Annotated in this window: 47 protein-coding genes, 1 tRNA gene, 5 pseudogenes, 1 CRISPR repeat array and 2 riboswitches (1 of these 56 running past the window's edge); of the genes and pseudogenes, 12 read left to right on the top strand and 41 right to left on the bottom strand. The window is 47.4% G+C overall.

Annotation, left to right across the window (positions count from 1 at the left end):
- The 3 genes from pflA to JCM14374_RS10210 all read left to right on the top strand — a co-directional run.
- On the top strand, nucleotides 1-327 hold the end of the coding sequence (gene pflA, locus JCM14374_RS10220) for a pyruvate formate-lyase-activating protein (RefSeq protein WP_054696865.1). 417 nt of this gene lie to the left of the window's left edge; only the last 327 of its 744 coding nucleotides appear in the window; the start codon falls outside the window, past its left edge; its stop codon occupies nucleotides 325-327.
- A gap of 469 nt (nucleotides 328-796) precedes the next feature.
- Complete coding sequence (locus JCM14374_RS10215) at nucleotides 797-2,770, top strand: S-layer homology domain-containing protein (protein WP_054696862.1); 1,974 nt, start codon at nucleotides 797-799, stop codon at nucleotides 2,768-2,770.
- Between the two features lie 58 nt (nucleotides 2,771-2,828).
- Nucleotides 2,829-2,904, top strand: a tRNA-Ala gene (locus tag JCM14374_RS10210).
- 216 nt (nucleotides 2,905-3,120) lie between these two features.
- Here the strand turns inward: JCM14374_RS10210 and JCM14374_RS15810 are convergent.
- Nucleotides 3,121-3,285, bottom strand: coding sequence for a tyrosine-type recombinase/integrase (locus tag JCM14374_RS15810; RefSeq protein ID WP_083454031.1), 165 nt, complete (start codon nucleotides 3,283-3,285; stop codon nucleotides 3,121-3,123).
- Between the two features lie 129 nt (nucleotides 3,286-3,414).
- On the opposite strand from JCM14374_RS15810, the gene cas12f1 reads away from it, so the two are divergent.
- Entirely contained in the window at nucleotides 3,415-4,908 is a 1,494-nt protein-coding gene (cas12f1, locus tag JCM14374_RS10205; protein WP_054696859.1) for a CRISPR-associated endodeoxyribonuclease Cas12f1, read from the top strand.
- A gap of 256 nt (nucleotides 4,909-5,164) precedes the next feature.
- Nucleotides 5,165-7,571: direct repeats of the CRISPR family, unit length 32 nt; unit sequence GTCGCATCTTGCGTAAGCGCGTGGATTGAAAC.
- Between the two features lie 64 nt (nucleotides 7,572-7,635).
- On the opposite strand, the gene JCM14374_RS10200 is transcribed toward cas12f1, so the two are convergent.
- The 18 genes and pseudogenes from JCM14374_RS10200 to JCM14374_RS10125 all read right to left on the bottom strand — a co-directional run bounded on the left by JCM14374_RS10200 (nucleotide 7,636) and on the right by JCM14374_RS10125 (nucleotide 21,602).
- Nucleotides 7,636-8,406, bottom strand: coding sequence for a hypothetical protein (locus JCM14374_RS10200; RefSeq protein ID WP_054696857.1), 771 nt, complete (start codon nucleotides 8,404-8,406; stop codon nucleotides 7,636-7,638).
- Nucleotides 8,407-8,424: 18 nt separating this feature from the next.
- Entirely contained in the window at nucleotides 8,425-8,946 is a 522-nt protein-coding gene (locus tag JCM14374_RS10195; RefSeq protein WP_054696855.1) for a Gx transporter family protein, read from the bottom strand.
- Between the two features lie 12 nt (nucleotides 8,947-8,958).
- Entirely contained in the window at nucleotides 8,959-9,300 is a 342-nt protein-coding gene (locus tag JCM14374_RS10190; RefSeq protein ID WP_207641622.1) for a NusG domain II-containing protein, read from the bottom strand.
- 19 nt (nucleotides 9,301-9,319) lie between these two features.
- Nucleotides 9,320-10,396 carry an FAD:protein FMN transferase gene (locus tag JCM14374_RS10185; RefSeq protein WP_242848959.1) on the bottom strand — a complete coding sequence of 359 codons (1,077 nt, stop codon included), beginning with the start codon at nucleotides 10,394-10,396 and terminating at the stop codon, nucleotides 9,320-9,322.
- 73 nt (nucleotides 10,397-10,469) lie between these two features.
- Nucleotides 10,470-11,306 carry an RnfABCDGE type electron transport complex subunit B gene (gene rnfB / locus JCM14374_RS10180; protein ID WP_054696849.1) on the bottom strand — a complete coding sequence of 279 codons (837 nt, stop codon included), beginning with the start codon at nucleotides 11,304-11,306 and terminating at the stop codon, nucleotides 10,470-10,472.
- A gap of 19 nt (nucleotides 11,307-11,325) precedes the next feature.
- Nucleotides 11,326-11,904: an electron transport complex protein RnfA gene (locus tag JCM14374_RS10175; protein WP_054696846.1), complete on the bottom strand. Its 579-nt coding sequence runs from the start codon at nucleotides 11,902-11,904 to the stop codon at nucleotides 11,326-11,328.
- Nucleotides 11,901-12,526, bottom strand: a pseudogene (rsxE, locus tag JCM14374_RS10170) (electron transport complex subunit RsxE). The gene JCM14374_RS10175 and the pseudogene rsxE overlap by 4 nt, the downstream one beginning before the upstream one ends.
- Nucleotide 12,527: 1 nt before the next feature.
- Nucleotides 12,528-13,085, bottom strand: a complete 558-nt coding sequence (locus JCM14374_RS10165; RefSeq protein WP_054696845.1) for an RnfABCDGE type electron transport complex subunit G — start codon at nucleotides 13,083-13,085, stop codon at nucleotides 12,528-12,530.
- Nucleotides 13,085-14,053: an RnfABCDGE type electron transport complex subunit D gene (locus JCM14374_RS10160; protein ID WP_054696901.1), complete on the bottom strand. Its 969-nt coding sequence runs from the start codon at nucleotides 14,051-14,053 to the stop codon at nucleotides 13,085-13,087. The genes JCM14374_RS10165 and JCM14374_RS10160 overlap by 1 nt, the downstream gene beginning before the upstream one ends.
- Nucleotides 14,054-14,108: 55 nt before the next feature.
- Nucleotides 14,109-15,158 carry an electron transport complex subunit RsxC gene (rsxC, locus tag JCM14374_RS10155; RefSeq protein WP_369397350.1) on the bottom strand — a complete coding sequence of 350 codons (1,050 nt, stop codon included), beginning with the start codon at nucleotides 15,156-15,158 and terminating at the stop codon, nucleotides 14,109-14,111.
- 59 nt (nucleotides 15,159-15,217) lie between these two features.
- Nucleotides 15,218-15,292 (bottom strand): annotated as a pseudogene (locus tag JCM14374_RS15805) (hypothetical protein); the annotation flags it as partial.
- Nucleotides 15,293-15,440: 148 nt separating this feature from the next.
- Nucleotides 15,441-15,845, bottom strand: coding sequence for a SoxR reducing system RseC family protein (locus JCM14374_RS10150; protein WP_054696844.1), 405 nt, complete (start codon nucleotides 15,843-15,845; stop codon nucleotides 15,441-15,443).
- Nucleotides 15,846-16,232: 387 nt separating this feature from the next.
- On the bottom strand, nucleotides 16,233-16,358 hold the full coding sequence (locus JCM14374_RS15355) for a hypothetical protein (protein WP_278279269.1): 126 nt from the start codon (nucleotides 16,356-16,358) through the stop codon (nucleotides 16,233-16,235).
- Nucleotides 16,359-16,416: 58 nt separating this feature from the next.
- On the bottom strand, nucleotides 16,417-17,730 hold the full coding sequence (locus JCM14374_RS10145) for a CCA tRNA nucleotidyltransferase (protein WP_054696843.1): 1,314 nt from the start codon (nucleotides 17,728-17,730) through the stop codon (nucleotides 16,417-16,419).
- 115 nt (nucleotides 17,731-17,845) lie between these two features.
- Nucleotides 17,846-18,181, bottom strand: coding sequence for a hypothetical protein (locus JCM14374_RS10140; RefSeq protein WP_054696842.1), 336 nt, complete (start codon nucleotides 18,179-18,181; stop codon nucleotides 17,846-17,848).
- Nucleotides 18,181-19,476, bottom strand: coding sequence for an S-layer homology domain-containing protein (locus tag JCM14374_RS10135; RefSeq protein WP_054696841.1), 1,296 nt, complete (start codon nucleotides 19,474-19,476; stop codon nucleotides 18,181-18,183). Before JCM14374_RS10135 ends, JCM14374_RS10140 begins: the two co-directional genes overlap by 1 nt.
- Nucleotides 19,477-19,480: 4 nt before the next feature.
- The gene (locus tag JCM14374_RS10130; RefSeq protein ID WP_157049078.1) at nucleotides 19,481-20,641 is read right to left on the bottom strand and encodes an outer membrane protein assembly factor BamB family protein; all 1,161 of its coding nucleotides are present in this window, start codon (nucleotides 20,639-20,641) and stop codon (nucleotides 19,481-19,483) included.
- 172 nt (nucleotides 20,642-20,813) lie between these two features.
- On the bottom strand, nucleotides 20,814-21,602 hold the full coding sequence (locus JCM14374_RS10125) for a hypothetical protein (protein ID WP_054696836.1): 789 nt from the start codon (nucleotides 21,600-21,602) through the stop codon (nucleotides 20,814-20,816).
- A 320-nt stretch (nucleotides 21,603-21,922) separates the two neighbouring features.
- Here JCM14374_RS10125 and JCM14374_RS10120 point away from each other — a divergent pair, with 320 nt between their 5' ends.
- The 6 genes from JCM14374_RS10120 (at nucleotide 21,923) to JCM14374_RS14840 (ending at nucleotide 27,311) form a co-directional block, all read left to right on the top strand.
- On the top strand, nucleotides 21,923-23,122 hold the full coding sequence (locus JCM14374_RS10120) for a PAS domain-containing protein (RefSeq protein ID WP_054696835.1): 1,200 nt from the start codon (nucleotides 21,923-21,925) through the stop codon (nucleotides 23,120-23,122).
- The gene (locus tag JCM14374_RS10115) at nucleotides 23,080-24,219 is read left to right on the top strand and encodes an HD-GYP domain-containing protein (RefSeq protein ID WP_054696834.1); all 1,140 of its coding nucleotides are present in this window, start codon (nucleotides 23,080-23,082) and stop codon (nucleotides 24,217-24,219) included. The genes JCM14374_RS10120 and JCM14374_RS10115 overlap by 43 nt, the downstream gene beginning before the upstream one ends.
- Nucleotides 24,220-24,296: 77 nt before the next feature.
- Nucleotides 24,297-24,417, top strand: a riboswitch (molybdenum cofactor riboswitch).
- 63 nt (nucleotides 24,418-24,480) lie between these two features.
- Nucleotides 24,481-24,601, top strand: a riboswitch (molybdenum cofactor riboswitch).
- 447 nt (nucleotides 24,602-25,048) lie between these two features.
- The gene (locus JCM14374_RS10105; protein ID WP_054696827.1) at nucleotides 25,049-26,215 is read left to right on the top strand and encodes a [FeFe] hydrogenase, group A; all 1,167 of its coding nucleotides are present in this window, start codon (nucleotides 25,049-25,051) and stop codon (nucleotides 26,213-26,215) included.
- 18 nt (nucleotides 26,216-26,233) lie between these two features.
- Nucleotides 26,234-26,629: an iron hydrogenase small subunit gene (locus tag JCM14374_RS10100; RefSeq protein ID WP_054696825.1), complete on the top strand. Its 396-nt coding sequence runs from the start codon at nucleotides 26,234-26,236 to the stop codon at nucleotides 26,627-26,629.
- Between the two features lie 17 nt (nucleotides 26,630-26,646).
- Nucleotides 26,647-27,153: a cytochrome b/b6 domain-containing protein gene (locus tag JCM14374_RS10095; protein WP_242848958.1), complete on the top strand. Its 507-nt coding sequence runs from the start codon at nucleotides 26,647-26,649 to the stop codon at nucleotides 27,151-27,153.
- A complete protein-coding gene (locus JCM14374_RS14840; protein WP_242848957.1) occupies nucleotides 27,150-27,311 on the top strand; it encodes a hypothetical protein in 162 nt (53 codons plus the stop codon). The genes JCM14374_RS10095 and JCM14374_RS14840 overlap by 4 nt, the downstream gene beginning before the upstream one ends.
- Before the next feature lie 94 nt (nucleotides 27,312-27,405).
- On the opposite strand, the gene JCM14374_RS10090 is transcribed toward JCM14374_RS14840, so the two are convergent.
- The 3 genes from JCM14374_RS10090 to JCM14374_RS10080 are packed head-to-tail and all read right to left on the bottom strand — an operon-like array spanning nucleotide 27,406 to nucleotide 29,359.
- Complete coding sequence (locus JCM14374_RS10090; protein ID WP_083454028.1) at nucleotides 27,406-27,858, bottom strand: HD-GYP domain-containing protein; 453 nt, start codon at nucleotides 27,856-27,858, stop codon at nucleotides 27,406-27,408.
- Nucleotides 27,859-27,872: 14 nt separating this feature from the next.
- Nucleotides 27,873-28,415, bottom strand: coding sequence for a PAS domain-containing protein (locus tag JCM14374_RS10085; protein ID WP_278279270.1), 543 nt, complete (start codon nucleotides 28,413-28,415; stop codon nucleotides 27,873-27,875).
- 14 nt (nucleotides 28,416-28,429) lie between these two features.
- Nucleotides 28,430-29,359 (bottom strand): GAF domain-containing protein, encoded by a 930-nt coding sequence (locus tag JCM14374_RS10080; RefSeq protein WP_054696818.1) that lies wholly within the window; start codon nucleotides 29,357-29,359, stop codon nucleotides 28,430-28,432.
- A 257-nt stretch (nucleotides 29,360-29,616) separates the two neighbouring features.
- Between JCM14374_RS10080 and JCM14374_RS10075 the strand changes: the two genes are divergently transcribed.
- Complete coding sequence (locus JCM14374_RS10075; protein ID WP_054696815.1) at nucleotides 29,617-30,066, top strand: PaaI family thioesterase; 450 nt, start codon at nucleotides 29,617-29,619, stop codon at nucleotides 30,064-30,066.
- A gap of 62 nt (nucleotides 30,067-30,128) precedes the next feature.
- On the opposite strand, the pseudogene JCM14374_RS10070 reads toward JCM14374_RS10075, so the two are convergent.
- The 9 genes and pseudogenes from JCM14374_RS10070 to JCM14374_RS10030 form a co-directional block, all read right to left on the bottom strand.
- Nucleotides 30,129-31,201 (bottom strand): annotated as a pseudogene (locus JCM14374_RS10070) (branched-chain amino acid aminotransferase).
- Nucleotides 31,202-31,629: 428 nt separating this feature from the next.
- Nucleotides 31,630-31,968: a hypothetical protein gene (locus tag JCM14374_RS10065; RefSeq protein WP_054696812.1), complete on the bottom strand. Its 339-nt coding sequence runs from the start codon at nucleotides 31,966-31,968 to the stop codon at nucleotides 31,630-31,632.
- Between the two features lie 53 nt (nucleotides 31,969-32,021).
- The gene (locus JCM14374_RS10060; RefSeq protein WP_157049076.1) at nucleotides 32,022-32,339 is read right to left on the bottom strand and encodes a hypothetical protein; all 318 of its coding nucleotides are present in this window, start codon (nucleotides 32,337-32,339) and stop codon (nucleotides 32,022-32,024) included.
- Between the two features lie 14 nt (nucleotides 32,340-32,353).
- A complete protein-coding gene (locus tag JCM14374_RS10055) occupies nucleotides 32,354-33,955 on the bottom strand; it encodes an O-antigen ligase family protein (RefSeq protein WP_054696806.1) in 1,602 nt (533 codons plus the stop codon).
- Nucleotides 33,956-33,972: 17 nt separating this feature from the next.
- Nucleotides 33,973-34,839 carry a glycosyltransferase family 2 protein gene (locus JCM14374_RS10050; protein WP_054696803.1) on the bottom strand — a complete coding sequence of 289 codons (867 nt, stop codon included), beginning with the start codon at nucleotides 34,837-34,839 and terminating at the stop codon, nucleotides 33,973-33,975.
- An 8-nt stretch (nucleotides 34,840-34,847) separates the two neighbouring features.
- A complete protein-coding gene (locus JCM14374_RS10045; RefSeq protein ID WP_054696800.1) occupies nucleotides 34,848-35,993 on the bottom strand; it encodes a glycosyltransferase in 1,146 nt (381 codons plus the stop codon).
- A gap of 49 nt (nucleotides 35,994-36,042) precedes the next feature.
- Nucleotides 36,043-36,630: a sugar transferase gene (locus JCM14374_RS10040; protein ID WP_054696797.1), complete on the bottom strand. Its 588-nt coding sequence runs from the start codon at nucleotides 36,628-36,630 to the stop codon at nucleotides 36,043-36,045.
- Nucleotides 36,631-36,774: 144 nt separating this feature from the next.
- A complete protein-coding gene (locus JCM14374_RS10035) occupies nucleotides 36,775-39,243 on the bottom strand; it encodes a carboxypeptidase-like regulatory domain-containing protein (protein WP_054696794.1) in 2,469 nt (822 codons plus the stop codon).
- 44 nt (nucleotides 39,244-39,287) lie between these two features.
- Nucleotides 39,288-41,573, bottom strand: a complete 2,286-nt coding sequence (locus JCM14374_RS10030; protein WP_054696791.1) for an S-layer homology domain-containing protein — start codon at nucleotides 41,571-41,573, stop codon at nucleotides 39,288-39,290.
- 303 nt (nucleotides 41,574-41,876) lie between these two features.
- Between JCM14374_RS10030 and splB the strand changes: the two are divergent.
- Nucleotides 41,877-42,898 (top strand): annotated as a pseudogene (gene splB / locus JCM14374_RS10025) (spore photoproduct lyase).
- 12 nt (nucleotides 42,899-42,910) lie between these two features.
- Here splB and JCM14374_RS10020 read toward each other — a convergent pair.
- From JCM14374_RS10020 to JCM14374_RS13800, 10 genes and pseudogenes are all read right to left on the bottom strand, one after another.
- A complete protein-coding gene (locus JCM14374_RS10020) occupies nucleotides 42,911-45,406 on the bottom strand; it encodes a PAS domain S-box protein (protein WP_054696788.1) in 2,496 nt (831 codons plus the stop codon).
- Between the two features lie 644 nt (nucleotides 45,407-46,050).
- Nucleotides 46,051-47,487 (bottom strand): sensor histidine kinase, encoded by a 1,437-nt coding sequence (locus JCM14374_RS10015; RefSeq protein WP_054696786.1) that lies wholly within the window; start codon nucleotides 47,485-47,487, stop codon nucleotides 46,051-46,053.
- The gene (locus JCM14374_RS10010; protein WP_054696783.1) at nucleotides 47,462-48,154 is read right to left on the bottom strand and encodes a response regulator transcription factor; all 693 of its coding nucleotides are present in this window, start codon (nucleotides 48,152-48,154) and stop codon (nucleotides 47,462-47,464) included. Before JCM14374_RS10010 ends, JCM14374_RS10015 begins: the two co-directional genes overlap by 26 nt.
- Before the next feature lie 207 nt (nucleotides 48,155-48,361).
- A complete protein-coding gene (locus JCM14374_RS10005) occupies nucleotides 48,362-49,030 on the bottom strand; it encodes an SHOCT domain-containing protein (protein ID WP_242848961.1) in 669 nt (222 codons plus the stop codon).
- Between the two features lie 293 nt (nucleotides 49,031-49,323).
- Nucleotides 49,324-54,495 carry an InlB B-repeat-containing protein gene (locus JCM14374_RS10000; RefSeq protein WP_054696777.1) on the bottom strand — a complete coding sequence of 1,724 codons (5,172 nt, stop codon included), beginning with the start codon at nucleotides 54,493-54,495 and terminating at the stop codon, nucleotides 49,324-49,326.
- Complete coding sequence (locus tag JCM14374_RS14095) at nucleotides 54,435-55,214, bottom strand: S-layer homology domain-containing protein (RefSeq protein ID WP_054696774.1); 780 nt, start codon at nucleotides 55,212-55,214, stop codon at nucleotides 54,435-54,437. Before JCM14374_RS14095 ends, JCM14374_RS10000 begins: the two co-directional genes overlap by 61 nt.
- A complete protein-coding gene (locus tag JCM14374_RS14090; RefSeq protein ID WP_172674207.1) occupies nucleotides 55,211-55,381 on the bottom strand; it encodes a hypothetical protein in 171 nt (56 codons plus the stop codon). The genes JCM14374_RS14095 and JCM14374_RS14090 overlap by 4 nt, the downstream gene beginning before the upstream one ends.
- Before the next feature lie 127 nt (nucleotides 55,382-55,508).
- Nucleotides 55,509-55,637, bottom strand: coding sequence for a hypothetical protein (locus tag JCM14374_RS15350; protein ID WP_278279268.1), 129 nt, complete (start codon nucleotides 55,635-55,637; stop codon nucleotides 55,509-55,511).
- Nucleotides 55,638-55,942: 305 nt separating this feature from the next.
- Complete coding sequence (locus tag JCM14374_RS14835) at nucleotides 55,943-57,124, bottom strand: hypothetical protein (RefSeq protein WP_242848956.1); 1,182 nt, start codon at nucleotides 57,122-57,124, stop codon at nucleotides 55,943-55,945.
- Nucleotides 57,125-57,407: 283 nt separating this feature from the next.
- Nucleotides 57,408-57,671, bottom strand: a pseudogene (locus JCM14374_RS13800) (formate dehydrogenase subunit gamma); the annotation flags it as partial.

Genomic DNA, 57,671 nt, shown 5'->3' with positions numbered 1-57,671 from the left:
TTAACCGGCATGGGCAATGAACAAAACATTTCCAACCTGAAGCTTTTAGACGATCGTTCCGTTCCCATATGGATTAGATATGTCGTGGTACCCGGGTGGACAGACAGCAGCAGCGATGTGAAAGAAATGGCGCTTATGCTGCAACGACTCGAACATATTCAAAAAATCGAACTCCTGCCCTATCACACCCTGGGTATCCACAAATGGAATTTACTAAAATTGGACTACAGCCTGCAGGATATATCCGTGCCTACTCTGGCCTCACTGCGTGATCTCGCAGACGCTTTATCCTCATTAAGCGGAAAGCCAGTATCTATCCCCGGCTAATGTATAGAGGTATATCTGATTTTACAGTTTTTCTATTTATAATAAGTTTTTCTATTTATAATAACCGAACCATTCTTTAAACAATGTCACTGCATGTTATCGCGGCAATAAAGAATAAATTTAATGATAAGCATAATCTGAATGACTTCATGCCTGACACCATAATTATAAAAAAAACAGAGGAGGGCTTCAAAGTTAGATAAATCCATTTAAGGCAACTATTTTTCCCGCGAACATGATTGTTGCTGCGCTCGCAATAACGTTTTAAACTGCAATTTGGTAACCAAAGTAACCGCCAATGAAAATGATATGCAAAAGATTGATGGCAAATGGCAATGCGACTGGATGGAGAGGTTTTGAAATTTGCTAACTGCAAAATGAAGGGTTTTTAAAATAATTATCGTAATAGTATATAAGCTTTGACGTTTCAATTGTTTATATAATGTCTATTTCTACAGGGAGGTTGAGTATGAAAAAAAATATCGCCATAGTTCTTATCATTATGCTGGGATTGATGTCTGCGGGACAGCCGTGTTTGGCCGCTGGTTCAAGTTTTCCCGATATCAGCAGCCACTGGGCCAGGGAATATATAACCAGCATGAGTAACTCAGGCAACATATCAGGTTATCCCGATGGCACATTTAAACCGGACAAAACAGTCAGCAAGGCCGAATTTATACGGGTTTTGTTATCTTGTTTAGGAATATCTCCCACAGAATATACAAAAAACAGTTTTTCGGACATTTCCAAACACTGGGCCAGGAACTACATAAATGAAGCCGTAACTCAAGGGTTATTGATTCCATCTGAATATCCCAGCGGGTTAAAACCCGATAACGCTCTCAAACGCAGCGAGGCTGCCGCTTTCCTGGTTCGTGCCATGGGCAAGCAGCCTGAAGATGGCGCTATGACTTTTACAGACCAGGCTAACTTGAACAAAAGCATGTACAAGGGATACATAAAAGTCGCCAGCGAACTTGGCCTGCTCAGCGGCTATCCTGATGGCAGTTTTCAGCCTTTTACCGAAGTCACCCGCGCGCAGATGTGCAAGTTAATGCTGAATTACCTAGAAAAGTCAGGGGCTGCAACGGCACCTGCGACAACAGCCTCACCAACAAACATTAACGGTAATTTCACATCCCTGGCCATTGGCGATGAAATCTATAACCTGGCGTCAACACCACTGGTTTTCAAAGCCTCTTTAGGCAGCAGCATTACGGTTTCGTCTCTGGCCGTAGTGAATGGCTACCTTTATGTGAATAACCAGTACCGTTATGCCCTGGATAGTTCTTTAAGCAACCTGGATATTATTGTTGGCAACTGCCGCTATGTGGTAAACCAGATAGGTGTCAACAACAACCGGCTGGTAGTTTTCCCTGGTGCGCGGAAAATGGGCAGCATCACAACGGACGGCAGAAAATATGATCCAGATTTTATTAAGGTCTATATAAACTCAGCCAATACAAATGCCTACCTGGGCGATTTGAAGGTTATTGACGGCAGCACAGTTGAACTAAACGGAACAAAATATTCCCTGCTCACAAACAAGATTACCATCGATCTTGGCGGCAACTATTACGATATAATTAAGCTTACTCTGTCTTCGACCGATACCATCCCGCAACTAAGTTCTACCAACCGGGTTATAGTGAATGGACTTAAATTCAGTGATATATCCACTATATTTGAAGGCACCAATATACTTAATCTGGCCGGAATCAGGAATATCGACTTTATTATTGACACCAAACTTTATCACCTGTCAGAAGTCAATATTGACGCCTCTGGCAAATTCACAATTAGCGATAAGACCTATCCGTCGAGTCAAGTAATCATGTTAATAGATGATATGCAATATAAAATCGATCACATCTCCATGCTGCAAAGCAAATTGGTTTTCTATCTGCTAAAAGGAACCGATGCCAATCTGGTAAAAATAAATGATACCTACCGGGATATGGCGAGCGTGAGAATATTAAAGGACAATGTAGTTTATGATTTAAACACCATAATGGTAGTAAGCCGCAACCTGCTGCGCCTTGGTGGTAAGCAGTATCCCCTGGACTCGACTTTTAAATGCAGTTACGATGGGAAAATATGTGCAATAGATGAAATAGACTTTGACAGCAAGCAGGGCTATACGATTATAAGGGTATCCGATAATACGGCCTCCAGTTCTTCGCAGCCCCTGCGGTATGTATTCTATAAAAACAGTCAAGTATATCAGGACGGCGCTAATAATGATGTAACCATTTATACCAATCGCAAGTGGATTACCTTTGATCAAATTGTGGTTACCGACCCCAACCGTTTCACTTATGACGGAAGCAGCCAAAACCTTATAGGATCTATTGTAAAAATCAAAAACGTTGATTTTGAAGTTACTGATACGGGCTGGCACAGCAAAGATCGGATAATGGATATATACCTGCGCCAGCTTTAAATTGTGAAATACCTTTAATATCCCTCATTATATGATATAATAGTTTTTGTTCTGGAGTGGGGGCGTGGCTCAGCTGGGAGAGCACCTCGTTCGCAACGAGGGGGTCGTGGGTTCGAATCCCATCGTCTCCACCAGATATTTGAAGCAATTGCTATACCAAAAAATACTGCAACCGGAAAATAAAATTTATCCAGGATGCAGCCCTGGATAAAAAGGAATATAGTTTTATTTCTCTGTTTTTATCCTTCTTTTGTAGAAGGATTTTTCTGTCTTTAATATTATCGTTTAGTTCATCTGTTGTTATCAGCATAAGTTCCCAAAGAACGTGCGCATAATCATCAGTAGTGGTACTAACTGACCTGCCCCACAAATTCTTGAATAATTTTTTGATTTACGTCCAATTCCAGTAGCCGCATAACAAAAGTGTGCCTCAAGCCATGTAAATTAAATTCTTTGATACCTGCCTTATCCTTAACCCGATAAAAAACTCGGTTAAAATTACGTGGCTCGTACAGCTAAGATGCAACTAATAAATCCCTATACCTAACCGGAGTCTGGTGGCAGATCAGTTATAAGTCAAACCCCTTTTTTGACACAATATGTTTGTTAGTATATAATTTGACATTGAGAGGGGTATTCTGTTGATGGGCGAATCGGTAAAAGCAATAAAATTAAAGATACTGGATATGTTTTTAGACCCCGAATGCACAAAGCAGGATGATAACTGGCGCAAAGATTTGTCTACTATGTCCAGATTCTGCGCTGAAGCGGGGAATATGTGTCTGCGCGACCTGTATAATTACTTTTCAATGCCCAAGGAAGACCGTATTTCCTCAAAAGACTTATATAACGCTATGTATCATAAAACTAAACTTCTCCATCCTGAATTACCAGGTAAGGTAGCGAACCAAATAGTAAACCACGCTAAAGATGTTTGGAAACGCAACGCTAAACTCATTTATCGGAACCAAATCTCAATGCCTACATATAAGATAACAACAGCACCAATCCGGCTGCAAAATAACATTTATAAATTAATAAAAAATAAGAACAAATACATAATAGACGTACAGTTATACTCCAAGGAATACTCCAAGGATAGTGGTAAAGGCACTCATAGGTATTTTCTGGTAGCAGTTAGAGACTCATCAACCCGTATGATATTCGACCGTATTATGAGTAAGGACCATATTGACAGTAGTAAATCATACACGCAAGGACAACTCCAAATCAAGAAAGACCACCAGGGGAAATGGTATTGCATCATACCCTATACATTCCCTACACATGAGACAGTCCTCGACCCTGATAAAGTCATGGGAGTAGACCTTGGCGTTGCAAAAGCTGTTTACTGGGCGTTTAATAGTTCTTATAAAAGAGGCTGTATCGACGGTGGGGAAATAGAACATTTCCGCAAAATGATACGAGCTCGCAGGGTGTCCATCCAAAATCAAATCAAACATTCAGGGGACGCCCGTAAAGGACATGGGCGCAAAAGGGCGTTAAAACCCATAGAAACATTGAGCGAGAAGGAAAAGAATTTTAGGGATACAATAAACCACCGCTATGCAAATCGAATTGTAGAAGCTGCTATTAAGCAAGGCTGTGGGACAATCCAAATCGAAAACCTTGAAGGTATAGCTGACACAACAGGCAGTAAATTTCTCAAGAACTGGCCTTATTACGACCTGCAGACAAAAATTGTTAATAAAGCCAAGGAACATGGCATTACCGTTGTTGCAATAAACCCCCAATATACATCCCAAAGGTGTTCGATGTGCGGGTATATTGAAAAAACCAACCGTTCATCACAGGCAGTATTTGAATGTAAACAATGCGGTTACGGCAGTAGGACTATATGTATTAACTGCAGGCACGTCCAAGTATCCGGGGATGTTTGTGAGGAATGTGGCGGCATAGTAAAAAAAGAAAACGTAAACGCAGACTACAATGCGGCAAAAAACATATCCACACCGTACATCGACCAGATAATAATGGAGAAGTGTTTAGAACTAGGTATTCCTTACCGCAGTATAACCTGTAAAGAATGTGGTCACATACAGGCTTCAGGAAATACCTGCGAGGTTTGCGGAAGTACTAATATTTTGAAACCAAAGAAAATTAGAAAAGCAAAATAATCGCGAACCCCAAGTTATAAAAAAGGTCTTTGACAACAAAACAAGTCATATCGCTTTAAAGCCTGACATAATTTACTCTGTTTCGCGCGCCAGGGCAGTTAGGTGCCCTAAAAGAGCGAAGTGGCCGAAAGGAAAGGCTAACGCTTCTCTAACGCTACGGCGACCTTGGCGAAATGCCATCAATACCACGCGGCCCGAAAGGGTTCGCGCGAAACTGAGTAATAAAACATTGCGGATGCGGCAATACAGAACCGCTGTCGCATCTTGCGTAAGCGCGTGGATTGAAACTGTAGTATTTGCGGGTTGAGATTGGCGGGAATTAGTCGCATCTTGCGTAAGCGCGTGGATTGAAACCGGTTCGCACAGGCAGTTTTAGCATTGGTGTGGTGTCGCATCTTGCGTAAGCGCGTGGATTGAAACAACAACCCGTTCCCACGGTGCACCACAATGAGGGTCGCATCTTGCGTAAGCGCGTGGATTGAAACTTAAATCTATGTCAACTGTTGCCAGTATTGTCACCGTCGCATCTTGCGTAAGCGCGTGGATTGAAACCAAACTGAAGATCGAATGTTGCATCAGCTCCAGCGTGTCGCATCTTGCGTAAGCGCGTGGATTGAAACACAAATTTCATTTACTTCCATCCCAATTTTTACAGTCGCATCTTGCGTAAGCGCGTGGATTGAAACTTTGTCGTTTTAACCTGTATGTCGTATGCATTTTGTCGCATCTTGCGTAAGCGCGTGGATTGAAACTAGTCTGTTTTCTAGGTCATTGATTTTGTCAAGCGTCGCATCTTGCGTAAGCGCGTGGATTGAAACCGAAGGAGGGTTAATCGTTTGATTCTTAAAGAACGTCGCATCTTGCGTAAGCGCGTGGATTGAAACATGTTTGAAGGTATTGTTCAACACCCTACACAAAAGTCGCATCTTGCGTAAGCGCGTGGATTGAAACTGTCCAGCAAGGCAAGTGCAGTAAAGACCGTTAGTCGCATCTTGCGTAAGCGCGTGGATTGAAACAAAACGATATTCAGACCCAACAGCAAACCCTAGCGTCGCATCTTGCGTAAGCGCGTGGATTGAAACTTGATCGGTAATTGCGCCATGCCTTATTTTATCGGTCGCATCTTGCGTAAGCGCGTGGATTGAAACCTCAAACTTAAAACCCCTACATGTCATATCTTTGTCGCATCTTGCGTAAGCGCGTGGATTGAAACAACAAAGTGGAAGGATTTCCCGGAGCAGATATTAGTCGCATCTTGCGTAAGCGCGTGGATTGAAACATGCTTGTTGAACGGTGCAAACACACCTTCAATGGTCGCATCTTGCGTAAGCGCGTGGATTGAAACCGCTTATTTGCTTGCTGATGAACAAGTTGCAGACGTCGCATCTTGCGTAAGCGCGTGGATTGAAACTTGACCACATCCAACAATGGTCATTGCATCAGGGTCGCATCTTGCGTAAGCGCGTGGATTGAAACATTTATGCCGGCAATTATGGAATTTATGATGTAGTCGCATCTTGCGTAAGCGCGTGGATTGAAACTGGTAGTTTATTGATGTCAAGTTCTGTCCATCTCGTCGCATCTTGCGTAAGCGCGTGGATTGAAACATACACCCTACCCTAAAAAACAACACACAATAAGCGTCGCATCTTGCGTAAGCGCGTGGATTGAAACTTCTCTGTCGAAATTTTTGTTTATTTACTGGTTTGTCGCATCTTGCGTAAGCGCGTGGATTGAAACATATTGCCTTGCTGACATATAAGCGTCATAAGCCGTCGCATCTTGCGTAAGCGCGTGGATTGAAACTGAAGCCTGGGGTTATGGGTTTTCGTCCGTCATGTCGCATCTTGCGTAAGCGCGTGGATTGAAACCAAGAGCAACCTCAACCAAACACCGCCGATATTTCGTCGCATCTTGCGTAAGCGCGTGGATTGAAACTTTTTTATTGCCCTTTTTAGGTTGGCATTGTCTACGTCGCATCTTGCGTAAGCGCGTGGATTGAAACATTTTAAATGGTTTACTTGTTAAGGCAATTCGTTGTCGCATCTTGCGTAAGCGCGTGGATTGAAACTGATGCCCCCAATCCATATTGGGGTGGAATATTCAGTCGCATCTTGCGTAAGCGCGTGGATTGAAACGGTTTGCAAGTATATGCCGTACTGTTGTTCTAATGTCGCATCTTGCGTAAGCGCGTGGATTGAAACTCAAAATTTGAAGCGTGGCTTGATTTACTTTTGCGTCGCATCTTGCGTAAGCGCGTGGATTGAAACTGTAATAATGGGAATAAAAAGCCGCCCACATTGTCGCATCTTGCGTAAGCGCGTGGATTGAAACAACCGGGCAGACGAAGAAATCACCGAAGAAGAAAGTCGCATCTTGCGTAAGCGCGTGGATTGAAACTTCCATCAGTCCATGACGAACGGCTAGGGAGCCTGTCGCATCTTGCGTAAGCGCGTGGATTGAAACATGGCATCGTTTTCGTTATCAACCAATATCTTCGTCGCATCTCGCGTAGGCGCGTGGATTGAAACTAATGATGTGCGATTGACGTATTGTCTGGCAACGTGTCGCATCTTGCGTAAGCGCGTGGATTGAAACCCATTTAACCTTATACAGAGCATTATTACACAAGTCGCATCTTGCGTAAGCGCGTGGATTGAAACAGTAATCGAAAAAGTGAGCTTTGAGTCGGATAACACATATTGGACCATATAGTCTCGAAGGATCTCATGAAATTAATAACGGCTTGTATGCAAGGAACAATAATAAAAAAACAATAAAACTTAGCACCGCCAGGATTTCGTTTTTAGCAATTTTAAATTTATAATGGTAATCGTTTTCGCTGGACACTTCGAGTCGCGTTTGTATTTCATCGGTATGCTGCAAAGAATTGGCGATAAATGCAGCCAGAATGTTGGACAATTCTTTTAGTTTGGATTTAAAACCAAGATCGTTATTCTTAAAAACCTGCCGTACCTGCTCCAAAATATCCTGTTTGAATTGACTTACAGACCGGGTCAATTCGTTCACTATAACCCTTGCCATATGCAAATGTTTTGCCACCGGAATACCCAGTGAATTTAAGGGAGAAAGGACCTTGCTCAGCATTTCTGTGATGGGCTGAATAGGAGTAGTGAAAAAATACAAGCTGCCGATATACCAGATGAAAAATATTTTTACCATTCGTATAAAGGTGGCCTCGTAGTTAAAAAAATAGGGTGGTCCGGGAAAAAGCTTTTGTATAAGAAATGAAAACAGCAATCCGCAGAGGTAAGGAAATACGATGAATATTCCATAAGCGGCCAGGTTTTTCAAAATAAAACGAAAATTACTTCCCAATAAAAACGTGACTAACAGCAGGTATAATGAGAAATACACCAGTTCCAGCCCGCTGGTGCATAAAGACGTAAGTAGGGCCAGCAATATGGCCAGGATAGTTTTTATCCCGGCGTCAATCTCAACATATCTATCTTCTAAAATGGCTGAATCTCCCGGCAAATAACTCACATCCCGGAATCACTGCAAAATATCCTTAAAAATACCCTTTTTCTCGATCTCGCCAACCGTCAACTCACTGATGCTTCCCGTGATCAAACCAGTTACAACCGCGGAGATAAGGAGTACGGGAATATAATAAAAAACAACCGTCTCTCCCAGTATTACAGAAGCCACCAGCAGTTGGGCGGTATTATGAACAATAGCCCCAACTACGCTGATGCCCTTGATACTAAACAACCGCCAGGCCTTTTTGTACAGCAGCCACATGGCTATGGCGCTTAGAAGTCCTCCGGTCAAGCTGAAGGGCAGCACAGTAATACCTTTGCTCAAAACCGCAACTACTACACATCTCAGAAATACAATCAGCAGAACATCCTTGAAATCTAAGAAGGCAATCGCTATTATGGTGATAATATTGGCTAATCCAAGCTTAACTCCGGGTATTGGAACCGGTATGGGGATGATCAATTCTAATAACGAAATTAGTATGGCATTACAAATTAGAATAATGATGATGGCATCTTTTTTTTTCTTATTCATAGGTTCATCCGATCAGTATGCTAAAGTGTCTACCTTTTTATTGTTTCCGGTAATGGTAATAACTACTCGGGAGGGAATACAAACCGCTCTGTCTCCCGGTTTGTTCAGCCAGCCGGTTTTTACGCAGAATTTATGCGGGCAGTTAGATTCTAAAAACCTTATTCTTCCTTTTTCGGCCTTGATAACCTGATGAATACCTTCTTCATCCACATTAATATATTCGGGCTGGTTCAGATTACTGAGATTGATTTTTTTAACCAGCTTGCTTTCATGGGTAATGACCGCAGTCAATTGCTGCTTGGAATCAACTTCAAAAGTATTCCAGGCCATATAGAGAACAGCTATTACTACCATACAGATAATTAATATCTTGTCACCTGATTTGAATACAGGTATATTCATTAGATACGTCCTCTAAGTGAAATTTCCCTTTTAATCCAGGTGTAACGTATATTTTTTTATCGTTGGTAATAAATATAGCTTCGGCCTTGCCATATCGCTTAACCAGGTCCAGTCCCTTTTGAAGGCCCAGTACATAAGCTTTGGATAATCCATCGGCATCGGTTGATGACGAGGCTATTATGGTCACGCTCATCAGGCCGCTGTCTGCGGGATAGCCGGTTTTAGGGTTGAAAATATGGCAATAGCGCTTGCCGTCCTTGACAAAATAGCGTTGATAGTCCCCGGACGTAACCACCGCTTTGTCAATAACATCAACCACACCAACTATATCGCCCGTCTGACTCCGGGGATTTTGGACGCCAACCTTCCACGGGGTTCCATCCGGTTTGCCGCCCAGTACAACCACATTGCCGCCCAAATTGGCGAAAGCTGAGGTGATCCCGTTTTTCTTATATATTTGTATAGCCAGATCGCCTAAATACCCCTTGGCGATGCCGCCCAGGTCGACCATCTGTCCCGTTTTAGCCAAACTGGCTGAACCGGTCGCTTCGTTAATCTGAACATCCCGGTAATTGACCAGGGTAAGAAGCCGGCTTACCTCTTCATCTGATATTACCCTGGGATGATCAGTACCAATCCCCCAGGCTTTTACCAGCGGGGCCACCGTAATATCGAAAGCGGCTCCGCCGCTTAAATCAGCAATCTGGCGGGCCTTCATCAATATATTAATGGTTTCTGGTTTCAATTTGACATACCCTTGACCCGCATGACGGTTGAGTTTATTGATATCTCCGCCGGGCTGATTGATAGTCCACAAGGCGTCAAATTCTTTTATCCGGGCCGATACTTCTTCGGCGGCCTTCTTTGCATTGGAACCATACACCTGTTGATTGATGATGGTTCCCAGCGCAAACTCCTCGGTTTGAACCGGTTTGGGCTGGCCAAAACCGCAGCCTGCCGCAGAAAAGACTAATATGCTCAAGATCAATAATGCGCATAAGCTTTTTTTCATATCCAGAACCCCGCACTTAATCTTCGTATCAGCCACTCCTCCCCGTAAAAACCCAATCCTAATCTGTGGCTATTTTCTTATTAGTCTCTGCTTATTATATCTGTTAAAATCAGACCGCCTGCGATATCTCCATTGGAGGAATTTTATAGGTCCTGATCGCGTTGGTCGGGCATTTATCCAGGCAGACGATTTCACTGCATTTTTCCAGGCAGATGCTTGAGTCGACCACAGCCAGGTTATTCACTATCTTGATGGCTCCGTAGGGACACTGTTTGCCGCACAAACCGCAGCCTATACAGGCAATTTTGCAGTTCTTGCGTACGCCAGCGCCTTTTTCATGCGAGTTGCAGTATACCGCTACCGGAGCGTCAGGAGAAATCATCTCGATGACGCCTTTCGGGCAGGCCTCCGCGCATTTTCCGCAGCCGGTGCACTTATCCTTATTGACCACCGGCAGTCCCTGATCATTCAAAGCAATGGCGTCAAACATACATGCCTGCACGCAGTTCCCCAGGCCAATACAGCCATCTTCACATACCTTGGGACCATTAAGCAGCAGGGAAGCCGCCAGACAGTCATTAACTCCAGAATAAATATATTTCTTATTAGCCGTGACAATCGGTTCCGCGCATTTAACAAAAGCAAACCGGGGCTCGATTTCCGCGGCTGCTTTTCCGGTTAGTTTGGCCACCTGATCAGCTATAGCCTTTTTTCCAGGTATACACAGGTTGGGGGCAACGTCCTTGTCCAGAACCACAGCCTCGGCGTAGGCGGCGCATCCCGCAAACCCGCAGGCCCCGCATTGACCCTTGGGCAGAATATCTTCGACCACATGAATCAAAGGATTCATTTCAACGGCAAATTTTTTATTGGCAAAAGCTAAAACCAGGCCGAAAAATATTCCTACACCGGCCATGACCGCAATAACCGTTAATATTACATTCATGCTATGTGCGCCCTCCTTTCTATTTGATCATTCCGGAAAAACCTAAAAACGACAAAGCCAGGCATCCGGCAATAATAAAAGCCACTCCCAATCCGTCCAGTGATTTCGGTACATCCGCCAGTCTCAATTTCTCGCGGCAGCTGGCCATCAAGACAATGGCCAGGGCAAAACCAACGCCGGAACCGAACGCATTGACTATACTTTTGGCCAGAGTAAAATCGGATTCAACATTGATCAGCGGCACACCCAGTACCACGCAGTTGGTAGCAATCAAGAGCAGGTAAATACCCCACATACGGTGCAGATTCGGGGTATACTTCTTCACCACCATTTCCAGCAGCTGTACAAAGCTGGCGATCAGGAGAACGAATACGATCGTTGTTAAGAAGGTAAAATTCAACGGCACCAGGATATAATGGTGAACCAGCCAGGCAAATATGGAACTGAGGGTTATAACCGCGGTTACCGCCATGCCCATTCCGGCCGAGGCATCAAAGTTTTTCGAAACGCCAAAGAAAATACATAAACCCAAGAACCGTGTCAAGACGAAGTTGTTAATTACAACTGCCCCCATAAAGAGTAGTAAATATTCACTCATATTGTCTCACCTCTTTCAGCTTTAGCCTTTTCAATGCGTTGACTCCAAATATTCCAGGCGCCTACCAGGTAGCCGATGAGGATGAAGCGCCCGGGGCCATAATGAAAATCAGGGCTGGCGGATACCAGCTTCCCAAGACAGTGTAGCCCAAGATGGTACCGTTCCCAAATAACTCGCGTATCACCCCGATAATAAGCATGGCAATCGTAAAACCGCAGCCCATGCCGAAACCATCAATAAATGAGGGCCAGGGGCCGTTTTTGGAAGCAAAAACCTCAGCTCTGGCCAGTATGATAGCAAATACCACCACCAGAGAAAGGTATATGCCCAACTCTTTATAAAGCAAGGGCGCAAAGGCCTTCAGTAATAATTCGGCCACTGTTACTATGGTCGCAATGGAAGTAATATAAATCGGCACCCGCACCTTGGGGTTAACCCAGTTGCGGAACAGTGATACCACTAGATTATTCATGGATATGACAAAAGTAACGGTAAGTCCCATGGTCAATGCATTAACCACGGAAGTGGTCACTGCCAAGGCGGGACAGAGACTTAATGCCAGTACGAAGATCGGATTCTCCAGGACCAGTCCTTTCGAAAAGATGTTCCAATATCCTTTCATCCTATTTTCCTCCCTTCGTTATACTCGCTGCTTCATCAACCGCGTTTTTTACCGCCCTGGTCACAGCCCTCGAGGTTATGGTCGCGCCGCTGATGGCCTGAATGGTTCCGCCGTCTTTATTAACCTTCAGTTCATCTGCTGTTTTCCCGGCGAATTGATCGGCAAACTCCGGCTTGGCCGCTTTATCGCCCAAACCGGGGGTTTCCTTAGATTCAATTATAGTGTACCTGATAACCTTGTTGTCTGGTCCTACCGCTACCAAGAGTTTAACCGGTCCGGCATAACCCTTGCTTTCCGCCGGAATTATATAGGCGATTACCTGGCCGCCCTTGGTGGCAGTATAACAGCCCGGCCTACCCTGGATGGGGGTATACTTATCAGCCTCCTGCACTATGCTTTGGAGAGCCAGGTTCTGCAGCTCGGCCTGTTTTTGTTTGGCGATATCAGCCGTGAAATAATAAACCAGGGCTATTATAACTCCGGAAATGATGCAGGCACAGGCCAGGTTCAAGGCAATTTTTAATATACTGTTATTTTTTTCGGTATGATCGGCTGTCATTACCTAACCTCCCCCCTTCCATACAGAGTGGGTTGAATATAACGGTCAATCAAAGGGGTTACACAGTTCATCAACAAAATCGAATAGCAAACGCCTTCAGGATACCCTCCGATAAGCCTGATTAAAACCGTGATGGCGCCGGCCCCGGCCGCAAAGATTAATTTGCCCTTTCTGGTAATAGGAGTAGTGACCATATCGGTAGCCATAAAGAAGGCGCCTATAATAAGCCCTCCTGCCATCATATGGAAAATAGGGTCGCCGGACATAAAACCATGAGCGCCGCCGAACATCCAGGTGAGGATGCCCACGGTTCCGATCATCGTTACCGGCACTACCCAGTCGATTATACGTTTATAGATAAGGACCAACCCGCCCAGTACCAGGAGTACCACGCAGGTCTCACCGATGCATCCGTTGCGCAGCCCTAAAAACAAGGCTTTGTATAATTCGGTTTGGCTGCCGAAGGTGTTTACCACCGCGTCATAGCCCTGCAGTTTCAGTATATTAAGAGGGGTGGCGCTGGTGGTGACATCTGCTCTGGTGGTAATTGAGGTCCAGGTTGTCATTACTACCGGCCAGGAAACCATCAAGGCCGCCCTGCCTATATGAGCGGGGTTAAAAATGTTAAAACCCAGGCCCCCCATAGAGTGTTTGGCTACCACGATGGCAATAAATGATCCCACGATCGGAACAAATAACGGGACCGCGGGAGGAAGACACATAGCCAGAAGCAGTCCGCACAAAAACGCGCTGCCGTCATCTATGGTAACCTTCTTTTTTAGTATCTTCTGGGTGAGGGCTTCAAAAACGACCGCCGACAAACTTCCCGCCAGGAGCGTTACTAAAGCCTGCATTCCGAAGTGATAAATGGAAAAGAGCACAGCCGGAAGCAGAGTCAGATTAACGGTCCACATTATCTTTTGAATCGAAGTATCCGCAAACATATGGGGCGATGACGAGACGATCATCTGGTTCACTCGATCATCCTGGATAACTTCTGTCTGAACAGGTTCTGTGCTCAATCTACTTACCTCCCTTTTGGGCTGCCTTTTTCTTGGCATACCTGATATAATGAATGATCTTACGTTTGGCTGGACACACAAAAGTGCAGCAGCCGCATTCCATGCAGTCCAACAAGTGGTATTCATTTAACGCTTCTTCTACAAATGACCTCTCACCGAGAATACTGAGCATACTCGGATTCAGCCCCATCGGACAAGCGTCAATACATGAACCGCACCGTATACAGGGAGATTCTGGTCCGTCATTAACCTCTTCCGGAGTAAACGCCAGTATGCCGCTGACCCCCTTAATTACCGGAACATCGGTCGTATACTGAGCCATTCCCATCAAAGGACCGCCCATAATGATCTTTTGGGGAGGAACCTTAAACCCTCCGCACTGTTCTATGGCATCGGCAAAGGTGGTTCCAATTCTCAGCTTCAGGTTCTTGGGTTCCTTAATAGCGCCGCCGCTGACGGTAACAATCCGCTCAATGAGAGGGACGCCGTTTCTTACCGCATCACATACCGCTGCCGCGGTGCCAACATTCTGCACCACCACGCCGATACTCATCGGAAGTTTCCCTGACGGGACTTCACGTTTAAGCAGGGTTTTGATCAATGTTTTTTCCGCGCCTTGCGGATATCTGGTAGGAACCGCGGCCACTTTAATCCCGGTTCCCGCCACCGCCTGGGTCATCGCTTTGACCGCATTCATTTTATTGTCTTCGATACCTACGATTACATTGTTTACACCGAGAATCTTTTTAATAATCAAGATACCGGTGACCACCCGTTCAGTATATTCAAGCATTATGCGGTGATCCGCTGTCAAATACGGTTCACATTCCGCCGCGTTGATGATCAGCGTGTCAACCGGATTATCCCTGGGAGGGGTCAGTTTAATATGGGTAGGAAAGGTCGCGCCTCCCAAACCAACAATACCGGCGTTTTTAATGATTTCCACGATTTCGGCCTGGTCAAGCTTCTGCCAGTCCCGTTCAGTCGGAATACCTTCTGCCCATTCATCCAACCCGTCACTTTCAATTGCAATGGCCAGGCACTTTCCCACAACGGATGAGGCTTTTCAGATACTTCGACAACCTTACCCGAAATAGTGGCATGAACATTACTTGATACCGGAGCACTGCCCTCAGCAATCAACTGCCCTTTCTTGACCAGGTCCCCCTTTTTTACAATCGGCACACAGCGCGCCAATATGCTGTTGGACTGGAATAATCACCTTGCCCGGCAGTTCATTGCTTTCGATGATTTTGCCTCAGTTGGTGATTTGTGGGTTTCGGGATGAATGCCCCACTTGATTTTACCAAGCATATCAACCTCTCCTCCGCAGCTATTTAATAGATCGAATAACTGGTTTGTCAGATTCTAACGATCTATCCATTACTTTAAGTACAATAATTGCCGTCACACCAAAAAGAAGTCCCCCCAGGGTCATTAGTAAAACAGGTGACATCACAAACCGGGGTGACAAGTAGTACCCCAGCCAAATGCCGCAGCCGACAGCCAGTAATGGAAATATGAATACCATAAAAGCAGTCAAGAGCATATGGGATTCCTTGCTTTCAACTACGACAAAGTCTCCCGGTTTAACCCCTTGGGTATCTATAGCTTCGATAACCATGGCGTTGGCCCCCGGACACATGCCGCAATTCTCGCAATCACTGTGTATACTGCACCTTACCTTGGCTGTTTCGCCATCTGTTTCAATAATGACCCCTTCGACTTGATTAGGCATGACACACCCCCCTTTTAACCGGAACAATCCATTGGGCGTCTGATTAAAGATAAATGTGTATAAATCGCGCCTGTTTAAAATGCTTCTAAAGATACCTTAACATAAACCGTCTCAATAACTGACGGTTAAAATATGTATACTTTTCCTGTCATAATCAAATTGTTAATAGGTTCGACAATATCTTTAATAAGGAATTTTAACACAAAAATGCATCATATTTATGTTAAAAGTATGTTAATGTTTGTTCTAATTCATAATTTGTTGTATTGCAAAAGGGCCAGCTGCCTTTATTAGCCAGCTGGCCCCCGCAATCCACATACCTAATTCTGCATCGAACTTAGCGCAAAAAAACCAGAAGTAAATTTCAGTCCACCGTTATGGGTTTTTTTATATCCACAAACCACGCCTGCTTTTGCGGCAGGCGTACTTTTTGCGTTCCTTTTTCTTATCTTTATGTTTTCCGGCGTGCTGATTTACGGCTACCGGGATTCTAATTCTAGGCTTCTTAACCATATTCATCCCTCGCTAAAATAACCTCAGGCAAATCCGCGCACATCTTGGGTTTAAATGATCACCTTTCGCGCAAAAGCTTGATTAAAGTCTCTTTTTGATTTAACGATGGGTTGGCTGCCACTATGTCTAGTAAATAATCGAGGGCTTCGCCTATATCCCGCCCCGGTGCGTAACCCAATCCCATCAGCTCATAACCATTTATATCCAGGTCATGGGTGCTCAAAGGTTCTCGCCTGGAAAGCACCTCAAAACATTTATTACGCACCGACCTGATCTGGGCAATGCTGCGGCCGGACAGTTCAGACCCTTTGATATCGGCGATCTGTAATGCGAACAGACTCCCTACATTATCAGGACCGACCCTGCGTATGAGCCGTTTTAAACCCAGTTCACTAATATTGTCGTAGTCGTTCATATGCTCTTTTACCAGAGCGCAAACCGTGTTGATGGTTTTATTATCAAAGTTCAAGCGGCCCAGTATCACGCTGGCCAGTTCACTGCCGATGCTGGCGTGACCATAACAATGCCCTTCCCCGTTTTCGTCAATAGTCAGACAGCTGGTCTTGCCTATATCATGCAGTAAAGCCGCCAGCCGCAGGCTGAGGTTGGCATGGGTATTGTCCATGACCATTAGACTGTGGGTAAAAACGTCCTTATCATGATAAGAACTATGCGTATCAAAGCCTACGGTCGGAATCAGCTCCGGTATGAGATATCCCAGCAAACCCAGTTCCAGTAATCTGTTGATAACAAAAGAAGGTTTATCTACCAATAATATTTGGGTAAATTCGTTGCATAGTTTTTCAGGATCAGCCGCAACAACGGTATGGCTTAATGAACGAATATCGTTCAGCAACGACTCACAAATGGTAAATCCTAATTCGGCTTCAAATCTTACCGCCCGTAAAATTCTAACCGGATCTTCCTGCAGGTTCGCAGATCCTTCGCCTACGCATTTGATGCATTTGGCCCTGAGGTCATCAATGCCGTTGTATGGGTCAATAAAACCCCGGGCTTCATTATAAGCGATAGAGTTCATAGTGAAATCATTATGTATCAGAGCGTCATCAATAATATCCGCAAATCTGTGTTCTTCCCCGCTGCGATAAGAACTGACCCTGTAGCTTTCGCCGCGGTATATCACATTAACACTGGTATAGTCACGCAAGGCTGGAATAGCTTTATATCCTTCCTTTTCATCGAATAGCGATACGATTTCCGGAGGCAGGGCGCTGGTTAAAATATCCCATGTTAAAACCGGGCGGCCCAGCAGGGTATCTCTGATGCAGGACCCGTAGACTGAAGCTTCAAACCCTTCATTAGTTAGTTTCTTAATTATCGCTTGCACATTACCTGGAATGTCTATTTTCATAACCCATCCCCCTATGCTTTCTTGATTGGGTAATTCGAGTTAAAATACATTATATCCTGCCGCAGGTTGGTATGTTTTCGACAATATTGTCAGCCAAAATATGTTAAGAAAATCACTACTTGATAATTAAAGTAACCTTCATAGCTACCTCTGCCCCATCTACATCCAGCTGCACCTGATCACCGGTTTTGATATCGGAAAATAGTATACTTACCGGATTTTCTTTATAAACCTGTTTATATACGCTGGCACTGGAATCGATACTGTAATATTTGTTTTTCACCAGGGTTATCTGGCGGCTGTCACCACTATTACCGGCAATACTTTGCACCTTGCCGGTTATTTTCTTTAAAGCGGGCCTGCTGGTAACAACTATCTCCAGGGGTATTTCTCCGATAACGCTATCCGGAGCAACCTCCAGATAGCTTATTTTTACTTTGTCTCCCCTCACTACTGTGGTGGTTTTACCATCTTTATCAACTGTCCGGCGCGGCTGTAATTCATGAAACTGTTGGGAACCTTACTTTTGCTGCTGCCGCTGCCGGATGATTTTAAATAAAGATATAAACTATCGATTCTTTCGACCATTCCGCTGGTATTCTTCACATCCAGTACCACCAACCTGGTCGCCTTCTGATCGGTTAAATGCAATTCCACAAATGTACCGGCTTTTAAGTTTTTTAAACCTTTCTCACCGGTTTTAGATGAACTCTCAATTTCCATCCCCCAGTCCACCGGTATCTTCTGTTCATGAGCATCGAGATCGTTGATAATCACATAGCTATCTTCGCCTACGGCTATGGATTTAATCGTTCCCCGAATGGTTTGTTCATCGGTTTTAACAGTTTTTTTATCCAAAAGAACGATACAAGCGGCGGCTTTTTTGCTGTCAGTCAAAACCCGGGCTTTCCAGTATAATGCCTGCTCTACCGGGCATTCATTTCCATCTTTAAAGCACTTTAAATCCTGGGCCAGCTTTAATTTCTGCACTCCCTGGGCAGAAACCAGTTCAATCTCCGCCTTGTTCTTTATTTTAGTGTGCTTTCTTATCCATCCTTCCAGAACACGGTCTGATGCTGATTTTAGCCACTGTTTTTCAATCAGCTGAGCCAGGAGGGTCGCACCCTCACTCCTTTTCAAACTGTTACCCGGCCTGAAAGAACCGTCCCCATATCCTGACATAAGACCAGCCTGGGAAACGGCATATATGTAGGGCAGTATATCCGGCGATACCTGCCCTACATCCCTGAAAGATGTTTCCGAGCCTGTTTGGGCAACATCCGGCAGGCTTAACATGAACAATCTCCCGATTAATACGGCTATCTCAGCCCTGCTGGCCGGTGCGTTATATGAATACGTTGCCAGTTCATTTGGAGTTAAAATTTTATCTTCCAGAGCTCGTTCCAGGTAGGCCTTGCCCCAGGGTACATCGGGCATGACCGCATTGGCCGGAAGGCTGGTTTTTTTGTTTTTGGCATTATTTATCCCATCCAGATTATAGCCAGCCGCCCGCATAAATATCACCAGTGATTCCAGCTTTGTAATATACTGCTCAGGTTTAAAGGATCCATCCGGATAACCGCTGAGCAGATCAAGGGTTTTCGACTCATAAACATTACTGGCCGACCAGTGTCCTGTAAGGTCTGTAAACTGCGCGCCCTTTGCGGAAGAGGTTGATAACATAAGAAAAAATACTATCAGAACGCATATAAGCGGCTTGGCTTGATTTTTTAGGCCTGGTTCCATAGCGTTATTCTCCTTTAGCACTGTTATCGTAAACATCCTTAATTTTATACAGGCTGCCCTTTTGGGTACTTACATAGATGTAACCGTCCTTAATGCTGGGTTTCGCTTCTATGGCGCCCTCCAGTTTCCTTGACCATAACATACGACCTTGGCGGCTGATGGCCACTAATACTTCATCACTGGTTCCGGCGTAAATTCTGCCTTTCTTTTCATCTACACAAGGAGCAGACACCAGGTTTAACACGGGATCTTCCCAGGCATAAGCCCCACTGGCAGCATTTAGGGCGTACAGGCATTTACCGCCCGTACAATACAGCATCCCATCAGTTGTTAAAACCGGTTTGCTTAAAGTATCCTTTATTTTAACACTGGTTTGCCATAAAGGTCGTTTCCCATCCCGTTCAATACAATAAATGGTTGCGATGTTAAGTTTACTGTTTTTTTGTCCGCCTCCGCTTTGTTTGAGTGGTTTGGCGGTAGCGGTCATATAAATATTCCCTTTGCCATCCGGGCAGAGCCATGCTTCCAAAATATCGCCCAGCCAAAAGCTCCACAGGCTGACGCCCCTGTTGTCAATCGCTTTTAGTTTATATCCTCCTTTTTGGTCAGCCATAATTATGTAAAATGTATTGGAATCAGCGGTACAGGTTAAGAAGCTTCTATCCGCGGGGGAATTTAAAGTATAACGGTCAGCAGAATCCCAGGGAGACATTATCCAGGCAATGTGTCCGTTGGTATATAAAGCATATAAGCCTTCAGCAGCAGGTAAATAGATGAGGTTTTTATCCCCTGCCAGCAAGGGATTTTTTAAACCCTTGGCTGCTGGCACTACAGCGAGATTCCAGCCAGCCGCGCCGTTGAGTTTTATCTCCCTTACAGTACCTATCCCGGGAACAAATATGGAAGTTCCTCCAGGCCAAACAAGCTGACCAACCTTTCCCTGGCTGCCGTTTTTGCTCTCCCATTTGACTATACCCTGCTCATCAATGCAGAGTATTTTATCTGACAGGGATAACAAAATGGTATGGTTTCGTAAAAATGTAATATCCGCTGTCATTTTCCCCAATCCGGAGCGTTTCCAAATGATCTGCGCGTTTGGCTGGGCTTGTTCAGCCAGGCTGTTGAAATATTCTATTTTATCAGCGCCAAATAGTCGAATTGGCAAACATAACTCAAAAATAAACAAAAAATAACAATCAGAATCTTTCCATTTACTGATTGATATTTAAGCTCGCGCATCTTTATCCTCTCCACATAGAAACTCATATGTCTATTGTACCATTTTGCTAATAGCTGTGAAGAAAACGCGTGTATTCAATTAAACTGTAAGCTGGCGGTTATAATCTTTGCACCTGCCAAGCGAAAACCGGCCCCAAACGGTAACCACATTCTCCCAGGCAGCGGAAACGGCGGTTATGATAAGTAAAGTTTTCCGGGCGGCGGTTCTTCTCAGGGAATTCAACCCGGACGCCTCTTTTGCCCAAACGGCGCCATAACAAATCACAGCGGGCGCCCGCACAGGGACTGATTATAATCAGCCCCCCATCCGCCAGTTTATCTAGAAGCTTGGGGGCTACATCAGGGCCAAACCATATTCCCCGCTTCTCTTTATCGCCTATGGAATAACCGGGACTGTAAAAAACACTAATATTATTTATAGCATCGAGCGCGTCTAATTCATCCATACGATGACAGGATACATGAATCCGGCGCGGAGGCATTCCGGCAGCGGTCCAAATCTCCCGACTGCCGTCATATTGCAAAGCTGCATCGGCGGAAACTGCTGAGCGTTGTGCGCGGATTTCGAAAGGATTATATTTACAATATAAGGATCGTCCTGCACTTACTATATCGGAAGATATACTGCTTACAGGCAGATCTTCTTCCCTCCACCCACGCGATAGCCTATCCCGGCGGCAATTAAGAACCGGCAGCACAGGCAGCTGAACGCTGTCAACAAAATGGAATTCATCCACACTCTGCATAAACTGCAGCAAAGGTTCAGCAGTATCACAGCCACATTGGGGATAAAACAATGCTCCGGCAGGAATCTTTACTTTAAAACGGCGGGAAAAAGTAAGGGCATTTACTACCCGGGCAAGAGGCATGGTTGTTCCTTCATTCATCCCATAAGGTCATCCCCTTGGTTTGGTTTTCCTATATAATAAATTATCATAACTTGCGTTCATAGTCCATGTATTTATTATCTATGTTCGTAATATTTGTTTATAGTTGTTATTTCTCTCATAAACATTTTCTGGATCTGGTTCCAGCAGGTAACCGAAAATTTATATAGAATATATAAAATATATGGTGTATGTGATGCGTTTTTTAAGCGTACCACAGAGATAACAAAGTGTTGGCGCGCATATTCATTAATATAATATCTCAGCCCTGCCGTTTCCTTAATGACAAACACCATACGGTCAGAAATTGGAGGTCTGATATGGACAAGGATGAAAAGCTGCATACACAGATAAAAAATAATCTGCATAGTATTCGCAGACAGATAGCAGAACTTGAAAGCCTCGACCTGCGCAATCAACGTTCGCAGGAGTTGTTTTTGGCTCTGTTTATCAGTTCGCCTATCGGCATATTTATTGTACAAAATGGTAAGTTTATCGATGTTAATCCCCAGTTTGAAAACCTGATCGGCTACTCTAAAGCAGAATTGATGGGTATAAAATCTTTGGACCTGGTATTGCCTGAAGACCGGGAAAACGTAAAAAACAATGCTATTAAGATGCTAAAAGGAAAGCGTACTCAGCCCTATGAATACCGGGCCATGCAAAAAGACGGCAGCCTGCGGTGGATCATGGAAACAGTAACCTCCATCCAGTACCTTGGAAAATCCGCCACCCTGGGTAATTTTATGGATATCAACGAACGAAAACTCACTGAAGAAGCCTTGCTGGAAAGCCAGCAGCACTTCTGGGACCTGTTTGAAAATGCCAACGATCTCATTTACATACATGATTTAAAAGGCGATTTCGTTTCGGTAAATAAACGCGCTATAGAACTCACCGGCTACAGCCGGGAAGAAGCCCACCATCTGAACTTTACCCAACTGGTTGCAGAGGAATACATTGATTTAGCCAGCAAAACCATCGTCCGCGATATTTTTAAGGGACACAGCCTTTCATATGAACTGGACTTGATAACCAAGAACGGTCAGCGTGTACCTATGGAACTTCGTCCCCGCCTGTTATATAAGAACGGCAAACCTTATGGGGTACAGGGCATCGCCCGCGACATCACCGAACGCAGACAGATGGAGAACCAGCTCCGGGCTACCAATCAGCGCCTGCAGGACATTATTGAGTTTTTGCCTGATGCGACATTTGTTATAGATCAGGATCGCAAGGTTATCGCCTGGAACCGGGCCATAGAGGAAATGACCGGCGTTCATAAACAAGATATCATCGGGCAGGGTGACTATGCTTATTCAGTGCCTTTTTACGGGATTCGCCGGCCCATGTTGATAGACTTAATTAACAACCTGGAGGCTGAGCATGAACACTATAAGGAAATAAGAAGGGAAGGCGCAAGCCTCTATGCGGAAATGTTTACCCCCGCTGTTTACGGGGGGCGCGGCGCATACATATGGTCAAAGCCTCACCCCTTTTTGACGCTGATGGGAACATAGTCGGCGCCATTGAGTCGGTGCGTGATATCAGCGAACGCAAGCATTTCGAAGAACAACTGCGTTATTTGAGTCTGCATGACGCCCTCACCGGACTTTATAACCGCACCTATTTTGAAGAAGAAATTCGCCGCCTGGAATCGGGCCGGTTTGTCCCCAGCGGATTGATTATATGTGATGTTGATGGTTTAAAACTTGTTAATGATACACTGGGACATGATGCCGGAGACAACCTGTTAAGAGCTGTAGCCAGGGTTATTGAGTCCTGTTTTCGGGCCGATGATGTTGTGGCCCGGGTGGGCGGGGACGAATTCGCCATACTTATGACGCGCAGCGAAGAAAGGATAATAGAAAAAGCCGTATCCAGGATTCGCGAAGCGGTAGAATCCTACAATAGTAATAAGCCGGATATCCCCTTGAGCCTGTCTGCCGGTTTTGCCTTTCGCGGTGAATCTTCCACAACTATGAACGATGTTTACCAGGCAGCCGATAATAACATGTACAGAGAAAAACTGCACCGCCGCCAGAGCGTTAGAAGTGCCATCGTACAGACCTTGAAAAACGCCCTACACGCCCGTGATTTCATTACCGAAGGGCATGCTGACCGCATGCAGGATATGGTGGCTTCACTGGGTGCAGCTGTAGGAGTCCCTAATCATAAGATCAGTGACCTGCGTCTACTGGCCGAGTTTCACGATATCGGCAAAGTTGGCATACCTGACAGTATTCTGTTTAAAGCTGGACCTTTATCAGAAACAGAGCTTCGCGAAATGCAGCGTCATTCTGAAATCGGGCATCGCATCGCACTGTCCGCTCCTGATCTAGTACCTATCGCCGACTGGATTTTAAAACATCATGAATGGTGGGACGGCAACGGTTACCCTCTAGGCTTAAGAGAAAGAGACATCCCCCTGGAATGCCGGATTTTATCCATTGCTGATGCTTTTGACGCCATGACCAGCGACCGTCCTTATCGCAAAGCTCTTCCGCAGGAAAAAGCCCTGGAAGAATTAAGAAGATACGCGGGTGTTCAATTTGACCCTCTGCTGGTAAACGCCTTTATTGATATTGCCGGCAATAAAGGTTTTGGCAGTTTTTAATATGTTTTTTCCGTCAGGATATGTTTCTTTTGTTTTTATTATTGCAATATTATATATATTGTGCTAGACTTAACCAAATCCAATATTTACTCCGAGCCTTGGAATCTGTAGCGTAAGTATGATTCCCAGGCCTATGGGTTCAGGGGGAAACCCCGGAGCCTCCCCGTATTTTTGGAAAGGAGTAGGTACTGCTGTAAACCATTTTGGGACAGTTGGATTGTGCTTTTGTGCTGACAGCTGTCTTTTTTGGTATCAGCCTGAATTTAATAATGTCTCCAAGCTCTGTGACCTGTAGCGCAAGTATGGTTCCAGAGCCTGTGGGTTCAGGGGGAAACCCCGGGGCCTCCCCGTATTTTTGGAAAGGAGATCATATAGGACCTGTATTGTCAGGTTTATGTGGTCGTGCCTTTCTAGGTGCGACCTTTTTATATCACGGGTGAGGAGACGGCTGAACAGCAACCTTAACTGGAAGCGGCTACGGGAACTGGGGAGTATAAAACAGTTAAAAAGCTGCAAGGCTTTTTCATAACAATCCCAATCTTTTTCTTCCCGCTTGCCAGCGTAAGCGGGTTTTTTTTTAAAAACCAGCAGGCTGGCGGCATACAGCCAGGGCTTCCAAGAAGGGAACCGGCTGTTGGAATTTAAAGTCCCGCGCAACCTCCGCCCTTAATGGGCGGGAAAAATGGACTTTACCGGGAAGGATAGTAAGGGGTTTAACGCCCATACTGATTGGTTAGTTCATTTGACCGAAGGAGGTGAAGGGATTTTTCTTTTTTGGTGAAGCACTGCGTTCGCCATACGAATCATTCTCACAAAGGGAGGGGAAATTTTGAATACTATTTTAACTGATGGCGTTATTCACGTTACCGGCAAATGTAAAGCCTGCGACCACTGCACATCCATTTGCCCTACCGGTGCCATCAGCGGGCTGCTGGGAGAACAACACCATATTAATGCGGCTAAATGTCTTAACTGCGGACAATGCCTGGTTAACTGCCCCTTCGGGGTAATTGAAGAAATAAGTATGGTTAATGACATTAAAGCCGCGTTAAATGACCCCAACAAGTTTGTGGTGGTGCAAACCGCCCCCGCTGTCAGGGTGGCATTGGGAGAAGAATTCGGCAAAGAGCCCGGATACAATGCTAAAGGTAAAATGTTCGCAGCTCTGAGAAAGCTGGGTTTTGACAAGGTATATGACACCGAGTTTACAGCTGACTTAACCATATGTGAAGAAGGCACCGAGCTTATCCACCGAGTTTTCAAGGCCGTTGGGCAGGCCGGATTCGAAGAAAGCGGACCTCTGCCCCAGTTCACATCCTGCTGTCCGGCCTGGATCAAATACGCCGAGGATAACTACCCCAAAATACTTCCGCATCTTTCCTCGGCCAAGTCTCCGCAGCAGATGTTCGGAGCCATTGCCAAGACCTATGTGCCGGAAAAGTTAGGTATAGACCCGGCTAAAATCTATTCTGTATCGGTTATGCCCTGTACCGCTAAAAAATACGAAAGCCAGCGTCCCGAATTCGTGGCCAGCGGATACCAGGATGTCGATGCGGTTATAACAACCCGTGAACTGGCGCAGATGATAAAAGATGCTGGTATCAATTTCGATCAGCTTCCGGAAGAGAAAGCAGATGAATTTGTCGGAGCTTCCACCGGGGCTGCGACGATATTCGGAGTCACCGGCGGGGTTATGGAAGCTGCCCTGCGCACCGCCTACGAGGTTTTGAGCGGTCAGAGTCTGGGGAATGTTAACATTGAACCCGTAAGAGGACTCAAATCGGTACGTGACGCTACGATTGAAGTCCCCATTCAGGCCCTGGGCGGACAAAAACTGCCGGTTAAGGTTGCTATAGTGCATGGAACCAAGAATGCAGCCCCGCTGATTGAAGATGTCCTGGCCGGACGCAGCAAGTATCACTTCATCGAAGTGATGAACTGTCCCGGCGGCTGTATAAATGGCGGCGGTCAGCCCATTCGGCGCGACACCCATTAAAGGGAAGGGAGGATTCTTATGGCAATTTTTCTGGAAAAAGAAGGTATCACCCGGCGTCAGTTTTTTAAGGGTACCGGCATGTTAGCCGTGGCAACCATACTTACCGGGGTTTTCAGCAAAATCGGTTTTGATGTGGTAAATGCCAGTGATGATTATATAGCTAAGCGGGCCGCAGGTCTGTACAGCCTGGATGAAAGTATGGTACTGCGCAAATCCCATTTAAACCCGGAAATTACCCAGATTTATAAGGATTTCCTTTCCCCGGGTGAAGTAAAATATTTAAGTCCCAAAGCACATCATCTCTTGCATACCCGTTACGGAAAGGATATTCCGGGGTTCATCGAAGAACTAAAACACCCGCATAAGGAAACTGAAGGCGCTCCGGCCGCAGAGGCCGGTCATGAAGCGGCCTAGTCAGGAGGGGAAAATAAATGAGTTCGGAAACTGTCAACGGAAAAGTACTCAAACACGGCACCCAAACCCGCACCATGCACTGGATTCACCTGATCGCCTTTATTATCCTGGGTTTGACCGGCATAGGTTTCTACTGGCATATTGAAGGCATCAACAACCTCTTCGGCGGCGGCGCCTATGCTTCTCTGGTTCACCGCTGGACCGGCGTGGTATTCACAGCGGGCCCGCTTCTCTATATCCTGCTTAACTTTGATCGTTTTTCACGCTTTATTGATACCATATCCAGTTTTACGAAGGACGATTTTGCCTGGTTGAAAGTCATGGGAGGCTACCTGCCTTTAATAAAGGTTGAAAATGTGCCGCCCCAGGACAAATACAATGCCGGCCAGAAAATGCTGGGGTGGATGATTATTATCGGTTGCCTCTTGATCATTCTCACCGGCTTCCCCATGTGGCTGTGGCGCACAGTCTGCCTTCAGTCTTTCTGGGCTTGTGTTGGAATATTCACTTCTGGACTGCCATGATCATGATTCTCCTGGTAGCGGGGCATTTCTTCCTGGCGGCTATTCATCCCAAATCGAGAGTGGAATTTGCCTCCATGATGATCGATGGCTATATTGACGCAGAAATCAGTGCGCATCATAATGGCAAATGGTTTGCAGAACTGCAGAAAACCAAATAAGCAATATGCTTTAAAGACCGGCTTTAACGCCGGTCTTTTTATATTTGCTTGGGCCGTATTTATACTGTGGTCACATAAATCCGCGTCAATTTTCCTACCCAAAACCAAACTTTCCGCTGGTTAAAATGCTGGTACAGGCGGAAACCACATCATCATCATATAAGGTTCCTTTCCCCCGGTTTATCTCTTCCAGCGCCTTTTCGATTCCCAGGGCCGGACGATAGGGACGATGGGAAGCCATGGCCTCAACCACATCGGCTACGGCGACAATACGGGCTTCCAACAGAATCTTTGCTCCTGATAGACCGTCCGGATAACCGGAGCCATCCATGCGTTCATGATGCTGCAGCAGAATCTGTCCTATGGGTCCGTCAAAGGGTATGGTACTGACTATTTCGTAACCAGCGCGCGGGTGTAATCTAACCAGCAGCATTTCAATTTCATTAAGTAATCCGGGTTTGGTTAAAATATCACTGGGGATGTGGAATTTGCCGATATCGTGAAGAATTGAGGCTACCCTGATGTTTTCAATAATATTGTCCGGCATGTTCAGTTTTCTCGCTATGGCACAGGCCAGTTCAGCACCCTGCGCTGGTGGCCGGCGGTATAAGGATCCTTTTTCTCAGCCATGGCAGCCAGGGCATTAACGATGCCATTAAATACCCGGCGCATAGATTCAAGGTTTTGTTGCACCTTTTTTTGGGCTTTTATACGTTCAGTGATATCCTGCCCTTGCAGGATAGTTGCTACCGGAGTAATTCCGTCTTTGCCGAACAAGGTAGCCGAATTCCAGAGTACGGTCCTTAATTTGCCATCTGCTCTCTGAATAGGCAGTTCGACGCTTTCCCATTTATATCCATCTCCCAGGCGGCTGGCTTGTTTAACCCATTCATCTTTAACATTACGCGGCCATAGAATTTCCACCTGCTGCTTAATCAGGTATTCTGCATTGTAACCGACCAGGTTTTCCATGGCGCGGTTTACACGGCTGATATAGAAATGAGCATCCCAAACCAGTATAGGCATATTGGTGGAATTGATCAGGTTTTCCAGGTAGTCTCTCGCCTCCCGGAGATCTTCTTCCGCTTTCTTTTTGGCGGTAATATCCCGTATTGATTCTATAGCCCGATTTTTCTTCCCTGGGTATCGTACAGCAGGGTGGCTTTACCCCACAGTACTTTAGGAATGCCATGTACGCACGGCAGCGATGTCTCCGCCACCAGTGTATTGCCATCCCGGTGCACAATTGAATATGTTTTTTGAATTTCATCGTCACTTTCCAGCATAAGATCAGCCAGGATAGGTCTCTTTTCGCCATAAAAGGGGATAGCATATTCGTAATCCCCCTTTCCCAGCATATCGCTGGCCGGAACCCCGGTCATCTCTTCCATGGCTTTATTCCAGGAAATAACAACCCCTTCATCATTTATTACCAGCGTAGGGTCGGGCAAAAAGTTAATAATATCCGCCAGGTGGCGCTGTGAATGTCTGAGAGACTCCTCCGCTTTGCGGCGCTGAATCTCAACTGCTGCCAGGTTGGCTATCAGGATAAAGGTGTCTATTTCCTCGCGGTCAAAGGCCTTAACATAACGGTTGGCAACATAGAGGACCCCCAGTTCCTGGGAGTTAATGCTGATCGGCACAGCCATCATAGATACCAGTCCTTCTTTGGCAACCAGTTCTTTTATTTCCGGTTCTATGTCAGGGCAGGAAAAATAATTTTCCAGGGCTGCAACCTTCCCCGAAGCAATGCTTTCTCCTCCCAAACTTTTGTTATATGCAAAACGCATGTTGTTCATGCTGCCGGTTAAAACACCGCAAAAACTGTGCGCATATAATTCCTTGCGCTGATTGTCACACAGGAAAATAAAAGCTGTATCTGTCTGCAGGATTTCACGGGTTTTGTTCACAATTAGCTGGAGAGTCATATCAAGGGTTTGTCCGGCGGACATGGAAATAGCCATTTCGTACAGTATTTGAAATTTTCTGAGTTCCCAGCCCAGTTCTCTCTCTGATTCCATTGCCGGTTGCATCATTTCTTTAGCCATCCAGTTATTCCCCCGCTGGTTAAAGATAATTCTAGACTTTTTACTTATACAACCCATAATAAGCTGGATTATATTGAGGGCCAAGCAGATGTGTATATGCGCTTAATATTTTTTATTATTCGACAATTATTGCGCTTTTCCTTTTAAGTGGTTCATTTTTTTAATTGAAGAATAATATGCCACTATAGCCAGCAGGATCTTAATGTAGAATAGAGAATAGTGAAGCTATATCGCATTTTAAATAAAGAGGTGCTTTAATGACGAAGGATAAAAGCAATGAAAATTATCAGCCGTATGGTAGTCTGGATGTGGATTTAGGAACGCCTCCGCCATGCTACCTTTCCATGCAGGCCCGCTTGCTCGAGTACTCACCCGATAAGGGTTTGACTATTGCCATACCGGTTATGGAATCAGAGCTTAACCCCGCCGGGTCGATGCAGGGAGGATATATCGCCGCTGCCTTTGATAATGTCTTCGGGCCGTTGTGCCGCCTGGCTTCAGGAACTCCCCACACCGCCATGGTAGACATTTATACGGTTTTTCACCGGCCTGTGTTCGTTGGCGATGAACTGGTCATTAACGCCCGGGTGAAGACCATGGGCAGGAGAACTATTCACATGGAAGCCGAAGCCTACAACCGAGAAGAAAAACTGGTGGCATCCGCCAGCTGCAATTATATGAAACTAATGGAAATAGCCACAGATTAACACTGATTAAAATACTGAAGGGCTGCCAAGGCAGCCCTTCAGTATTATTGTTATGACTGGCACTATCCTTTAACTTCCGTAGTCCAGGCAAAACTATCCTTTAACTGACCGCTCTGTATACCGGTAATGGTATCGTAAATACGCTTTGACAGCTCACCGATCTGGCCCTGGTTGATTTCTATTATATTGCCGTTCCAATTCAGTTCACCTATGGGAGATATGACCGCTGCTGTTCCGGTTCCGAAAGCTTCGTCCAGTTTGCCGGCTTTGTGAGCATCGAACACCTCTTGAATAGAGAGTTTTCTCTCTTTGACAGGCAAGCCCCAGCTTTGCAGCAGTTTAATAGTCGAATCGCGGGTAATACCTCCCAGGATACTGCCTTCCAGGGCCGGGGTAATTACTTCCCCGTCTATCTTGAAGAACACATTCATCGTTCCTACTTCTTCGATGTATTTCTTTTCCACCCCATCCAGCCACAAAACCTGTGTATAACCGAGATGTTTGGCTTCTTCCTGAGCCTTCAGGCTGGCGGCGTAGTTGGCGGGGGTTTTGGTAAAGCCCAGACCGCCTCTGACAGCTCTTACATATTCATTTTCCACATAGATCTTAACCGGATTGATGCCTTCGGGATAATATGCCCCAACAGGCGACAGGATGATAATGAACTTGTAGGTATAGGCTGGTCTTACTCCCAGGTAGGGATCGGTGCATATGACAAACGGTCTGATGTATAGCGAGGTCCCTTCCGCCTCAGGTATCCATTCCCGGTCGATCCAAACCACTTCTTTGATAGCTTCTACCGCGAAATCAAGATCCAGGGCAGGAATACAAAGCCGTTCATTGGAGATATTCATTCTCTCCATATTGCATAAGGCCTGAAAAGCAGTATCCGGCCGTCTTGGGTCTTGTAAGCCTTTAAGCCTTCAAACGTAGCCTGTCCGTAGTGAAATACCATTACAGACGGGTCCAGCTCCAGAGGGCCGTAAGGTACTATCCTGGGGTCATGCCAGCCTCTGCCTTCGGTATAGTCCATTATAAACATATGGTCGGTAAATATCTGGCCAAATCCAAGCTTGGACTGGTCTGGTTTGGATTTAGGCTGGTCGGTTTTTTTGATCGTGATTGATGCAGTCATGGGGTCATCTCCTTTTAAAAACATTTTTCCGCATTCGAAAATACAATTTCGGCACTCACTTAATGAATATTAAACTACATTATATACCAATAAAAAAGACTGGTAAGCATAATATTTTGTATACATCCCTTAATATATTCTAATACATATTTCACAGTTGATATATGATGTGCAGCCAAGAACACAAACTTTCCGGTATTGTCATTGTTATGCAAACTATGTATTTGTCGTTGCGAGGAGCGCAGCGACGCGGCAATCTTTCCCATCCTAACGCTTTTCTTTTATCGTGGCGGGTTATATTCCTGTGAAGATTGACCGGCTGACGGCGGGATAAAGCGTTATGATTGCCTTAGCTCAAGCTGCTTTTACTGTACATAATTAGTCAACTTGCGAAAGTTGAGTTGTTAATTCATAATTCATAATTATCTTTAATAACCCTGCAAAACTGCCATAAGAGGCGCTAAATCCTGTTCGGTTACCCTTTTATCCTGCCGGTCATGTTTCCTATTTTCCATCCATTTTACGGCCGGCAGCCAGCGTTCGGCCACCTTAGCACAGGCAGGATCACTTTTACTGTTTTCCAGATACTTTTGCGCCGGTTCAAATTCACCCAGGAAAAGAGCCGACTGTCCCGCCGCCAGGTTCAGGCGGCTGACAGCACCTTCGACATTGGGGGGCATTTTGTTTCGGGTCTGCAGTACCAGTACGAAATACTGCCGGGCCCCATCCAGTTGCTTCTTATCCAGGCAAGCCCAGGCGATGTCCATAGAGATTTTCGCCAGGGTTTCATATGACTGGCCTATAAAGGGATTACCGTCTATTACTCTCTGGCATGCTTTAATTGAAGATCGGTGCGTTGCAATAATTTATAGGCTCTCAAAAGCATAGCGTTATTTTCCAGGTTATACGGGTCCAGGCTTTGAGCCAGTGCGGCATATGAAAGCGCCTCTGTGTAATAGGTTCTGTCCCCTTTTTCCCTGAAGTAAACAGAGTTAATTAATGCCAGGTTAAGCGGGTAGCGGGCTTCAGACCGGTCAAGCCGGGCCGCCCTGGCAAATAGCCTCTCAGCCTGATTAAGCTGTCCTTTTTTTAAAGCATCAGACCCTTTATCCCCAATTGTTTGCGCCGTGTAAAACAAAGCTGAGGTAATTGTCAACCCGGCGGCAAGTACCAATCCGAGGCTGATAATATGATACGGAATACGGGTCCGTTTCTGTCCGCACCCCCGTTTTTTACGGTTTTATTATTAACGGATTTTGCTCCGCTACGCCAGCCCAGGACGTGTCCTTGCAGCCCTCCAATAATCGCAAAAAACATAAATGCTACCGCCGGTATGGAAAGGTCGAAATCGAAAGCGCTGTGCAGTCCCGTCAGCATTACAATTATGGCTGCTGCGGCCAGCAAAGACCGATCTTCTCCAGCAGCCTCTCTCCATATTTTATATATGAGCCCTAAAAAGGCAAAACACATGGCCAATAAAGCCATTAGACCAGGTATTCCGGCCTCCAGCAGCGTCTTCAAATAGAAATTATGCATCTCGTTGCAGGTATAGAATTTTGTGGCATATTGATGGTAGAGTAAGCGCCAGGAACCGCCTCCCGCCCCGGTAAAGGGGTAATCCTTAATGATTTTCAGAGCGTCCTTATAGGTAGTGAGCCTTTCCTGTACACTGTGCTCGCCCACCGACAACCGTCCGAATTTATCGGCTACATTCTGGGGAGCGGTATTGGCCGCAGAACCGGTAACCTGATGGCTCATATATAAACTGCCGGCCATGATGAGCAATAAAGATATCAGCCCGGCCAGCAAGGCGCAAACCATTCTTGCCCCCGTACTGGCTTTTTCAAGTGAAGATGATAAACGTGAGGTGTAAAACCAGGCGGCCAGGGCCACTATTCCCAGGCCGCCTAAAAGTATGATAAATGACAGCTCCGGTTGGTTTGAATGCAGAGCACTGTAAACAAACGCGGCTGTGAACCAGGCCAGGGGCAGAGAAAGCACCAGGTGGCTGTAAGCCTTGCCGCGGTCATTAGCGGAGATAAGCAGGAAAAAAGCCGCTGCCGCAATAGGGTATAGTATTACGGTTCCCCGTGACATTGTACCTGCCAGGATTACCAGGAGAAAATAATTGCAGCAGATCGAGACTATAGACCTTATAGGATTAGCCTCCTGGATACCCAGAGCCCAGCCGATCAGCGCAGCGGATGCCAGATAAATGGCCAGGGCGTTGTGATATTGTAACGTAGAGCGAATATGGCCATCTTCATAGGCCCCGGGAAAACTTACCCAGCCCATAGCTGCTCCCCAACCAACCAGTGCCAGCACAATCGCCGCCAGATAAACCGCTGCCAGCAATCGCTTTAAGCTTTTACCATCCTGTGACAGGTTGCGGGCTATCCAATATACCATAAAGCCGGCGAATATTTTCATAATTTCGAGCAGGGCAGAGTGCAAACTGACCGCATTGGTTAGGGACAGAAGATATGCAAGGCCCAGGGCAAGAAAACAGATATCCAGGGCTTGTAATTCCATCGTTTTCCAGTATGGCCGCTGTTCAGCCAGAAATATAATAAAAATCAGTCCTACAAAAAACAAGACCGGTAAAAGCTGTTCAGGGAAAAAGGTTCCTCCCCTTAACAAGGGTGACAGTGTAAGCAGTAAAAATAAAGCCGCCAGGTAAGAACAGCGAATATACCTCCTGGCAGGATTAGCTGCCGGATCTATCTTAATAAGGTTTTTAGTTTGTGCCGGCAAACGTTCACCCCGCCAAATTATAATTCATTATCGCGTTCCTGATGGCTCCACCCGTATATTCTGCCCTTTAATGTCAGGAAATGCATATAAGCCCGCGGCTTTTTCCCCATCAGCAGCCAGAAGAAAGACGCCCCGGCTGGACGAAGGAATTGATATAAAATAAACCAGAGCGGATAGTTAAAATCGCGCACAACCTTGCCCAGGCCCGCGCCATAGCTGTAAGCCCGCCGCAGAGCCCGTTCGTCAACCTTTTTCACCGGTTGGGGATGTCCCACGATAATGGCGGGTTCATAATACAAGCAGAAACCCTTGCGCATAGCCCGCAAGGGATACTCCACATCCTCGGCCGCCCCCCAGGGAGTCCCTGAACCCACGCCCAGGCTCTCATTGAATAATCCGGTAGATTCAACCAAATGCCGTCTAAAAAACAGCACACTGGTGTTGCACATGGTCCAGACACTATATTTATCGGGCTTTCCCCGGCGCCGGCGCGGGAATTTCTTCATGCTGGGACGCCCAGCTTCATCCAGCGCCAGACCAATTATACCGTCAAATTCAGGATGGCGGTCAAATTCTTGTTCTACCCGCTGCAGCAACCCCGGGGGGTACCAGCAGTCATCATCAGGAAAAGTGATTATTTCGCCCTGAGCCTGTTGTATTCCCAGGTTGCGCGCTCTTGACACTCCCCGCTTTTCGGTACGAATATGCTTGATCTCAAATCTGTCGCTGAAAGAATTAAGCATAGGAATAAGTCTCTCATCCGGGTTCTGATCCACTACGATCAGTTCAAAATCCATATAATCCTGATATTCCAGCTTACTAAGAAACCTTTCCAGTTCGCTGGTCCTATCAACGGTTGCCGTTATCAGTGAAATCTTCGGCATACCACCTGTTACACCCCCGCGCTGAGATTAGCCAGGGCATTGTACCTGGTTTTAATATAAGCATCAATTTTCTCGGTAAAGATATTCTTATTAAAACGCAGCGTATTGTTGTGCAGGGCTTCCCGGCGGAACAACCCCTCCCAATCCAGGTACCGGCGAACCGCAGCCTCCAGCGCGGCTGCGCTTTGTTCCTGGTAAAAGACGCCGGTGGCCGTTTCCCAGTTATGACCGTCAGCCGGGATAACGGTTTCGGTTACCCCGCCTCGCCCATAAGCTATTACCGGAGTCCCGGCCGCCTGCGCTTCAACCGGTACGATGCCGAAATCCTCTTCAGCCGCAAATACAAGCGCCCGCGCGGAACCGAGCAGCGCAGCCAGTTCCCTGCCTTCCTTCCAGCCCAGCAATTCAATGTTTTTCCCCGCCAGACGGCGGCAGGTATTCATTTGCGGCCCGTCACCGACCACCTTCAAGGGCAGTCCCAGTTTTTTAAAGGCTTCAATAACCACAGGGGCTTTTTTGTAAGGGACCAGACGGGAAACAAATATAAAATATGATGACTTGCCTTTATTCCCGCCGAACATCTGCAAATCCACCGGGGGATAAACCACCTCGGCCTTGCGGCGGTAGGCGCGCCAGATGCGGCCGGCGGTATAATTGGAGTTGGCGATAAAATCGTCCACCCGGCTGGATGAATGCGCGTCCCACATTCGCAGGTAGTGTAAACCCAGGCGGGCCAGTTTGGCTTTGACCCCCTTTTCCAGATTATGATCGCGCAGGTATGAATGAGTCATATCCCAGGCGTAACGCGCCGGGCTGTGGCAGTAGCAGATATGTAATTGATCCGCCCTGGTCAACACCCCTTTGGCAGCACAAAAACTGCTGGACAGAATCAGATCATATTCGCAAAGGTCTAAACTTTCAACCGCCAGGGGATAAAGCGGCAGATAGCGGCGATAGTTTTCTTTAATCCCGCGTTTTCCCTGCAGGAATGAAGCCTGGACCTGCCCGGAAGCAAAGCCCATCTTTTCAACCAATTCAGGGTTATAGAACAGCGTATATAAGGGCGCCTGGGGAAAAAGCCGGTGCATGGCTTCCAGGCACTTTTCCGCCCCGCCCTCTGTTATGAGCCAATCATGAACCAAAGCCACCCGCATAATAACACCCGTTTCTTTAGAGTAATCAATTTCCCTTGTATCGCTATGATTAATAAGCTCCCCGACCGTAAATAATCGTCGGCAGGGTTTGCAGCATTATAAACAGGTCCAGACGTTGCGAGCGGTTTTTCGCATACCAGGCATCCATTTGCAGGCGACACGCAAAATCTATCTCATTGCGTCCCTTCACCTGCCAGAGTCCGCTTAAACCGGGCAGCACCGACAATATGGTTTCAGCATATTCACCCATGCGGTCCTTTTCAGTAACCAGGTAGGGACGCGGTCCGACCAGGCTCATGTCACCTTTTATGACGTTAATAAGCTGCGGGAGTTCGTCCAGGCTGAAACGGCGCAGCCAGCGGCCAAGTGGGGTTACGCGGGGATCATACTTCAGTTTGGCGTATTTATCCCATTTTTCTGTGGACCCAGGGTTATCCAGCAAGTATTGTTCCAGAATACCAGGCTGGTCCCAGTACATACTGCGAAATTTATAACAGACAAATACTTGTCCCTTATAGCCCAGACGATGCTGCGCAAAGATCGCCGGGCCAGGAGACCCCAGTTTGATCAGCAGTATGATAGCAAATATAAAAGGCAAGCCCAGCAACAACATAATACCGGCCAGGCTCCTATCCAAATAGCGCCAGCCAGGGCTGGCGCTATGGCAGTATATATTTCCGATTTAATATTTTGCCCATCATATAAGGAAGACTCATTCTGGCAATCCAGACCACCACAAACAAGACGGGGCATTTTAATTCATCCCCTATCAACCGCTCACCTACGGTGTGAGCATCTTAAACAGATGGGCTTTTGAATCCTGACCAATAAACGCTACATAGGGAACACCACCATCGACGTAAAACTGCAGTTCGCCCGCGGTTTGGGCAAAGGCCGGTTCTCCTACCGCTTCCCAGACTTGTTGAGCATTATTATAGTGAAGAACCGTAATCCAGTTTTGTGAGTCTGTAAAACATAGATAAGGGCTATCGTTATACATGAAAAGCCTTACTATACTGCTGCCGGTAAAATTGCCCGCCGCAGCCGGGGATAAATCGTTCCAGGCACCGTCTACATATTTTGCCACCCGCAGACCGCCGCTGTCGATAAAGGCGAGATAAGGAGTACCTGTGGAGTCGAGACGCAGTGAAAGCTTTGATGTTTTATCATTTATTGAATAGGTTCCATAAATACAATTTAGCTCTCCCCAGGCAACCATGTCTCCATACACGTCAGGCAGCGATTTTTTCACATGGACCTGCCCTGCGCTGTCAATATAGGCTATATACATAATACCATTTGAACAATTATAATCCATGGATAAACCCTGCAAAGCCTCGGTTCCCTCATAGAAGAACTGTTCAACATGGTACCCATTTCTTGCGAAAGGTTGCCAGCCATCTTTGCCATGTTTAACAGTTCCGTATACATACCCTCCGACCGTGTCCTCAAAGGCTGCCAGGGGATAACGGTTGTTATCCAGGCTGAATTGCAGGAACCGGGCGCTGGTGCCTGTATATCCCCCGTAAAATGATTCCCAGTGATCATAGTTGTAAGACATCAAGTTGACATGCTTATCGTTTGTTATAAAGGCACATTGCAAAATACCGTAACTGTCAAGGCCCAGACCGGTTTCACTGACCGCTAAACCGGTAAATCCAGGATTGCCCACGGCTGCCCAGGAACCTGAGTTGAAATCTTTCACTGTAGCCTTGCCGCCATATTCCCCTGAAAAATCGCCATAGGCCACAAACGGCTCTCCGGCGCATGCTGTCAGGGACAAAGCGCTGGCATTACCGTTAGACACTCCGTTTGCACCGCCTAATTCGATCCAGGGCCGGCAGCTGTCGATAATGATGTCACATACACCCTGGTTGCCGGCCCGGTCTACCACCAGGTAAGCGGGAATTACAAAGTCTTTATTTATCAAGGCAGAGCCTTCACTGGCGTTATACGCAAATGTCATACTGTTGCCGTCCAGGCTGATAGTTGGTGTCCCCAAAGACCCGGATAAAAATGTTATCCAGTTGTTGCCAGCGTTTGTATTGCTTTGTATTATGGTGAAAACATTATGCCAGCTCTGATCGGACAATGGCCCGCCGGATGCTGTCAGAACGCAAGGGGTGCTGCGTTCGATTTTGTTGGGGGCGTTAATGGTTATTCCTGTCGGCGATTCGTTGTCCAGAGTCATGGAAGCGTTAGCGGTTATGGTTTGGCCCGCAGCTGGCTTGGCAGTCTGGTTCGACGCGCTGTACCCCGGCAGGTTAAACCTGACCAGAAGAGCATCACTGCTGGTCTCTAAGATACTGGGTACGTTTATACAATAATAACCATTTGTATCGGTAATGCCCGCATTCACAACTTCCTGCGGCATGGAAGAAATCACTGCGCTTACGTGAACGCCGGCCAGGTTCTGACCGTTATTGTCTTGAACCGTCCCGGTCAAAACCGCGCCGCCGGTAATCGTCAATTCCAGTCTGTCCTCTATAAGGACCCCGCCGACCTTTATATCTGTTAGCGTACTGCTACTACCCGTAAAGGCTGTATAATATACGCCGCCCGAATATGCAGCAAAATACCAGAACGGGGCCTGTGCGAAACTGATTGGACCAACCCCGTTTACCACCGCGCTGAACTGGTCGGCATCCAGTCCGCCAACAGGAGATCCCTGGGTGTCCTTGACGGTAATCTCGATATACCCGGTCCCGTTTTCATTATCTCCCGAACCAGAGACACTGGATTTTGCTGGATCAACCGCACCGCTGGCTCCCACATGCACAGTGACTACATCCTGGTCATCGTATGGGGTACCATTAACACCTACCCTTAAGTAGACAGAATAGTCATAACCCACCGGCAGTTCGAGCGGAGTCAGGTCCAGGGTCCATTGACTATAGACCGCTCCTGTTACACTGTCATTACTAAAAGGCCCTATTATACAATTTTCGTTGCGCTGCAGGATGTAGGTCTTGCCGTGAATAGCGCCTGTAACCGGATTTCTCTTGGGCTTAACCCACCGGTTCAAGGTATCGTTGTGAATGAACACCCCGCCGCCGACTACGATGCCTCCTCTGCCATCGGTGGTTCCGCGTATTTCTGTCAACTGCGCCACCGAATCGCCTGGATATGTAATTTGACCATAAGTTACAGGTTCTTGCTGGCCACTGCTGCCGCTGACATTCTGCCCGCCGATATTGGAGGTTATCCCTTCCTTGACCGTCCAACTGGCCGGAGTCTGGGCAATTGTCACCCCGCTGGCATTAATGCTGGCACTGGTTATTTGCCCCGCACCGCCTACCTGTACATTGCTGGCGTTGACCTCCAGGCGCTTACGGTTACTCCGCTTGCCAAGTTAAGGCTCGTGCCGGTCGCGGTCTCAGCCAGTCTTATCTGGCCTATCGTACCGCTCTCTACCTCGATGATGAGGCCGGGAGACGCAATATTTATGCTGGCAAAATTGCCGCTTAATACTATCCTGGTCCCTTCCGGCAGGGACAGGCCGGTTAAGATATTAGAAAAGCCCGTACCGGTAAGGTTGCTTTCCTCTGCCAGGATCGCTCCTGAATTGAGGGTCAGGTTTCCGATCGCGGTGCTTCCGCTTACGACTATACGTACGCTGCTGCCGGTTTTTTGTACCAGAACGGTATTGATCTGGCTGTCTGCAATATTTACGCTGCTGCTTCCGCCGCCGTTTACCGTGGCTGCCCCCTGTACTTTTACATTGTTCAGGGTGACATCGCCTTCGCCTATACCGGCAGCCAGAACCAGGTTGCCGGTGATTATCAGGTTCTGCAGGGTAACCCCGGGCACATTGACAACCACCGTTCCGGTAATAGTCTGTACGGATGATGCGCTCTGTCCTCCGTAGGTTCCGGCAGTATTATAGGCAATATAGCTGCTGGAATTGCTGGAATCGCTGGAATTGCTTAAATTGCTTAAATTGCTTAAATTGCTGTTGGTGTTATTAGTGACGCCGGCTTTGTCTACCGCACTTATTAATGATTTGGCTGCTTCTTCATTCAGTTTGGACTGTATATCCTCTTTCAGTTTTTCAATTACTTCCGGTCTTAGTTGTATGCCGCTTGCTTTCAAGGCTTCGATTACGGTCTTAACCGTGGTTTCGGCCTGTTGTTCCACCGTCTGGCTGTCATCTGTTTTTACCAGGACTTCGGCGGCTTTGTTGGTATCTACCAGCAGTGCGGTATTGACTACCCATTCCTGCTCCCTGGCAAAGGCTGCTTTGTCGGCTTCGCTCATCGCGGCGGCTTGACTGGGCGCGCCTCCTTGACTGCCGATGCTGCTGCTCTGTCCTCCGCCTAATGATGTTAAGCCTCCGCTGCTGCCGCTTAGTTCAGCGCTGCCGGTAAGGCAGGATACGTCACAGGTTCCGTCAGGGTTTACGCTGACTTTTATGAAGGTTCCTCTTACCGCGGCTACGCCCCAGGGCATATCTACTTTTACTTTTACCTTTTTCTTTTCCGCGGTCTGGTACCAGGGCTGGGTGTTGTCTGCTGCAGCCAGTTGGGTTAATGCTTCCCGCGAGGCAAATATATGTGATATACCCGCTTGTTTCTTTTCTTTTTCATTTTCGGTCTTTGTAGACAGGGCTCCGAACAGGGTGCCTTTGTTTAAGTCAAGGTTTAAGAATTCTACGGCTGTTCCCGGGGTTCCGTCCTGCTTTATGTAGTTCTTGCCTTCGGCTTTTTTGATTGCTATTTCACTGTTTTCTTCTATCAGGGTTCCGCTGCCGTCGGGATATATTATCCTGGCTCTGCCGTCACTGCCGGTTTTGATTATGTCTGCTTCGCATATGGTGGTGTCATTTTTCAGGTTCTGGGTTTGATTGTTTCTGGTCAGGGTTACTTGCCCTTTTATCTCGGTCAATTTTCCGGTTAGTTTAACTTGATTCAGGCCGGGGTCTTTGGTTAAAAGTATGGCTAATGCCCGCGCCAGGCTGGCGCGGGTCATATCGGCTTCGGGATGGATCTGTTTTCCGTCTTTGGTGGTTTCTATCATCTTCAGAGCTATCGCGGTACCCATATCTTTGGCGGCCCAGTGCTGGTTGTTCATATCCTGAACAGATGGCAGCTCAGCTCTTTCTTTCTGGGTGCACAATCGCATGATGAGGCTGATGCCCTGGGCGCGGGTGAGCTTTTCTTCGGGTTTGTATGTGCCGTCGGGGAATCCTTTTATGTATCCGGCTTTAACCGCGGCGTCAACATAGGGAGCTGACCAGTGAGCCAGGGACACGTCTTTGAAGGTTTGGTTATTTGCGGCCGGGGTTTTCAGTGCGGCGGCTTTGCAAATGACTACCGCAGCCTGGGCGCGGGTGAGCCCTTCGGCGGGATGGTAGCTCCCATCGGGAAAGCCGCTTATAATGCCTTTTTGGGATATGTACTTTATGAAAACCGTATCGGGGTCGCCTGGTGCCACATCATTATACGGCGGCACCAATCCCGCGGCTTTGGAAGCAGGAGCGGGTTCGCCCGCGGCCATAGCTATTACCCCAATATTAAATATTATTAAGGCTATTAATATGGTTATAAAGGATATTTTTCTCGCTGTTTTGATAACAATCATCTCCCCCTGTTTAATGTCTTTTTTCGGGTGCTTAAAGTACCATCTTTATGCAATTAACCTGATAAATGGGATAATGTCTGCTTCCGGCAAGTCACAATATTACTTGACTACAATCCTTTTAAAGGCATTTACTGTATATGGTTTCTTATCCAAGCAAAATCAGGCATACCAATCCGCAGTTTATCTTTTCTATAAAAACTGCTTTAATTCCTGCTTCATAATATTTTTATTAATTACTCTCCGGTTTTTTTAGGTGGTAAATAGGAAGAATAAAGATAATCGCGCGAGGAGGCTTAATGAGAGATGTTTTTACCTCACAGAGTGGTATTTGAAGAGGCGGCCCTGGAATATCCGCTGGGACAACAAATATGGCAGCGTTTTAAATCAGATTCCAAGGCCAGGCTGGAAGTACTGCAAAAGAGACAAAGAATAACCGGGACGCGGGGAGCGTCACCTGCCGAAGCATATACAGAGGGAAAAAGAACCCTCATCATCGGAGTACGCAGGACACTGGATTTTCAAAGCTGCAGGCCATCGGCTCATTTTCAGCTTCCCCTGGTTTCGGGATGCATGGGCCAATGCGAATACTGCTATCTTAACACCCATTTCGGCAAAAACCCATATGTCAGGGTTTATGTGAACCTGGATGAAATATTGGCACAAACGAAACAATACATTGAACAAAGAAAGCCTGAAACAACCGTTTTTGAAGGCGCAGCCACTTCCGACCCTGTTCCGGTCGAACCTTATACCGGCGCCCTGGCTGAAACCATTGGATTTTTCGCCGGGCAGGACCACGGCAGTTTCAGGTTTGTCACAAAATATACTGATATAGAATCACTCCTTACCATCGAGCACCGGGGCAGAACTACGATTCGTTTCAGCATAAATTCAGACCATATTATTAAAAGTTATGAACACGCCGCCCCCTCTCTGGTTAAAAGGTTGGAAACAGCACAAAAAATCGCCCGGGCCGGCTACCCCATGGGCTTTATTATCGGTCCGGTAATCATTTACGATGGCTGGAAACAGGATTACCAGGAGATGTTTAATCTGCTGACCCAATATTTAAGTGCATCAGAACCCCAAAACCTGAGTTTTGAGATCATTTCCCACCGTTTTACCGCCAAAGCCAAAAAAATCATTGAAGCAGTATACCCGCATACCGATCTGCCATGGATGAAGAACAGCGCAGCTATAAATACGGTCAATTCGGTTATGGAAAATATATTTATCCCCCGAAGCATATGCAGGAAATCAAGGATTATTTTACTGATAGGGTGGTTACAGGGTTCCCCCGTGCAGACCTCAGCTATATTATTTAGGATGTTTATATATTATCCCTGGGCAGGTACCTTAAACCTGATAACCATTTCCGTTCCCCATGGACCTGAATATGGCCTGATACTTGCGTCATGACGGGCGACGATACTGTAACAGATAGCCAACCCCAGGCCTGTGCCTTTCTCCTTGGTGGTTATAAACGGGGTTCCTATTTTATCCAGCACCTCGCCGGCGATACCATGCCCTTCATCGCGTACCGACAAAACCACTTCCTCCCCCTCCAGGCAGGTGCTGATGTAAATAACACCGCCCTCATCCATCGCTTCCAGGCCATTTCTCACCAGGTTCACCAGTAATTGCCGTATTTCTTTTTCATCCAGCAGCAATTCGGGTATTTCTTTTAAATCCCGTTCTATGAACTTGTCGGCCAGTAAGGCGTCGGCTTGCAGGAGCGGATATAAAGCATCAATAATAGTATTCAGGTTGTGCAGGTGAAGGTCAACCAGCTTGTTCTTGGCCAGCGAAAGAAACTCGCTGATTATGGAATTAGCTCGCTCCAGTTCTTCAATCATAATATTGAAATAGGACCTGTACTCAGCAAAATCGTCATTCTGCCCCATAATCTGCAGAAAACCCTTAACCGTTGTCATGGGGTTTCTTATTTCATGCCCGATGCCCGCCGCCATCTCTCCGACTGTATTAAGCTGGTCCAGCCTGGCCATCTCTTTCTCCATTTTACGGTGTTCGGAAATATCTTCAGCCAGAAGCATAGCCCCATGAACCATACCATTATTGATTATGGGCGCGCTTTTGATTCTTACCAGCACTTCCTCACCATTCTTCCCGGTGATAGGTGTCTCAAATGTCCCTGACTCACCCTTTTCCAGCCGGCTTTTGACCTGCTGTTCAGCAATACCCCTGTGGGAATCGGGTATTAATTCGAGCACGTCTTTGCCCACTATTTCACCCAATATTTTAGAACCGTTGCTATTAACAAAAGTAATTATACGTTTGGCGTCATAGGTAATAAATATTTCATTCATGTTGTCTATCAAGTAGCTTACGTAATCAAGCTGTTGTTTAAGTTCCATCTCACTGCGCCGCAATCGCGCTTCGCTGGCAATTAATGCTTCAATAACCCTTTTCCTTTCGCTTATATCGCGGGTGGTAACCAGCAGTTCCTGTTTTAGATCGAGATCTTCAAACATTTTTCCGATCGATTCTGCCCAGATATAACTGCCATCTTTCTTCCTGAGCCGGTATTGAGCCTGTCCTGATCCTTTGGCAATAGCCTTTCTGGCAGCCTCCTGTACAAAACCACGGTCGTCAGGATGGACAAATTGCAATAAGGCCCGCCCGGTTAACTCTTCTTCTGAGAAACCTAAAATGGTCATATTGGCTGGGCTGAGATAAGTGCATCGAAAATTATGGATATCAATTGACATAATCATATCTTGAGCCGTATCAGCTATTAAGCGGTATTTTTCTTCTGACTTCTGCCGGGCCAGTTCAGACTGCATAAGTTCGGTTATATCCCGGGTTATTAATAATACATCGCCCTGGTAGTCTCCGTCATGTATAACCTTGCCTATGGCCTGCAGCCAGATATATCTTCCGTCTTTAGTGAGCGAACGATAGTTGGCAGTGCCGCTGCCTTTTTGGATTCCTGCTGTCAGTGTTTTCTCCACCATTGGTTTATCATCAGGATGTACATGCGCAAAACAATTTTGCCCGGTTAGTTCTTCAACCGTATAGCCTACTATTCTTTCATGTGATGGACTTACGTATTTATAGTTAAAGGTATGGCGATCCATAATTATGGTCAAATCATAAGCGTTTTCCGCTATCAGCCGGTATTGAGCCTCTGACTTTCTTAGTTCCTCTCTTTCATGATGTTCTCTTTTAATGATGCTCAGCCAGTGTTCAGCTTCCCACCTGTCATTGCTTGTTTCGATAAACTGTTCATCAATGATGCTGGATACGTTGTGATAAATGTTTCCGTCTATAATGATAACGGGATGGCTGATAATAGCATATTTCAACAACTGGGGTTCGGTTTTCCACCGGTCATACTGGCATAAGGCCATGCAGGGATAATGGGGAAACAGCTGGCTGTTCATGCGGGAATTTACCTCAACCAGGTTATTCCAGGGTTCACAGCCCAGTCGCGTATAGATTGATTCACCGGTAAACCTGACGGCTGGATAACCGTCCGCAACGGCTTTTTCGATAAAGCTTACATAGAAGGCAAAGACTTGATCCAACCTTTTGCTCTCGTTTTCGTGGGGCAGAAATCCTTTATGGGCAATTATTAATTGTCCTGATTCTTCAAAACTGTCGGCATCTATGCCATTGTCTTTTAGAGCGTCCAAGATCATCTGCCTGGTTCTATGATTAAGACCGTAAACACATCTTTCACCCCGTTTTAAACCCAGGGTAATATACGGTATAACTGTATTGCGCCATTCATCCTCACTTTCATATATTAAACATGCATGATCATGAATCCGCAGTCCGCCGACACCATTGCTATTGAATCCTAATAACACAACATTTCCCCCGCAGAATATTATTTTAGCGATCTTTTTTAATGCCATAATATATAAATATAGCTATAATTGTTATGATTGTGTTATTTTCGCCAATCTTTGTAATAAACCTCTTTTATCGTTAAAATAATAAAGACTTTGCTTATTCGATTAATGATCGACAGCAAAGTCTTTATCTTTATTTAATTATTCAACTTGCGCAGTTGATATATCATGTGCGGCCAAGAACACAAACTTTCCGGTATTTTCATTGTTACGCAAACTATGTATTTGTCGCTGCGAGGAGCGCAGAGACGCGGCAATCTTTCCCATCCCAATGCTTTTCTTTTATCCTGGCACAGGTTATATTCCTGTAAAAATTGTGAGTGCGGCAAAGCAATCCACCCCTTACCATAATATTTTAGATTGCTTCGCTGCGCTCGCAACGACAGGGCGATTCGTGAATCGCCCCTGCGCTAACTGCGGGATAAGACACAATAAAGTGTTTAACCACGGATAAACACAGATTAAACACTGATATACACAGATATTTTAACTCTTGACTTAAATGCCGGCTGACGGCGGGATAAAGCGTTATGATTGCCTTAACCAAAGCTGCTTTTACTGTACATAATTAATCACCGCAACGTTGGGTTAATAACTTATTATAGTCCTTTCTGCGGCAGGGTAAAATAAAAAGATGCCCCCTCTCCCGGTTTGCTTTCAACCCATATTCTCCCGCCGTGCGCTTCTATATAACTCCTGGCAATAGCCAGCCCCAACCCGGTTCCTCCGGCATCGCGGCTGCGATCCTCATCAACCCGGTAAAAGCGTTCAAAAATATGGGGAAGGTGTTCTGGACTAATGCCCGCGCCATTATCCTGAATCATAAAAACCACCGCGTCTGGCCTGACTGAAATGTTCAGTTTAATAACCGCTTCCCGAGGCGGGGTGTGCCGCATAGCATTGGTGAGAAGATTAATCAAAATCTGGGTAAGGCGCTGCCTGTCGGCTCTTATTACCTGAAAATTATTATCAACTTCAGTCGCAAAGCATATCCCTTTTTCTTCCATAACCAACCGCAGGGGCATAATGCTGTCTAATATCTCTTCCACCCGAATTAATTCCAGATTTATTTTTAGAGCGCCAACTTCGGCCAGACCGACCGTTTCCAGGTCTTTTACCAGTCTGGTCAGACGGATAATCTCATCCACCAAAGCGCTCTTCATTTCATCATTCAGAACAAGGCTGCCAGCCTGCAACCCCTCCAGGTTTCCTCGTATAATACTTAGCGGGGTCCGTAATTCATGAGCAATATTCACCATCAAGGCATTACGATTTTGTTCGTGTTCATTGAGCTGCATAACCATCTGGTTAAATTCTCCGGCCAGCTGGGTGAACTCCCGGTCACCATGGTATTCAACCCTTACTCCCAGGTTTCCCCTGGCAACCTCATGGATGGCTGATGACAGAGCATTAATCGGTTGGGTCATGCGCCGTGCCAGCAGCAGGCCAACCAGGAGGGCCAGGAGGGCGAACACCGCGATACTGTCCGCCATCTTGGCGCGAATATCCGCCAGGTAATTGTTTTCCAGGCTGCTGATACCGCCCTTCAAAGGACTAAAAACATAAATAATGGCAATGGTTCGCTTATCTTTATATACCACCGGATACTTTGTATAATCCTCTTTTGAAAAGCTGTTACTGGAACCTGAGCCATTCAATTCTGAATCCGCCAGAATCCTGCCGGTATTATCGGTTATTATTACCCGGCGCATGGTTGACAGCATCATGCCGGGGCCGGATCGGTTCATCCCCTGACCCATCCTGCCCTGCCCGTTCATAGGATGTCGTCCCGAGAATACTACGTTTTGTAAACCTTCCAGGGTCCCGTATTGATCATAGTAGTCCAGTACCAGACCGGCATAACGGCTGCCCATATTAAAACCGAAACGGTCCACATAGGCGGCAAACTGATTCTTGCTTATATAATACGCAATCAGGCCTGATGACCCGGCTGAAATTACCGCCACTAATATTATTACGATGGTTATGCGGCTGGTTATCCCGGTACGGTTAGTTTCCGTCTTTTTCTTCCACAAGCTTGTATCCCACCTTGTAGACAGTTTTAATACTCAGATTGATTTGCGGGAAGTTTTCCATCTTGCGCCGCAGGTTGTTAATATGCGTATCAATGGTGCGTTCATAGCCTTCATAAATATCGCCGTAAACCCGTTCCAATATCTGCAAACGGGTAAAAACCTGTCCCGGGCTTTCAACCAGCATAAGCAGTATCTTAAACTCGGTAGTGGTCAAAGGCATAATTTCGTCTTTTACACTGGCTTCAAAACGAAGTATATCAATGTTTAAATTGCCCAGATTAAGACCCGGTTTTTCAGCCAGGTTGGTTGTACGGCGCAAAACCGCTTTTATCCTGGCGCTTAGTTCCCGGGGAGAAAAAGGTTTGGTAATATAATCATCCGCTCCCATTTCCAGTCCCAGCAGCTTATCAATTTCTTCTACCCGCGCCGTAAGCATTATCACCGGGGTGGAGTCATGGCTGCGGATTTCTCTTAATACCTCAAAACCTGATTTTCCCGGCAGCATGATGTCGAGTATGACAAGATCCGGCCGCTTCTCTTTCCACAAAGCTACCGCTTCGCTGCCATCGCGGGCCTGGATGGTCTGAAAACCATCAGCATTCAGATGAGCTGTGAGCATTTTTCTTAAGGCCTCATCATCCTCAACTATTAACAGCAGATTACTCATTATCATTTCCTCCCGGAAAAACTTGCCTGATGTTAAAACAGTGCCAACGCGTCCATGATACCATTTTACCGTATTCGGCGGCTATTTTCACCCGCGCCCGCAGCCTGCGGCCATATTTGGTTATGCTAGACACCCGAAAATATATCCCCAAAATCTGATAGACCCGTGCAGAACACGAGCCTATCGCAAGAGTTTTTATACCATATTTTATTTAAGATTCGGACACACCCCGGAACAATTCATTTGGCCTTTGAAGCCGCCCATTCCTCGGCCTTTGCCGCCCATTTTTCCCTGCCCGTTTTTAGGGCCCTGGCTGGCTATCATTTTATCGTATTCGTCCTGGGTGATAGTGCCATTGTCGAGCAATTCCTGCAGAGCTGCTTTTCTGAGTTCCTGCATTTTGCTGGCGCGTTCTTCTTGGCTTAGTGAAGAAATATCATTTTGAACAGCCTGTATTTTGGCCCTGATCGCTTCTTGTACGGTTTCTCTTTTCTTCATTTGGACGAACTGTTCCTGAGTAATCTTGCCGCTGTCCAGCATTTCCTGCAAACGGGCCGCTCTAGCTTCCTGCATTTTGGCCTGTAAAGCGGTTTTGTCCACCCCGGCTGCTGCAAGTATGTCACATAGTCTGGTACCGGCCTGAAGCGAAGCCTTTAACTCCTCTACGGTCTTGCCGGTCAACTCCGCGGCTGCGTCCAGATTAGGTCCGCCAAAACCCCTCATGCCTCCTCCGGGACCTCGCATCTGATACCCAGTTCCAGCATTAGCTGGCTGGCTGCTGTTACCCGCAGTCGCCATAGCCGGAATAGCATAGAACGCCGCCCCTGCCGCCAGGAATCCCAGCAGCAATAACGCTATCAGTTTATGGTTCCGCATCTTTGTCAATGAAATCGCCTCCTTGTTTTTTGCTTCATTGGCAGTTTAACAACAATATTTCAATTTGGTTTCAAGAAATTATCAAGATTTCTGGTTAATAGGCATGGAGACTGCCGCAAACGGAAAAAGGCGGGGAAATAAATCCACGGTTCAATAGGGAAACTTATTGAACCATACCCCAAACCAATACGGAAGGTAAACAAACGAGGCGCTTCATGCGAAGCGCCTCATTTGCATCCCGCTATATTTGCTTAATATTTAACTCTGTTTTCCCAAGCAGGTTATGCAGCGCCTCAAGGAGAGTGTATCTGAACATTTGCCGCCGGAATCCAGACGCCTTCTGTTTCAATGGCAAAGGTATAATAGTCGCCTGTTGAGCTGTCTGTCAAAAGTCGGATTGACGCGCCGCCCAAATCGTAGTCATCCGGCACGGTTATACCGCTTACGGCGCTTATGGCCGCGCCCCCGTCTGCCGTCAGCTTGATTTGCGAAGCTCCGGAGAATGCGGCGTCTCCGTCAATCCAAAGACCTTGCCCGGCTGCAATGGTCACATTGGAAGCATCGACCGCAAATCCGCCAAGAATTCCTGCCGAGCCGTCACAATTCATGCCCAAAACGCTGTTTTGAATTTCTAGGCCAATCGGCCCCAACATGAATCCGCCACCGTCTGAGGCAATGGCAACATCGGAATACACGAAGCGGCACACGGACTGCTTCCCTTCGCCCACATCTGCGCTCAGCGCGTATATTGAGCCCATATCGATGTCTTCGCCTCCTGCCGCGTCTATTGCCAAATCCAGGGTATCAAATGTCAGGCTGTTCGAGGCGTAAATCGCCTTACCCCCTGAAGTGACGATACGCAGCGAGTCTTCGGTTTTTTCCGTACCGGCAAATCGGGTGGGACGCTCAATGCGCATGACATGCTGAGCTTCATCTGACGACAATGTAATCTCGAAAGCGCAATTCCCCCTAATGTTGACGGTCAACGGGCTGCTGCTTTCCCCAACATTTATGCTGTCAAAATACTCTTTGCTGACCGAGATGTTCAGATTATCGAAGGTAACGGAGTTTGTCGCGCCGTCAATGTTCACGTATACGTCGCTGCCTGTTCCGCTGAAGGTCAGCCCGTCTCCCGTAATCGTAAGGACGGGAACAGTAGTTCCGTCAAACGTTTCGACCATTTCGTAGGTGTAGCCGGAGATGCTGCCCACACTGATATCCTCGGTCACTTCGCCGTTTGTTACTGTGATCCCGGCCTCCGGCAGCGTCGAGCCTTTCGGAACTGAACGGTAGTTTGCCGTATATGTGCGGTTGCCGGTAACAGCGTCTCCCGCATTCAGCGGTGGAGACCAGCCTGTAAACTCATACCGGAAATATTCGTTCTCCGCTTTGGTCGGATCATCGGGAGGAATGATTACAGCGCCGTAATGATAGGTCTGTGTTATGACAGCCGAACCGCCCTCAAAGCAGCCGCTGCCAGCGTCAAAGGTGACAGTGTACTCGTTTTCGACCTGTCTGTACTTCGCGGTAATGGTCATGTCCTGTGTGAATATCTCCGGGAGAGCTTCCGACCAGCCGTCGAACTCATAATGGTAATCGGAATTGCCCCCGGGAGGCGTGGGGTCGCTTATGCTGCCCGAAATATTCGTATCCTCTCCATATTTGCCGGTAAAGGTTTTTGTATCCGTGCCGTCGGGGAATTTACCATTTCCGGCGCTTACCGTTACGGTATACATCCTCTCGGCTGGCGTGTAGACCGCAGTATAGGTCATATGCTTTTGGATGACGACAGTATCGGTCGGGCCGTAGGTTTTTCCGTCCTGATCCTTCCAGCCTGCCAGCGTATAGGTGTACTGGTTATCTGCGGCCTTAACAGGGGTGAACGAGGCCAAATCCAGGCGCGTACCGTAAGTGACCCCGAGGGAAACGCTTGTGCTTCCGTCGGAAAACGCGGCTCCCTCTCCGGCGTTGAAGGCGGCGGTGAACTCCTGGCCTGGAGCGACGACCCAAACTGCGTTCCAGGTCTGGATGCCCTGCTCGTCTTGAGAGTAGTCCACGTCCCACCGATGGAATTTGTAGAGCGCGCCGTCCTTTTGCACCGGTTGGATCGTGAGGGCGTTATTGGCGTTCTGGAAGTCCTCCACATACTTCAGATAATCCGAATAGGGAATCATACCGGAGTCGGCTTCAGTACTGCCATCGGCAAAGGCTCCCATATCCGTTTTGAATATGATCCGGCGCTGTTTGAATTCGACAATAAGGTTGTAATAGGTATCCTGTGTGGCCAGGGGCAGCCTGTCATAAGCGTAATCCGCCGCGTTAACGTATCTGTGGCTCCATCCTAAAATCGTACACCCGGGATAGCTCTTTTGGCGCGGGGGCAATGGTGTAGTGCCGTAATTAAACAAGTATCCTTCACTGAGATACATTATGTTGAATTTCTGCCCATAAGCTGTGTATTGCATTCTTGGATAATAGAACGTGATGTTTACCCGGGCAGTGTCATACTCCGCCATATTGTGGAACATGACGGGCATTGTTTTCTGGTTTTCGTTAAACTTCTCATTACATTCCTCCAGCGTGCCGGTAAAGGTATAGACAGGCTGCGTTTTGTCGTAGCCTGTAACAGTCAGGTTGCATGCCCACGCACTATAGATTTTTAAGTTTGTCAGCGGCTCGCTGCTCGTTGCCGGGTAGCTGTAATTAATGTACGTGTAATCCTTTCTCATCCAATCCTTAAAAGTGCGTCCCGGGCCCGGCGACTGATAACCTGATGGAACAGGCGGCGTATCGCCGTTTTCGGCGGCATATACCTCATAGTGCCATTGCCCGTTATGGAGGTATATATAGGATATCAGCACCTGCTTCTTCGTCATATTCACCACATAGGTAGCATCCTTCCAGATGGCTTCATTCCAGTCGCCTGTATAACCGGTTACTTCAGCTTCCTGATATCTGAGCAGACCTTCTATGGGGTTGGTCCAGGCAGACAGGTCGATGCCGCCCGGGACAGTACCCGCAAGCACGAGCTTTTTCGTCTCCCCAACCTTCTCCCCGTCCATATTGACCACATAGGTTGCCGTAACGGGGCTCAGGTTGACAGTTTTGGGGTCAATAGAGGGATCGATCCATATGAGCTTGATCTCATTATAGGTGTAGCCCTTTTCCCGGCTGCTGAAGCAGAGGTTGTCTCCGCCGTAATAAACCTGCACCGTGGCGTCCAGCCGCTTGGTGCCTGCCGCAACATAGACGTTGTAATATGTTTTCCCAAAATATTGCGGCCGGACCTGAATATGATTCTCATCAAGCCAATCGATCATCCACGGGTTGGATATTTTGAAATAAAATTTACTGAGCTTGGAATAGTCGCCCTTGACCACTTGACCGGTGGTGAGGTCGAGCATTTCGCAGTCCAGCAGGCCGCTGTTGCTGATATAGCAGTCGTTCTGGTTGATGATCACGGACTTGCCGGCGTTCTTGAACCTGTACAGCACATACCGGTTGCCCAGGGTATAGAAAGGTAATTTCTTATCCAGTACGGAAAGTTCCGCCTTTACATTGAAATACTTCGACTCGGCGAAGATTTTCAGTTCAAAATAGATGCCTACTTCCATGTAGACGCCGCCGTTCATGTTGATGTCAGGATTGCCTCCGGCTTTGACTAGATGAAGCTGCAAAAAGCCGTACAGGTCCATATAAGCGCCCGCTTCTCCGGTAAAGCCCACTCTGCCGAGGGATTCAAGGCCATAGAAATTGACGCTTACGGTAAGCCTTACGCCGGCCTTGACTCCCAGATAGCCCGCGCAGTACAGGTCTAGGCTTTGCCTGCCGTCGCCTTCAAGCCCGTACCTGTACGTTTCCAGGTCCTGGCTCGTGCCGCCCCTGATGCCTATGCGGCTGGCGGACATGATGGTGCTTTGTGCCGACAGCCCCACCGCAAGGTTCAGCCTGACGACAAAGTCGCCCTTCTCTTTAAACTGCAAAACGGGCGTCGGCATCTTGACATCCTGCGACTCCTCGAAAATATTGACCTCCACCAGGTCTATGTAGTCGCCCTTCGAGCCCAAAACCTCCCTGATGATTTCGGGGACGTCGGAATTGTCCTTCGTAAAGCCGTCGATAAGCTTCTGGATCTCAGCGGTGATATCCAGGTACTCTTCGTCTACGTCGACTGTCTTGACAAGGACGTTGAATTCCACATCCGTCTGCGAGTAAGCGTCGATCCAGGCGTCAAAATAGATCCCCTGTTCGAGATTCAGGCCGGCCTTCGTTCCCTCCGAAAGGGTAATGAACTCCTTGAAGGTAAAGTCGGCCTTCACCTGGACTTTCTTGATTGTCGCATTGTAGTTGAATTTTATTGTCAGCACGACCCAATTGTTGTCGACCGCGCCGGGGAAATTGGTATTTCTAGCCGTGCCGACTGACGCGGTGACGGTTAATCCGGAAACCAGAGCATTGGCGGTAATGGAAAGCTTATCATTGTTTTCTGTGGGCTTGGCAAATGGCGAGGAGTAACCGGACAAGAGTGTCTCTGCCGACCCGGCCGCGTCTTTCGATGAGAACAGAGCCGCCACCGTCTGGCTTTCGTTGAGCGCCACCGCCAGGAGCCTGGTAAATTTCATCGTGCCCTCGCTGTTTTTCACGTCCCGCTCAAGCTTCTTTAAATCAATGGATCTGGCTATTTTCTCCGGATCTACGCTTTGCTGCACATAAACGTCAAGCTGCTTATAAACGTCCTCCACACTGCTGGCTTCGGTAAACAGCATGACTCTCTGCGGGTCTGTTGAATCCGTGTTTACAATGCTCAGTATATTGCGAATTTTGGAATTTTCGTTTAGAACTCCCTGCCCGTTTGCATCAAGCTCGTCAGTTAAGCATATAGTTGTTCCAACCGCGATCCCTTTGTCGTCGGCCAAAGCCTTCGGGAGACTATACACACCGCTGCCGATCACATTTACCTGACTCCAGAGAAGATATACGATGCCATCCTTGAATTTAACGTCATAGGTTTCGGGCTTTTTAATGCTGAAGGCTATGGTGCGGACTTCCTGTTTTTCATTGTAGAAGCTTAAGTTTGTGTCTATTAGGGAAAGCTCGTAGGTGTCGCCGGGAGTGTAAGTGTAGGGCGCCCTGGGCGAAACGGCATAAACGTTTCCACCCCGGCTTGTTACGGTAACGTCAGGGATTTCATCTCCGTTAACCTTATCCTTAATTGTTATGTACTTATCCAGATTGCCGTCGTCGATGGGTTCCGGAGACAAAATCTCGAATGTTATATCATCTTCGCAGTCCGGCAGAAATTTGACCGAATCGACGTATTCCTTATAGTTGTAGTCCCTGTCGGCATAAGACGCGTAAAGGGTCATGTTCTCGGTGATGGGGGTGTCGGAAAAGAAGGCTTGGGTCAGACTGCTGTCGGTATACCAGCCCGTAAAAGTGCAGTCGTCCTTGAGGGGGATCGGCACATCCGGAGCTTGCCTCCCCGGGGCACAGAAACCGTAGCCATTGCGGTGCCGCCATTGGTTTTAAAGGAAACTGTCAGGAAATCACCCGAGCTTGAGCCGGAAGCGGAGGAGGAAGCGGAGGAGGAACCGGTGACAGACGTGACAGGTTGTTCATCGGCAGGTTTGTTGACCACATTATCCGCAAACCTATGCAGCATCGCCGCAAGCTCTGCGCGTGTGGCGTTTCCCTGCGGGTCAAACAGCATGCCGTTATCCCCAGGCTTGCCCGTGATGACGCCGATCATGCTACACCACACGGCGCCTTCCAAAGCCCAATCCGAGATTTTGTCCCTGTCGGCAAAGCGGGGGCCGCCTGCTGCTTCGTCGGCGGGGCCCTTTCCGATCAGCCTCGCATATCTAAGAAGAATCGCCGCCGCCTGTTCGCGCGTGACGTTATCGTGCGGAGCGAAACGGTTGCCGCCCACGCCTCTGATTATACCGTTTGCCGCCGCCCACGCCACCGCGCTGCCGTACCACGAGCCTTCAGGCACATCGGTAAAAGCGTTGGGCAGGCCGGAGACATCCGGGCTGCCGGCAAGACGGTACAGAACCGTGACCAGCATAGCCCGGGACATTGGCATATCGGGACTAAACTGCGGCGATTCCGCGCCGGTGCCTGTCATCAGGCCGCTGGTGTAAACAAAGCCTACATCATCAAAAAACCAGTCGCCGGGCTTCACGTCCCCAAACGGGTTATCAAACCTAATTGTGCCGCCGTTTGTATTGGTGGAAGACTGCCGGCCGGATTGCCGGAAGTACCGCCTGCAGTCGCAGCGGAAAGCTGTGCGGGTGCGGCTGAACCGCTGTGGGCCAACATATTCACCGGCAGCATGGTGATTGCAAGCATAACGCACAGCAACAGGCTAAAGACTCGTTTTTGCGCCGTCTTCATATTCTCATGACCACCTTGTATTGGACTATGATAAAACAATCATCCTTTGTTTCCATATCATTCTCTTTGCTCCTCACCTGATTTAGGTTTGCGCCGCAGCGCCTCGCACATGCAGACGCCGATGGGGTCGCAGGGCGTCTGCTCCCGGTAAAACCAGCCGCAGCCGCCGCAGTCGCTGGGGGGCGGCTCCCCTGGAACGCCGGGCTTGCAATGGGGGCAGCTCTCCTGCTCCGCCGTAGCAAAGGGACGGCCCTCGCCGGTATACTCCGGGCGTTCCTCAAAGTCGGGGTAGGCCGGGTAGCTCTCCTGAAGCTGCTCGTCGTACTCAAGGTAAACGGGAAACTCCCGGCCTCCCGCCCGGTACACCTTATATGGTTCCTTTTCCGGGCGCATCCGTTCACGCTCCTTCGCAACAGGGATATAAAAAACCCCTATGATAGCTTTTCATTGCTATCATAGGGGAACCTTCATTTTATAGGGAGTGACTTTTCACCCTCAAAAAGTCACGTTTTTTACTTATATAATGTATTTTGCAAGCTCCTCCCGGCCGGATATATACAGCTTTTCGTAAATCTCCAGCATGATGTTTTTGAGCCTGCCCACGGAAATGCAGTGCTGCCTGGCAATTTCGGCGTAAGGGACGCGTTGCGCCACAAGCCGGGCGAGGTGATATTCCCGCAGGGTCAGCATCAGTGTGATGTTATCCTGCGTGAATTGGTTGTGAAAAGCGATCCAGTTTTTCCATGTGCGCTCCCATTGCCCGAGAATCGCGTCACGGCAGGAGGGAAACTCCCGTTCCAGACACTGCTCAATCAGACCTCCCAGCGCGGTAACGAGCTCCGCAAAGGGAGTGATAAAGCCGTGGGGCAGGGCGAGGCGCATGGCTTCCAGCAGCCAGCGCCGGGCCTCGTCGTCGCGTCCAAGACAATGGCAGGCGACGGCGCAGGACACCCGCAGATAAATATCGGTTGTCGTGAATCCCTGCGGCTGTGCGGATAGGGTCAGAGCGGTCTGCGCCACGGCCAGCATGGCGTCATACTTATTTAAACAGTGAAAATACTTCGCGCGCAAATAGAGGGCATTCGGCTTCGCCTGTGGAGCGAGGGGGCTGAAATCCCCTTCCTTCAGCCAGTCCGGGACCATGTTCGGTGCAATGATGCTCACGGCGGCGGTGGCCAGGGCATGCTCCGCGATAGCCGCTGTGATGCTGCCTTTGTGGACTTCCACGCATTTTTTAAGATAAGCCTCAATCTCGGTGTAGGCGGTGTAATCCCCCAGGCTAATGGCCGCCGCAATCGTTACCGGACTGGCACGAAGCCGCGCCGCGTCGTCCCCCCGGGTTCTCTGAAAGCAGGCCATTGTCGCTTGAAAATCTCCCCGCAGGTAGGCGATTTCACCCTCGTATTGGAGCCGCATCCTTTCTTCGTTCACGGTGTCCAGGACCGCGTCCGGATTGTCGTGGGGCATGGCGCCGGCGGTAGCCGCCAGGAGATGGGCAAGGTCGTCCGAAAGCGAGGTCTGGGGAGCCGGCTGCTCACGGCGCCGTTTATCGGCAGGCCGCTCGGCATGCTCCGGTATCAGCCACAGATTGCCCCTTTTGACAGCGCCCTCGATTCTGTTTTCCGCACAGTATAAGGTAACAATCCGGGTGCCCAGCCCCCATTTCTCCGCGGCCTCCTTCACGGTCAGATAAAGCATACCGTCCACCTCCTTCATCCTGTAATGATACAATCTATATACTACTTTTTATTTGTATATTGCAAATAAAAGAAATATACAAGAGTCATTTGAAAATAACCTGTTATTCACTACCGTGATATCGGCATCGTCTGCGCATTTGCCGAAGAAGCCGAGAAGATAGCCGGGCAACGGCAAAGGCAGACAGCCTAATTTGCTGTCTGCCTCACCTAAACCCACGGTTCATAAAATGTCCCTATGGACATACGCTTAAAGCTTCCCCGCCTTTTAGAATCCTGCTCAATCAATTGGCATCCTGTTTTTGCCCATAGGTCTCCTGGTACCATATGGCATGGTGGTGCTTAGCCCAGTCTTCTCTGACGGTGCCTTTCCACATTCCCCAGAAGGATTCGCCTGAACCGGGGTGGAAGGAACCCAGGTAGCCGTGCATACATACCATGCAGGTGGCAAAGATCATAGCCAGGTCGTGAATAGGATAGGCTGCCCGTACCAGTCCCGCCGAGAAAAAGGACGGGAACCACATGATATAGCCGGAGATTACCAGCAA

The sequence above is a fragment of the Syntrophomonas palmitatica JCM 14374 genome (genome assembly GCF_001311885.1).
Classification (GTDB): domain Bacteria; phylum Bacillota; class Syntrophomonadia; order Syntrophomonadales; family Syntrophomonadaceae; genus Syntrophomonas_A; species Syntrophomonas_A palmitatica.
Note: the sequence above shows the minus strand (reverse complement) of the source record. Positions and strands in the feature narration are given on the sequence as shown.

Excerpts from the sequence above, each read along its gene's own strand:
- JCM14374_RS10215 (WP_054696862.1), top strand. The coding sequence starts at position 797 with ATGAAAAAAAATATCGCCATAGTTCTTATCATTATGCTGGGATTGATG.
- cas12f1 (WP_054696859.1), top strand. The coding sequence starts at position 3,415 with ATGGGCGAATCGGTAAAAGCAATAAAATTAAAGATACTGGATATGTTT.
- JCM14374_RS10195 (WP_054696855.1), bottom strand. The coding sequence starts at position 8,946 with ATGAATAAGAAAAAAAAAGATGCCATCATCATTATTCTAATTTGTAAT.
- JCM14374_RS10190 (WP_207641622.1), bottom strand. The coding sequence starts at position 9,300 with ATGGTAGTAATAGCTGTTCTCTATATGGCCTGGAATACTTTTGAAGTT.
- rnfB (WP_054696849.1), bottom strand. The coding sequence starts at position 11,306 with ATGAATGTAATATTAACGGTTATTGCGGTCATGGCCGGTGTAGGAATA.
- JCM14374_RS10175 (WP_054696846.1), bottom strand. The coding sequence starts at position 11,904 with ATGAGTGAATATTTACTACTCTTTATGGGGGCAGTTGTAATTAACAAC.
- JCM14374_RS10165 (WP_054696845.1), bottom strand. The coding sequence starts at position 13,085 with ATGACAGCCGATCATACCGAAAAAAATAACAGTATATTAAAAATTGCC.
- JCM14374_RS10160 (WP_054696901.1), bottom strand. The coding sequence starts at position 14,053 with ATGATCGTCTCGTCATCGCCCCATATGTTTGCGGATACTTCGATTCAA.
- JCM14374_RS10150 (WP_054696844.1), bottom strand. The coding sequence starts at position 15,845 with ATGCCTAATCAAGTCGAAGGGGTCATTATTGAAACAGATGGCGAAACA.
- JCM14374_RS15355 (WP_278279269.1), bottom strand. The coding sequence starts at position 16,358 with ATGGTTAAGAAGCCTAGAATTAGAATCCCGGTAGCCGTAAATCAGCAC.
- JCM14374_RS10145 (WP_054696843.1), bottom strand. The coding sequence starts at position 17,730 with ATGAAAATAGACATTCCAGGTAATGTGCAAGCGATAATTAAGAAACTA.
- JCM14374_RS10135 (WP_054696841.1), bottom strand. The coding sequence starts at position 19,476 with ATGGAACCAGGCCTAAAAAATCAAGCCAAGCCGCTTATATGCGTTCTG.
- JCM14374_RS10125 (WP_054696836.1), bottom strand. The coding sequence starts at position 21,602 with ATGAATGAAGGAACAACCATGCCTCTTGCCCGGGTAGTAAATGCCCTT.
- JCM14374_RS10120 (WP_054696835.1), top strand. The coding sequence starts at position 21,923 with ATGGACAAGGATGAAAAGCTGCATACACAGATAAAAAATAATCTGCAT.
- JCM14374_RS10115 (WP_054696834.1), top strand. The coding sequence starts at position 23,080 with ATGGTCAAAGCCTCACCCCTTTTTGACGCTGATGGGAACATAGTCGGC.
- JCM14374_RS10100 (WP_054696825.1), top strand. The coding sequence starts at position 26,234 with ATGGCAATTTTTCTGGAAAAAGAAGGTATCACCCGGCGTCAGTTTTTT.
- JCM14374_RS10095 (WP_242848958.1), top strand. The coding sequence starts at position 26,647 with ATGAGTTCGGAAACTGTCAACGGAAAAGTACTCAAACACGGCACCCAA.
- JCM14374_RS14840 (WP_242848957.1), top strand. The coding sequence starts at position 27,150 with ATGATCATGATTCTCCTGGTAGCGGGGCATTTCTTCCTGGCGGCTATT.
- JCM14374_RS10090 (WP_083454028.1), bottom strand. The coding sequence starts at position 27,858 with ATGCCGGACAATATTATTGAAAACATCAGGGTAGCCTCAATTCTTCAC.
- JCM14374_RS10080 (WP_054696818.1), bottom strand. The coding sequence starts at position 29,359 with ATGGCTAAAGAAATGATGCAACCGGCAATGGAATCAGAGAGAGAACTG.
- JCM14374_RS10075 (WP_054696815.1), top strand. The coding sequence starts at position 29,617 with ATGACGAAGGATAAAAGCAATGAAAATTATCAGCCGTATGGTAGTCTG.
- JCM14374_RS10065 (WP_054696812.1), bottom strand. The coding sequence starts at position 31,968 with ATGGACATCGCCTGGGCTTGCCTGGATAAGAAGCAACTGGATGGGGCC.
- JCM14374_RS10050 (WP_054696803.1), bottom strand. The coding sequence starts at position 34,839 with ATGCCGAAGATTTCACTGATAACGGCAACCGTTGATAGGACCAGCGAA.
- JCM14374_RS10045 (WP_054696800.1), bottom strand. The coding sequence starts at position 35,993 with ATGCGGGTGGCTTTGGTTCATGATTGGCTCATAACAGAGGGCGGGGCG.
- JCM14374_RS10030 (WP_054696791.1), bottom strand. The coding sequence starts at position 41,573 with ATGATTGTTATCAAAACAGCGAGAAAAATATCCTTTATAACCATATTA.
- JCM14374_RS10010 (WP_054696783.1), bottom strand. The coding sequence starts at position 48,154 with ATGAGTAATCTGCTGTTAATAGTTGAGGATGATGAGGCCTTAAGAAAA.
- JCM14374_RS10005 (WP_242848961.1), bottom strand. The coding sequence starts at position 49,030 with ATGCGGAACCATAAACTGATAGCGTTATTGCTGCTGGGATTCCTGGCG.
- JCM14374_RS14090 (WP_172674207.1), bottom strand. The coding sequence starts at position 55,381 with ATGCTTGCAATCACCATGCTGCCGGTGAATATGTTGGCCCACAGCGGT.
- JCM14374_RS14835 (WP_242848956.1), bottom strand. The coding sequence starts at position 57,124 with ATGCTTTATCTGACCGTGAAGGAGGCCGCGGAGAAATGGGGGCTGGGC.